This is a genomic window from Ensifer oleiphilus (assembly GCF_013371465.1).
Classification (GTDB): domain Bacteria; phylum Pseudomonadota; class Alphaproteobacteria; order Rhizobiales; family Rhizobiaceae; genus Ensifer; species Ensifer oleiphilus.
Window position 1 is genome coordinate 1 of sequence record NZ_JABWDU010000008.1, and the last position, 56,291, is coordinate 56,291.

At 62.9% G+C, this 56,291-nt stretch carries 53 protein-coding genes (1 of these 53 running past the window's edge); 19 read left to right on the plus strand and 34 right to left on the minus strand.

Translation table 11 applies throughout. From position 1 onward, the window contains the following. On the plus strand, window positions 1-414 hold a 414-nt coding region (locus HT585_RS24755; protein ID WP_176355463.1), incomplete at its 5' end, for a TOBE-like domain-containing protein. A 92-nt stretch (window positions 415-506) separates the two neighbouring features. Further along, complete coding sequence (locus HT585_RS24760; RefSeq protein ID WP_176355464.1) at window positions 507-1,871, plus strand: FAD-binding oxidoreductase; 1,365 nt, start codon at window positions 507-509, stop codon at window positions 1,869-1,871. 16 nt (window positions 1,872-1,887) lie between these two features. Here HT585_RS24760 and HT585_RS24765 read toward each other — a convergent pair whose 3' ends face one another. The 13 genes from HT585_RS24765 to bcsN all read right to left on the minus strand — a co-directional run bounded on the left by HT585_RS24765 (window position 1,888) and on the right by bcsN (window position 18,771). Continuing rightward, window positions 1,888-2,394, minus strand: a complete 507-nt coding sequence (locus HT585_RS24765; RefSeq protein WP_176355465.1) for an RES family NAD+ phosphorylase — start codon at window positions 2,392-2,394, stop codon at window positions 1,888-1,890. Then, window positions 2,394-2,765: an antitoxin Xre/MbcA/ParS toxin-binding domain-containing protein gene (locus HT585_RS24770; protein WP_176355466.1), complete on the minus strand. Its 372-nt coding sequence runs from the start codon at window positions 2,763-2,765 to the stop codon at window positions 2,394-2,396. Before HT585_RS24770 ends, HT585_RS24765 begins: the two co-directional genes overlap by 1 nt. Before the next feature lie 61 nt (window positions 2,766-2,826). After that, window positions 2,827-3,624, minus strand: coding sequence for a crotonase/enoyl-CoA hydratase family protein (locus HT585_RS24775; protein WP_176355686.1), 798 nt, complete (start codon window positions 3,622-3,624; stop codon window positions 2,827-2,829). Then, window positions 3,621-4,490: a hydroxymethylglutaryl-CoA lyase gene (locus tag HT585_RS24780; protein ID WP_176355467.1), complete on the minus strand. Its 870-nt coding sequence runs from the start codon at window positions 4,488-4,490 to the stop codon at window positions 3,621-3,623. Before HT585_RS24780 ends, HT585_RS24775 begins: the two co-directional genes overlap by 4 nt. Continuing rightward, window positions 4,487-6,475 (minus strand): acetyl/propionyl/methylcrotonyl-CoA carboxylase subunit alpha, encoded by a 1,989-nt coding sequence (locus tag HT585_RS24785; RefSeq protein WP_176355687.1) that lies wholly within the window; start codon window positions 6,473-6,475, stop codon window positions 4,487-4,489. The genes HT585_RS24780 and HT585_RS24785 overlap by 4 nt, the downstream gene beginning before the upstream one ends. 16 nt (window positions 6,476-6,491) lie before the next feature. Beyond that, window positions 6,492-6,875, minus strand: a complete 384-nt coding sequence (locus HT585_RS24790) for a RidA family protein (protein WP_176355468.1) — start codon at window positions 6,873-6,875, stop codon at window positions 6,492-6,494. A 9-nt stretch (window positions 6,876-6,884) separates the two neighbouring features. After that, entirely contained in the window at window positions 6,885-8,492 is a 1,608-nt protein-coding gene (locus tag HT585_RS24795; RefSeq protein WP_176355469.1) for a carboxyl transferase domain-containing protein, read from the minus strand. 53 nt (window positions 8,493-8,545) lie between these two features. Beyond that, window positions 8,546-9,709, minus strand: a complete 1,164-nt coding sequence (locus HT585_RS24800) for an isovaleryl-CoA dehydrogenase (RefSeq protein WP_176355470.1) — start codon at window positions 9,707-9,709, stop codon at window positions 8,546-8,548. Window positions 9,710-9,992: 283 nt separating this feature from the next. Next, window positions 9,993-12,206, minus strand: coding sequence for a tetratricopeptide repeat protein (locus HT585_RS24805; protein ID WP_176355471.1), 2,214 nt, complete (start codon window positions 12,204-12,206; stop codon window positions 9,993-9,995). Further along, window positions 12,203-13,252 carry a family 8 glycosyl hydrolase gene (locus HT585_RS24810; protein WP_425513788.1) on the minus strand — a complete coding sequence of 350 codons (1,050 nt, stop codon included), beginning with the start codon at window positions 13,250-13,252 and terminating at the stop codon, window positions 12,203-12,205. Before HT585_RS24810 ends, HT585_RS24805 begins: the two co-directional genes overlap by 4 nt. A 2-nt stretch (window positions 13,253-13,254) precedes the next feature. Beyond that, window positions 13,255-15,600, minus strand: coding sequence for a cellulose biosynthesis cyclic di-GMP-binding regulatory protein BcsB (locus HT585_RS24815; protein WP_176355473.1), 2,346 nt, complete (start codon window positions 15,598-15,600; stop codon window positions 13,255-13,257). After that, window positions 15,597-17,774 (minus strand): UDP-forming cellulose synthase catalytic subunit, encoded by a 2,178-nt coding sequence (gene bcsA, locus HT585_RS24820; protein ID WP_077502468.1) that lies wholly within the window; start codon window positions 17,772-17,774, stop codon window positions 15,597-15,599. The genes HT585_RS24815 and bcsA overlap by 4 nt, the downstream gene beginning before the upstream one ends. A gap of 112 nt (window positions 17,775-17,886) precedes the next feature. Continuing rightward, entirely contained in the window at window positions 17,887-18,771 is an 885-nt protein-coding gene (bcsN, locus tag HT585_RS24825) for a cellulose biosynthesis protein BcsN (RefSeq protein WP_343214077.1), read from the minus strand. Window positions 18,772-19,167: 396 nt separating this feature from the next. On the opposite strand from bcsN, the gene HT585_RS24830 reads away from it, so the two are divergent. The 3 genes from HT585_RS24830 (at window position 19,168) to HT585_RS32140 (ending at window position 21,225) form a co-directional block, all read left to right on the plus strand. Continuing rightward, the gene (locus HT585_RS24830; RefSeq protein WP_176355475.1) at window positions 19,168-20,337 is read left to right on the plus strand and encodes a methyltransferase; all 1,170 of its coding nucleotides are present in this window, start codon (window positions 19,168-19,170) and stop codon (window positions 20,335-20,337) included. Window positions 20,338-20,522: 185 nt separating this feature from the next. Beyond that, a complete protein-coding gene (locus HT585_RS24835) occupies window positions 20,523-20,822 on the plus strand; it encodes a hypothetical protein (RefSeq protein ID WP_176355476.1) in 300 nt (99 codons plus the stop codon). 280 nt (window positions 20,823-21,102) lie between these two features. Then, window positions 21,103-21,225, plus strand: a complete 123-nt coding sequence (locus tag HT585_RS32140; protein WP_281410705.1) for a hypothetical protein — start codon at window positions 21,103-21,105, stop codon at window positions 21,223-21,225. 91 nt (window positions 21,226-21,316) lie between these two features. Here HT585_RS32140 and HT585_RS24840 read toward each other — a convergent pair whose 3' ends face one another. Then, window positions 21,317-22,180: a LysR family transcriptional regulator gene (locus HT585_RS24840; protein WP_176355477.1), complete on the minus strand. Its 864-nt coding sequence runs from the start codon at window positions 22,178-22,180 to the stop codon at window positions 21,317-21,319. Between the two features lie 76 nt (window positions 22,181-22,256). Here HT585_RS24840 and HT585_RS24845 point away from each other — a divergent pair, with 76 nt between their 5' ends. Genes HT585_RS24845 through HT585_RS24855 form a run of 3 tightly spaced genes read left to right on the plus strand, consistent with a single transcriptional unit; the run spans window position 22,257 to window position 25,117 of the window. After that, entirely contained in the window at window positions 22,257-23,411 is a 1,155-nt protein-coding gene (locus HT585_RS24845) for a four-carbon acid sugar kinase family protein (protein ID WP_176355478.1), read from the plus strand. Window positions 23,412-23,427: 16 nt separating this feature from the next. Next, window positions 23,428-24,432 carry a 4-hydroxythreonine-4-phosphate dehydrogenase PdxA gene (pdxA, locus tag HT585_RS24850; RefSeq protein ID WP_176355479.1) on the plus strand — a complete coding sequence of 335 codons (1,005 nt, stop codon included), beginning with the start codon at window positions 23,428-23,430 and terminating at the stop codon, window positions 24,430-24,432. Between the two features lies 1 nt (window position 24,433). Further along, window positions 24,434-25,117, plus strand: a complete 684-nt coding sequence (locus tag HT585_RS24855; RefSeq protein ID WP_176355480.1) for a 4-hydroxythreonine-4-phosphate dehydrogenase — start codon at window positions 24,434-24,436, stop codon at window positions 25,115-25,117. On the opposite strand, the gene HT585_RS24860 is transcribed toward HT585_RS24855, so the two are convergent. The 8 genes from HT585_RS24860 to HT585_RS24895 all read right to left on the minus strand — a co-directional run bounded on the left by HT585_RS24860 (window position 25,114) and on the right by HT585_RS24895 (window position 33,609). Further along, window positions 25,114-25,701, minus strand: a complete 588-nt coding sequence (locus tag HT585_RS24860) for a gluconokinase (RefSeq protein ID WP_176355481.1) — start codon at window positions 25,699-25,701, stop codon at window positions 25,114-25,116. The two genes, HT585_RS24855 and HT585_RS24860, sit on opposite strands and share 4 nt — an antisense overlap. 166 nt (window positions 25,702-25,867) lie before the next feature. Further along, a complete protein-coding gene (locus HT585_RS24865) occupies window positions 25,868-26,563 on the minus strand; it encodes a class II aldolase/adducin family protein (RefSeq protein ID WP_176355482.1) in 696 nt (231 codons plus the stop codon). 19 nt (window positions 26,564-26,582) lie between these two features. Further along, window positions 26,583-28,028 carry an FGGY-family carbohydrate kinase gene (locus HT585_RS24870; protein ID WP_176355483.1) on the minus strand — a complete coding sequence of 482 codons (1,446 nt, stop codon included), beginning with the start codon at window positions 28,026-28,028 and terminating at the stop codon, window positions 26,583-26,585. A 50-nt stretch (window positions 28,029-28,078) separates the two neighbouring features. Further along, window positions 28,079-28,927 (minus strand): sugar phosphate isomerase/epimerase family protein, encoded by an 849-nt coding sequence (locus HT585_RS24875; RefSeq protein WP_176355484.1) that lies wholly within the window; start codon window positions 28,925-28,927, stop codon window positions 28,079-28,081. Window positions 28,928-28,929: 2 nt separating this feature from the next. After that, on the minus strand, window positions 28,930-29,928 hold the full coding sequence (locus HT585_RS24880; RefSeq protein ID WP_176355485.1) for an ABC transporter permease: 999 nt from the start codon (window positions 29,926-29,928) through the stop codon (window positions 28,930-28,932). After that, entirely contained in the window at window positions 29,925-30,926 is a 1,002-nt protein-coding gene (locus tag HT585_RS24885) for an ABC transporter permease (RefSeq protein ID WP_176355486.1), read from the minus strand. The genes HT585_RS24880 and HT585_RS24885 overlap by 4 nt, the downstream gene beginning before the upstream one ends. Beyond that, window positions 30,919-32,433, minus strand: a complete 1,515-nt coding sequence (locus HT585_RS24890; RefSeq protein ID WP_176355487.1) for a sugar ABC transporter ATP-binding protein — start codon at window positions 32,431-32,433, stop codon at window positions 30,919-30,921. Before HT585_RS24890 ends, HT585_RS24885 begins: the two co-directional genes overlap by 8 nt. Before the next feature lie 183 nt (window positions 32,434-32,616). After that, window positions 32,617-33,609 (minus strand): autoinducer 2 ABC transporter substrate-binding protein, encoded by a 993-nt coding sequence (locus HT585_RS24895; RefSeq protein ID WP_176355488.1) that lies wholly within the window; start codon window positions 33,607-33,609, stop codon window positions 32,617-32,619. 243 nt (window positions 33,610-33,852) lie between these two features. On the opposite strand from HT585_RS24895, the gene HT585_RS24900 reads away from it, so the two are divergent. The 3 genes from HT585_RS24900 to HT585_RS24910 all read left to right on the plus strand — a co-directional run bounded on the left by HT585_RS24900 (window position 33,853) and on the right by HT585_RS24910 (window position 36,077). Further along, entirely contained in the window at window positions 33,853-34,911 is a 1,059-nt protein-coding gene (locus HT585_RS24900; protein WP_176355489.1) for a LacI family DNA-binding transcriptional regulator, read from the plus strand. Window positions 34,912-35,000: 89 nt separating this feature from the next. After that, on the plus strand, window positions 35,001-35,450 hold the full coding sequence (locus tag HT585_RS24905) for an Lrp/AsnC family transcriptional regulator (RefSeq protein ID WP_176355490.1): 450 nt from the start codon (window positions 35,001-35,003) through the stop codon (window positions 35,448-35,450). Between the two features lie 3 nt (window positions 35,451-35,453). Continuing rightward, a complete protein-coding gene (locus tag HT585_RS24910) occupies window positions 35,454-36,077 on the plus strand; it encodes a LysE family translocator (RefSeq protein ID WP_176355491.1) in 624 nt (207 codons plus the stop codon). A 303-nt stretch (window positions 36,078-36,380) separates the two neighbouring features. Here the strand turns inward: HT585_RS24910 and HT585_RS24915 are convergent, their stop codons facing one another. The 4 genes from HT585_RS24915 to HT585_RS24930 form a co-directional block, all read right to left on the minus strand. After that, a complete protein-coding gene (locus tag HT585_RS24915) occupies window positions 36,381-36,797 on the minus strand; it encodes a GFA family protein (RefSeq protein WP_176355492.1) in 417 nt (138 codons plus the stop codon). Between the two features lie 244 nt (window positions 36,798-37,041). Beyond that, a complete protein-coding gene (locus HT585_RS24920; protein ID WP_176355493.1) occupies window positions 37,042-38,046 on the minus strand; it encodes a DUF535 family protein in 1,005 nt (334 codons plus the stop codon). A gap of 219 nt (window positions 38,047-38,265) precedes the next feature. Then, the gene (locus HT585_RS24925; RefSeq protein ID WP_176355494.1) at window positions 38,266-39,438 is read right to left on the minus strand and encodes an ATP-binding protein; all 1,173 of its coding nucleotides are present in this window, start codon (window positions 39,436-39,438) and stop codon (window positions 38,266-38,268) included. Further along, window positions 39,435-40,130 carry a response regulator gene (locus HT585_RS24930; RefSeq protein ID WP_173423182.1) on the minus strand — a complete coding sequence of 232 codons (696 nt, stop codon included), beginning with the start codon at window positions 40,128-40,130 and terminating at the stop codon, window positions 39,435-39,437. The genes HT585_RS24925 and HT585_RS24930 overlap by 4 nt, the downstream gene beginning before the upstream one ends. A gap of 359 nt (window positions 40,131-40,489) precedes the next feature. Here HT585_RS24930 and fabZ point away from each other — a divergent pair, with 359 nt between their 5' ends. Next, window positions 40,490-40,978: a 3-hydroxyacyl-ACP dehydratase FabZ gene (fabZ, locus tag HT585_RS24935; protein WP_176355495.1), complete on the plus strand. Its 489-nt coding sequence runs from the start codon at window positions 40,490-40,492 to the stop codon at window positions 40,976-40,978. Between the two features lie 255 nt (window positions 40,979-41,233). Next, window positions 41,234-42,031, plus strand: a complete 798-nt coding sequence (locus HT585_RS24940) for a phosphatase PAP2 family protein (RefSeq protein WP_176355496.1) — start codon at window positions 41,234-41,236, stop codon at window positions 42,029-42,031. 39 nt (window positions 42,032-42,070) lie between these two features. Here the strand turns inward: HT585_RS24940 and HT585_RS24945 are convergent, their stop codons facing one another. Beyond that, on the minus strand, window positions 42,071-43,072 hold the full coding sequence (locus HT585_RS24945) for a LacI family DNA-binding transcriptional regulator (protein ID WP_176355497.1): 1,002 nt from the start codon (window positions 43,070-43,072) through the stop codon (window positions 42,071-42,073). A 192-nt stretch (window positions 43,073-43,264) separates the two neighbouring features. Between HT585_RS24945 and HT585_RS24950 the strand changes: the two genes are divergently transcribed. From HT585_RS24950 to HT585_RS24965, 4 genes are all read left to right on the plus strand, one after another. Then, window positions 43,265-44,293, plus strand: a complete 1,029-nt coding sequence (locus tag HT585_RS24950; protein ID WP_176355498.1) for an ABC transporter substrate-binding protein — start codon at window positions 43,265-43,267, stop codon at window positions 44,291-44,293. A gap of 137 nt (window positions 44,294-44,430) precedes the next feature. Beyond that, window positions 44,431-46,668 carry an ABC transporter permease gene (locus tag HT585_RS24955; protein WP_176355499.1) on the plus strand — a complete coding sequence of 746 codons (2,238 nt, stop codon included), beginning with the start codon at window positions 44,431-44,433 and terminating at the stop codon, window positions 46,666-46,668. Continuing rightward, on the plus strand, window positions 46,665-47,726 hold the full coding sequence (locus HT585_RS24960; RefSeq protein ID WP_176355500.1) for an ABC transporter ATP-binding protein: 1,062 nt from the start codon (window positions 46,665-46,667) through the stop codon (window positions 47,724-47,726). Before HT585_RS24955 ends, HT585_RS24960 begins: the two co-directional genes overlap by 4 nt. 31 nt (window positions 47,727-47,757) lie before the next feature. Further along, complete coding sequence (locus HT585_RS24965) at window positions 47,758-48,570, plus strand: inositol monophosphatase family protein (protein WP_176355501.1); 813 nt, start codon at window positions 47,758-47,760, stop codon at window positions 48,568-48,570. A 21-nt stretch (window positions 48,571-48,591) separates the two neighbouring features. Here the strand turns inward: HT585_RS24965 and HT585_RS24970 are convergent, their stop codons facing one another. Beyond that, on the minus strand, window positions 48,592-49,365 hold the full coding sequence (locus HT585_RS24970) for a slipin family protein (RefSeq protein ID WP_176355502.1): 774 nt from the start codon (window positions 49,363-49,365) through the stop codon (window positions 48,592-48,594). A gap of 26 nt (window positions 49,366-49,391) precedes the next feature. Next, window positions 49,392-50,750: an NfeD family protein gene (locus HT585_RS24975; protein ID WP_176355503.1), complete on the minus strand. Its 1,359-nt coding sequence runs from the start codon at window positions 50,748-50,750 to the stop codon at window positions 49,392-49,394. A gap of 244 nt (window positions 50,751-50,994) precedes the next feature. On the opposite strand from HT585_RS24975, the gene HT585_RS24980 reads away from it, so the two are divergent. Further along, complete coding sequence (locus tag HT585_RS24980) at window positions 50,995-51,696, plus strand: DUF2161 domain-containing phosphodiesterase (RefSeq protein ID WP_176355504.1); 702 nt, start codon at window positions 50,995-50,997, stop codon at window positions 51,694-51,696. A gap of 19 nt (window positions 51,697-51,715) precedes the next feature. Then, window positions 51,716-52,084: a YbaN family protein gene (locus tag HT585_RS24985; RefSeq protein ID WP_176355505.1), complete on the plus strand. Its 369-nt coding sequence runs from the start codon at window positions 51,716-51,718 to the stop codon at window positions 52,082-52,084. Window positions 52,085-52,225: 141 nt separating this feature from the next. Here the strand turns inward: HT585_RS24985 and HT585_RS24990 are convergent, their stop codons facing one another. The 5 genes in view from HT585_RS24990 to HT585_RS25010 are tightly spaced (at most 4 nt apart) and all read right to left on the minus strand, a layout consistent with a single transcriptional unit that may run on beyond the window. Continuing rightward, on the minus strand, window positions 52,226-52,921 hold the full coding sequence (locus tag HT585_RS24990) for a NapC/NirT family cytochrome c (RefSeq protein ID WP_176355506.1): 696 nt from the start codon (window positions 52,919-52,921) through the stop codon (window positions 52,226-52,228). A gap of 4 nt (window positions 52,922-52,925) precedes the next feature. Continuing rightward, complete coding sequence (locus HT585_RS24995) at window positions 52,926-53,426, minus strand: nitrate reductase cytochrome c-type subunit (RefSeq protein WP_077502502.1); 501 nt, start codon at window positions 53,424-53,426, stop codon at window positions 52,926-52,928. Next, entirely contained in the window at window positions 53,396-55,900 is a 2,505-nt protein-coding gene (gene napA / locus HT585_RS25000) for a periplasmic nitrate reductase subunit alpha (protein WP_176355507.1), read from the minus strand. The genes HT585_RS24995 and napA overlap by 31 nt, the downstream gene beginning before the upstream one ends. Beyond that, window positions 55,875-56,162 carry a chaperone NapD gene (locus tag HT585_RS25005; protein WP_176355508.1) on the minus strand — a complete coding sequence of 96 codons (288 nt, stop codon included), beginning with the start codon at window positions 56,160-56,162 and terminating at the stop codon, window positions 55,875-55,877. The genes napA and HT585_RS25005 overlap by 26 nt, the downstream gene beginning before the upstream one ends. Continuing rightward, window positions 56,155-56,291, minus strand: partial view of a ferredoxin-type protein NapF gene (locus HT585_RS25010; protein WP_176355509.1) — the 3' portion only. Its footprint extends 358 nt past the window's final position; 137 of the gene's 495 nt are visible here — the last part of the coding sequence; its start codon lies beyond the right edge, outside the window; its stop codon occupies window positions 56,155-56,157. Before HT585_RS25010 ends, HT585_RS25005 begins: the two co-directional genes overlap by 8 nt.

Here is a 56,291-nt window from a genome sequence, read left to right on the forward strand (position 1 = left end):
GGCCAGTCGAATGCCTTGTCGGTCACGCTGCAAAACGGCGAGATCTGGTTCGAGGATCGGCCGATCGGCCTGCGCGCGCCGACCGAGCCCGATGGCCCGGCCACCCTCTACTTCCGCCCGCACGACATCGAGCTGATCGACGGCTGCGGCGGCTGTCTCGCCGGTCTCGTCACCGCCAGCCGCCGTGTCGCCGGCACCCGCCATCTCGAACTCGACCTCGGCCGCAACCACCCGCATGCCGAAATCGAGCTGCCGCCAGAACGCACCACGACACAGGACCGCGCAAGGGTCGCGTTCCGACCGACAAAGTGGAAACTGTTCAGGGACGGCAAGGCCCACGCCGAGGTCGCCGCCAAGGATTTAGAAGCGGAATCGCAGGCTCAAGCCTTCGAACTGGCACGCACCGGAACCTGACGACCTTTCGACCGCCCAGTCCACCCAATTCCCGTTTCTGCCGAGATGCGCTACAGCGTCATATGCGGTGAGAAAAGCGGGAGACCAGGCGCATGTCCGTCATTGACGATCTGAAACAGGCACTCGGCGATGCCGTGCTGACGGGCACAGAGATCGGCGAGCGTTATCGCAGCGACGCCAGCCTCACCGGCCGCGCCCTGCCCAAGGCCGTCATTCGCCCCGCGAATACGGACGAGGTCTCAACCGTGCTTCGCATCTGCGACGCCCATGGACAGGCGGTCGTGGTCCAAGGCGGCCTGACCGGCCTTGCCGGCGGCGCCAACCCGAATGATGACGCCATTTCCCTCTCGCTCGAGCGTCTCGTGGGTATCGAGGAAATCGATCCACTTTCCGCCACCATGACCGTCCTTGCCGGCACGCCGCTCGAAGTCGCGCAGCACGCGGCGGACGACGCCGGGTTCCTGCTGCCGATCGATCTCGGTGCGCGCGGCTCCTGCCAGATCGGCGGCAATCTCGCCACCAATGCCGGCGGCATCCGCGTGATCGCGCACGGCGTCACCCGCGACAACGTGCTCGGGGTCGAGGCCGTGCTTGCCGACGGTACGATCCTCTCGTCACTCAGCAAGATGATCAAGAACAACACCGGCTACGACCTGCGCCAGTATTTCATCGGCTCGGAAGGCACGCTCGGCGTCATCACCCGCGCCGTCCTGCGATTGAAGCCGCGACCGGCAGGCCGCCTGACCGCGCTTTGTGCGCTCGACAGTTATGATCAGGTCGTCGCTTTCCTGGCGCGGGCGCAAAGGGGACTGCCCGGCCTCTCCGCCTTCGAGGCCATGTGGGAAAGCTACTTTCGCTTCAATTGCGAGGCGGAGGGACAGCAATTTTTCGAGAAGCCTCCCGCCTTTGCTGTCATCGTCGAACAGGATGTCCAGGGTCACGACGAAGAAGGCGAGGATTTCGAGAATTTTCTCGGCGCCGCCCTTGAGGACGATGTCATCGACAATGCGCTCATCGCCCAGTCGGAGAAGGAGAGCCGGCTGTTCTGGCAGGTGCGCGAGGGACATGCGATGGACCGCCTGCTGCCGGGACTGATCAATCTCGATGTCAGCCTGCCCATCGGCGAAATCGGCCGTTTCGCGGCGGAATGCGGCACGGCGCTCGCCGCTCGCTTTCCGCAGGCGCACATCTCCTTCTTCGGTCATGTCGCCGACAGCAACCTGCACATCGCCTTTTCAACGACCGGCAGCGACGAACACACGCAGCATGCGGTCGATGGCATCGTCTACGACATCGTCCGTCGTTATCGCGGCTCGATCTCCGCCGAACATGGTATCGGCACGCTGAAGCGGGAGTTCCTTGGCCACTCGCGCAGTGCTGCTGAACTCGAGGTAATGCGCCGGATCAAGAACGCGCTCGACCCGAAAGGCATCCTCAACCCCGGCAAGGTGATTTGAAACGGGCTTGCCTGCATCACAGCCACGAAGCAGGGGTCTTCGGCAAGCGATTTTCCGGATCGACTACCGTCAGCTCCGCCCCGCCGGCATTCCACCGCCAGAGTGCGACGCAGCTACCACCCGGAGACATGAAGGAGGGGTAGATCAGGCCATCGAAGCCGCGTGCGGCCAGATCCGCCTGTAGGCGATGCGTCGCAGGCACGACGCCGCGATCGAGCGCGTCGCGCCATTCCTCACGATGAATAGCCTCGGTCACGCCGAGATCGGCGAGCACATCCGCCGCCATCGTGTCCGCAAGCCGCGCATGCCGGAGTTCCAGCTGAGCGATGAGCGCCGGATGCTGGACAAAGCCCTGGTTATATTCCGCCCAGGCGGTCGACAGTTCGCGCGCTGCATAGATCGTCGGCAGCCCGACCGGGTTCCAGCGGCCACCGAAGAGCGCCGCACCATCGCCCGAAAGCGGCGCATGCGCCCAGCGCGGCACATAGGCACGCCAGAGGCGCACCGGCTCCTCCGTCGACATCAGGCGTAGACACCCGACCGAACGGCTTCGAGATAGACGAGAACCTTGTCGGCCTTGCCTTCTCCCACAAGATCATAGGCGGTCTTGCCCGCCCATCCCGGGATTGGCTGGTGCTTGAACCAGATGACCGCCCGGCTCTCGTCACCGGACATTTCCGCAGCCATCGCCAGGATTCGCACGACATTGCTGAGCGCTGAATCGACCTTGCGGGCGCTCGACTTCGCCGTCAGCGTGTTTCGCGCGACGCCGATCAGCTTCGCCAATTCGGCAAGTGTTACGCCAAGACGGTCCGCGACCAGCCGCGCTGACAGAAAGGACGACTGGCTTTCGCCGAAATGCGAGGCAGAGATGTTGAAACCGACCGCTGACATGGCACAATCCAAACTCATTCTGATCACTACAGGATCAAAATAGGCTCAAAACCCGCCCAAATCAAGGAAGAGACGGTTGTCGCCAGGAGGGGTCGCGCCGCTCGAAGAAGGCGGCAACGCCTTCGCGCGCCTCTGCGCTTTCCCAGCACTCGGCAAGCTGCTCGATCGTGGCGGCAATGGTCGCCTCGGTGATCGGCTGCCCAAGCGATCGGGCAAGCCGCTTCGCCCGTCCCGTCGCGGCGGGCGCCGTCTGAAGGTAGGGCTCGATTTCCGCTTCGATGGTTGCATCCAGCGCAACGGGCGCGGCGATCGACGTCACCAGCCCCGCCTCCCTTGCCTCTTCGGCGCCGAACAGGCGCGCGGACATGAACAAAGGCCGCGCCCTGCCCTCGCCGATGCGGGCAACAACATAGGGGCTGATGGTCGCTGGAATGAGGCCCAGCCGGGTTTCCGTCAGGCCGAAGCGCGCATCGGCAGACGCGATGACGGCATCGCAGACGCTCATGAGGCCGACGCCGCCGCCGAAGGCATTGCCATGCACACGCGCGATGACCGGCTTGGCGATCTCGTTCAATGCCTTGAACATCAGCGCCAGCCGCGTTGCCTCGGCGATACGGGTCGGCCGATCCGCCTCGAACTGCTCGCGCATCCAGCCGAGATCGCCGCCCGCGCAGAAACTGCGTCCCTCGGCATCGAGAACGACGACGCGCACGGCTTTATCGACAGACAGGCGCTCTGCCGCCGCAGTCAATTCGCCGATCATGATTGCGGAAAGCGCATTGTGCTTCTGCGGCTGTGCCAGCGTCAGTCGGGCGACGCCTTTCGCATCGACGGCGTACCGGATCGTCTCGAACATCAGCCAGTACTCCTCAGCGATTTCGCGAATGCAGCAGCCTCTTCTAGCCGCGTCGCATCCAGCCCCGTCGAAAACCCACGGTCGGTGACAAAGGCGTTGACCGCAAGCGTATCCACATTGCCTGCCGCACCCGGCGCGTAGGGGCAGCCACCGAGGCCGCCGGCGGAGGCGTCGAAGACGCGCAAGCCACGCTCGAGCGCGATGCCGATATTGTCGAGTGCCCGTCCGGATGTGTCGTGAAAATGGCCCGCCAGTTGCCCGGCCGACACGTCCGCCAGAACCCTTACAAGCATCGCGTCGACCGCATCCGGTGTGCCGCGTCCGATCGTATCGCCGAGACTGATCTCGTAACACCCCATCGCCATCAAGGCGTCGGCGACTTGAGCAACACTCTCCGGGGCAATCGCGCCTTCGTAGGGGCACTCGACAACACAGCTGACATAGCCTCGCAGCGGCACCGCATTGGCGCGGCAGGCTTCGGCGACCGGACGAAACCGTTCGATGCTTTCAGCAATCGAGCAATTGATGTTCTTTTGCGAAAACGTCTCCGATGCCGAGGCGAAGATCGCCATCTCGTCGGCCTTCGCCGCAAGGGCCGCCTCGAAGCCCTGCATGTTCGGTGTCAGTACGGTGTAGCGCGTGCCCGTCCGGCGCCGGATTCCGGCCATGACAGCAGCGGCGTCCGCCATCTGCGGCACCCATTTTGGGCTGACGAAGCTCGTCACCTCGATGCGCTGATAGCCGCAGTCCGACAGGAGATCGACAAGGCGGATCTTGTCGGTCGTATCGACAAGCCGCTTTTCGTTCTGGAGCCCGTCGCGCGGCGCCATTTCGACAAGCGTCACATGCTCGGGCGCCGATGCGCTCATTCGCCGCTCTCCGGCTTCAGCGCGACGAGGATCGCCCCGGCGCTGACTTGCTCGCCGGACGAGATCAGCACACTCTCGATGATGCCGTCGCGCGACGCCGCCAACGTCAACTCCATCTTCATCGCCTCCATCACCACCAGCGGCTGGCCTTTCGCCACCGTGTCGCCGACGCGGACATGGATGAGTTTGACGATGCCAGGCATCGGAGCCGCAACCTCATCCGCGGCCGCTTCACCCGCATGCGCTGCGGCGAGTGGATCGGGAAGCCGAATGGCGAAGGTTTTTCCGCCGACGAAGAGCGTGATGGTCTCCCCTTCGCGCAGAAAGCGGAAAACGCGTTGCTCGCCTGCGATCTCCACCCGGGCGCCATCATCGAACCGATCAAGCACCAGCACGGGAAATGTGTTTTCGCCGGCCCGTACCGCAAACTGATCGCGCCCGCGAGCAGCAAGCGTAACGATCGATCGCCCGCCGGCATGTTCCACGGCAACGCTTCTATGCGCATCCCCCCAGTTCTGCCAATGGCCGAGCGACGACCAGGGATCGTCGGATTTCATCGGTTGCAGCACGCCGGTGGCGACGACGGCGGCCAGCACCAGTATCTCGTCGCCCGGCACGGGGGGGATGGTCAGTTGGTCGATCGCCCGGTCGATAAGTCCGGTATCCGGCCGTCCGGCGCGAAACTCGGGCTCGGCCGCGAGCCGGGCGAGGAAATCGAGATTGGTGATGGTGCCGCCGATGCGGCAGGCCTTGAGCGCACTCTCCAGTCGTGCAAGTGCCGACGAGCGGCTCGGCCCATGCACGATCAGCTTGGCGATCAACGGATCGTAATAGGGAGCGATGACGTCGCCCTGCCGGACGCCCGCATCGATCCGCACGCCGTCGACGGGAAAATCGAGCGTGGCGAGCCGACCGGTCGCCGGCAGAAAACCGCGCGACGGGTCTTCGGCATAAATCCGCGCCTCGAACGCCCAGCCGTCGATGGCGATTTCGTTCTGTCGCTTGGGAAGGGCTTCGCCGACCGCTGCGCGCAGTTGCCATTCGACGAGGTCAATGCCGGTGATCGCCTCGGTGACCGGATGCTCCACCTGAAGCCGGGTGTTCATTTCCATGAAATAGAACTGGTCCGGCCAGAGCCCGTTGGTGACATCGGCGATGAACTCCACCGTGCCGGCACCGACATAGCCGATGGCGCGGGCCGCCTTGACAGCGGCATCACCCATGGCGCGGCGAACCTCCGCCGTCATGCCGGGAGCCGGCGCCTCCTCGATCACCTTCTGATGGCGGCGCTGCAACGAGCAGTCGCGTTCGAATAGGTGCAGGATGTTGCCGTGGCGGTCACCGAACACCTGGACTTCGATATGACGCGGCCTGGTCAGATATTTCTCGATCAGCACCGCGCCGTCACCGAAGGCGGCCTCGGCTTCGCGGCGCGCAGCGTCAAGTGCGGCGGCAAACTCGTGCGGCTGCTCGACCTTGCGCATACCCTTGCCGCCGCCGCCGGCCCGCGCCTTGATCAGCACGGGGAACCCTATTTCAGCGGCCCGATCCGCCAGGAACGACGGCTCCTGTACGTCGCCGTGGTAGCCGGGAACGACGGGAACGCCGGCCTGCTCCATAAGCGCCTTGGCTGCATCCTTCAGTCCCATCGCGCGAATGGCCGCCGGCGAGGGACCGACGAATGTCATGCCGGCCGCTTCGATCGCCTCGGCAAAATTGGCGTTTTCCGACAAGAAGCCGTAGCCGGGGTGAATGGCATCGGCGCCGACGCTTCTCGCCGCGGCAATAATCCGCTCGATCGAGAGATAACTTTCGGACGCCGTCGCCGGTCCGATGCGGATCGCCTCGTCGGCCAACGTCACATGCAGGGCATCGACATCGGCATCGGAGTAAACAGCGACGGTGCGGACGCCCAGACGTCTGGCGGTGCGGATAACACGGCAGGCGATTTCACCGCGATTGGCAATCAGAAGCTTGGAAAACATCGGCATATGGCCCGCCCTATTGCGCCGCTATCACTTCGACTTCGAGCAACCAGCCGGCATCGAAGATGCCGGCGATCACCACCGTCATCGCCGGCGCAAGCGGACCGAGATATTCGGCGCGGGCCGCACGGTTGGCCATGGTGTGGTTGCGGTCGGCGAGAAAGGCCGTCACCTTGACGATATCGTCCTTGCTCATGCCGGCGGCCTTCAATTGGGCATCGATGTTCAACCAGACCTGCCGAGCCTGCGCCTCGAAAGTATCGGGCAGTTCGTCGTCCGAATTGAGCGGCACCTGGCCGCTGACGAAAACCAGCCGCTCGAAGTTCTCGAGCTTTACGGCCTGCGAGTAGCCGCCGCGCGGTTGCGGCGCATTCTTGGCGTTGACGTTTTCGCGTTTCATCGCGATCTCCTACATTCTGAACAGGCCGAAACGCGTTTCTTCGATCGGCGCATTGAGCGCCGCCGATAGCGATAATGCCAGCACGTCGCGGCTCTTGCGCGGGTCGACGACACCGTCGTCCCAGAGCCGGGCCGAGGCATAGAGCGGATGGCTCTGGCGCTCGAAGAGGTCGAGGACCGGCTGCCGGAACCTGGCTTCCTCTTCCTCGTTCCAGGGCGTTCCCGCCCGCTTCAGCGCCTCGCCGCGCACGGTCGACAGGACGCCTGCCGCCTGCTCGCCGCCCATCACCGAGATCCGGCTGTTCGGCCAGGTCCAGAGGAATCGTGGCGAAAAGGCCCGACCGCACATGCCGTAGTTGCCCGCACCGAACGATCCGCCCACCAGCATGGTGATCTTCGGCACCTGCGCCGTCGCCACGGCGGTGACCAGTTTGGCGCCGTGCTTGGCGATACCTTCGGTTTCATATTTGCGGCCGACCATGAAGCCGGTGATGTTTTGCAGGAACACCAGCGGGATCTTGCGCTGGGCGCAAAGCTCGACGAAATGGGCGCCCTTCAAAGCCGATTCCGAAAACAGCACGCCATTGTTGGCGATTATGCCGACGGGAACACCGTGGACATGGGCAAAACCGCAGACGAGCGTGTTGCCGTAACGCGCCTTGAACTCGTCGAAGCGCGAGCCGTCGACAAGGCGGGCAATGACTTCGCGGATATCGTAGGGCGTGCGCAGGTCCGCCGGCACGATGCCGGCAATCTCCTGCGGATCGTAGAGTGGCGGCTCCGGGCTCTGCAGTTCCACCGACGCCGGCTTGCGGCGATTGAGTGCCGCGACGGCGCGGCGGGCAAGCGCCAGCGCATGCGCGTCGTCGCGCGCCATATGGTCGGCGACACCGGAAAGGCGGGTGTGCACATCGGCGCCGCCAAGATCCTCCGCCGAGACCACTTCGCCGGTCGCCGCGCGCACCAGTGGCGGCCCGGCCAGGAAGATCGTCCCCTGGCCTTCGACGATGATCGTTTCGTCCGACATCGCCGGCACATAGGCGCCGCCGGCCGTACACGATCCCATCACAACCGCGATCTGAGGAATTCCGGCCGCCGACATGTTGGCCTGGTTATAGAAGATGCGGCCGAAATGCTCCCGGTCTGGAAAGACCTCGTCCTGGTTCGGCAGGTTGGCGCCGCCGGAATCCACCAGATAGATACACGGCAACTGGTTCTCGGCGGCGATCTCCTGCGCCCGCAGATGCTTCTTGACCGTCATCGGATAGTAGGTCCCGCCTTTGACGGTCGGGTCGTTGCAGACGATCATGCATTCGCGGCCGGACACCCGGCCGATGCCGGTGATCAGGCCCGCTGACGGCGCGTCGCCGTTGTACATGCCGTGAGCGGCGGTCGAGCCGATCTCGAGGAACGGCGTCGCCGGATCGATCAGCGAGGAGACCCGGTCGCGCGGCAGAAGCTTGCCGCGGCTGACGTGGCGCTCCCGCGCCGCGTCGCCGCCACCGCCCGCTGCCAGCTTGACGGCGTCTTCGACAGTACCAATCGCCTCCGCCATCGCCGCCTGATTGGCTCTGAACATGTCGGATGAGGGCGAGATGTGGGATTTCAGAACAGTCATGAAGTCCTCATTCGATCGACGATGATTGCGGTTGCGGCCACCCGTTCGGGCGTCTACCTGGTCTCGGTGAACAGTTCGCGACCGATCAGCATGCGGCGGATTTCACTGGTTCCGGCGCCGATCTCGTAGAGCTTGGCGTCACGCAGCAGCCGGCCCGCCGAATAGTCGTTGGTATAGCCATTGCCGCCGAGCGCCTGGATAGCCTCCAGCGCCAGCGCCGTTGCCTTCTCGGCTGCGTAGAGAATGCAGCCGGCCGCGTCCTTGCGGGTGGTCTCGCCGCGATCGCAGGCGGCCGCCACCGCATAGACATAGGCGCGCGCCGCATTCGCCGTCACATACATGTCGGCAAGCTTGCCCTGCATCAGTTGGAACTCGCCGATCGCCTGGCCGAACTGCTTACGCTCGTGGAGATAGGGGACGACGACGTCAAGGCAAGCGGACATGATGCCGAGCGGTCCGGCGGACAGTACGACACGTTCATAGTCTAGGCCGGACATCAGCACGCGGACGCCGCCACCCTCGCTGCCCAGGATGTTTTCAGCCGGCACCTCGCAATCGCGAAAAATCAGCTCGCAGGTGTTGGAGCCGCGCATGCCGAGCTTGTCGAGCTTCTGGCCGGTGGAAAAGCCGGCGAAACCCTTTTCGACGAGAAAGGCGGTAATGCCGCGCGGACCGGCACTGGGGTCTGTCTTGGCGTAGACCACCAGCACGTCCGCATCCGGCCCGTTGGTGATCCACATCTTGCCGCCGTTGAGGACATAACGGTCGCCGCGTTTTTCGGCCCGGAGCGTCATGGAAACGACGTCGGAGCCAGCACCCGGTTCGGACATGGCAAGCGCGCCCACATGTTCGCCCGAGATCAGCTTCGGCAGATAGCGCGCTTTCTGCGCCTCGCTGCCGTTGCGGCTGATCTGGTTGACGCAGAGATTGGAATGGGCGCCGTAGCTCAAGCCCACGGAAGCGGAGGCGCGGCTGATTTCCTCCATGGCGACGCAATGGGCGACATAGCCCATGCCCGCACCGCCATAGGCCTCGTCTGCGGTAATCCCGAGCAGACCGAGATCACCCATTTCCCGCCAGAGCGGTGTCGGGAACGCGTTGCTGCGGTCGGTTTCCGCCGCCAACGGCGCGATGCGCTCGGTTGCAAAGCGCCGTACGCTATCGCGCAACGCATCAATGTCCTCGCCTAGCGCGAAGCTCAATCCGCCCTGAAACATCTCTCATCTCCTCCCCTCGACCCCATCGATGATCTCCTCACCACCGACTGGGTCGTCTGCGCTCCATCCTCTACGCGCAAGGCGGCGATTGCAATGATACCAACGCCGCGATGTCGAGCGACGATAGCACCGCGCCTGGCTAATTTCCTTCCAAAGAGGAAATCCGGGAAGCACGATCTGGAAAGTTTAGGAGCATTTGGCGATGCATCCGATGCGCGAAACGGCTTGCGCCAATCTGGCCCGCTGCAACGTTCGCGTTGCGATGGAATCGCTTGCGAAGCGTTTACTTGTTTGGCCAGATTTCCTGCGCCCTGCCGACGTCGGCGAGGCCGCGCTGCGCGTCACGGTTGCCGGTAGCGGCAACCGCCTCGAAGATGCGCCGGGCTTCGGCGTAGCGCTTGAGGTTGAGATAGGCGTAGCCGCGCAGCACCATCAGGTCCGACCGCTGCGTCGAGATCTGGCCAAGCTGATCGAGGAAGATCAGCGCCTCGCGATACCGTTTGGCATCGAAGGCGGCAATCGCCCTGTCGGAGAGAATGGCGCTCTGCAATTCTTCGGCGCGGCGGCGGCTCTGGGTCGATTGCGTTGCGGCCACCGCAGCCCTGTTGGTCAGCCCTGCCCTGAGATAGGCGAGGCTTTGGCCGTAGGCGGCATCTTCGCGCATCTGCGAAGCCGGTGCCTGCAGGGCCACCGCGAACGCTTCAGCGGCTTCCAGCGGACGATTGAGGTCCATCAGGCACCAGCCGCGCGTCAGCGCCGCCTGCGGTGAAAGCCGCGCAGGATTGACGGTCGTCCGGCATCCCGTTGCGTTCCTGCCAGTCGTTTGTGTTTGCCGCGCAACCGCAACAGGCTGCTCGACCTCATAACGCGTCACCGTTCGCGGCGCGGCCTCCGTCACGGCCGCAGGTGTCTTTTGTCGCCCACCGGAAATGGGTGCCTGTTCTCGCGCCAGCGGCTGTTGTTGCCGGGCAATGGCGTCGCGCCGCTCCTCCTCGGTCTCACCCAGGCGCGCGATGCGCTCGGAGCGCCCGGCCCAAAGCCTCTGGATCTCCGCGACGCCCGCGGCATCACCGAGCTGGTTGCGACTCAGCGCCAGGCCATAGGCCGAAGGTTCGTCATCCGGCTTCCAGCGAAGGGCAGTTGCAAACCATTGTGCAGCCGTCCCCGGCTGTTCCATGGCACGGGCATACCAGCCGAACTGCTGGGCGGTGGCCGGATCACGCCCCTTTGTCGTCTCCTGCGCGATGCGGCTCAGCACTTCCTCGCGGAGCGTCACCGGCGGCTCGATCGCCAGCAGGTTTGCCGTCGCGGCAAAATAGGTGGCCTTTGCGTCTTCCGACGCATCGCGCCAGGGATACAGCACCTTCTCCGCGTCTTCATGCGCCTTGCGCGCAATCAACGTCAGCGCCAGTCCTTGCGCGGCGGAGGCGGAATCCTCCTTGTCGTGGGCACGACGGAACCACTGCTCGGCCGCGCTCATGTTGTCGCGACGCAACTGGTACCAGCCCAGAAGAAGCGCGTCGCTCGCCAAGCCCTCGGTTTCAACCAGGCGTTCGAGGCGCAGGATATATTTCGGATCGACGGCCAGCTTGCCATCCGCATCGCCCTCAGCGACGAAGCGTCGGGCCAGATCGTCGCCAATGCTCTCGAACTCGCCACCGCCGCCGGGCGCCGTGCGCTCAAAGGCCAGCAGTTCCTGGGCAATGTCGTAGGGCAGTCCGGATACCGCCTTCTGCACGGTCGCCAGCCGCTCCGGGGCATTCTCGCAATTCTTCAGGACGTAGAGATAGGCGTCGCGAGCGCGATCCGGTCGCTTGGTCTGCGCGAACGCGTCAGCCACCCGCCAGAGCACGTCCACTTCAGAACATGTCAGCAGGCTCGGCGTACTCGCCGCCACTTCGATGACCGTCTCGTACTGCTTGAGATCGGAGGCGTTCACCAACCGCGCCCGGGATTCGGCAACATTCAGCCGCTCGAGCAGATCCGCCGGCGGTTTCCAGGCGGCCTCGCCTGCCTGGCGCTCGGCGATCGCCTTTCTTACCTCCGCATAGCGCCCCTCCGAATAGAGTTGCCACATCGTTTCGAGCTGGACGTCCTTGTTGCGCGGAACGGCAAGTGGATCCTCGGGAGGCGTCCAATCGGGATAAAGCGCCCTCAGCCGCGATATCTCGGCCTGCAGCCGAGCCGTATCGCCCTTGCTTGCGAAATAGCGCAGCGCCGATTCGTCGACCACCGGTGCCGTTGCCTGCGGCCGCGTAGCCTCGGCGGCAGGCTGCGTGTTCTGCGCCACCTGGCGAAATTCGGGCGCGGCACGTCTCGATGCCTTGTCGACCACGCCGAACGACGCCTCGTCGGGAAGCCCGCTTGCCTGGTCCCCGCTGGTCGGCGCACCGGCAACGCCACTCCAATTTTTACGCAGAAGCCCGTCGTCGGCAAAACCGGCAATCCCGGCCGCCGTGAACATAATGCCGGCGATGACAACGGTTGACGACTTCATAGACACTCCGGACGCTTCTCCTTCGCATAAGACAACCCGAGAAGGTGCAGTGTCGAAGGATAGTATTGCGTCGGGCTGAACACCTTGACGCTGTCGGGCAACGGTACCCGCTCCAAGACACAGGCCAGAATATGGTTAACAAATTGATAACCGGGGTCCGTCAAGGCCGCCCGGACGGTCCCCGTCGCGACGTCGCTGATGAGCAAATCACCGTTGCTGCCAAGCATGCCCAGCCGCAATCTTGAAAGCAGTTCGGCATCGTCGCTGCCTGCGCGAACGAGATAGAGAGGGATGCGCAGCGCATTGTATCCGAACTCCGCCGGAAAGCCCTGGGCCGCCTTGAGACGCGTCCTGGCGCTGACCCAATCGGCCGGCATCTTGCGCGGCCCGAGCTGCAATGCGTCGAGCATGCTCTCACCATCGTCTCGCAGGGATTCCCATTTCGGCGAAGGTGCCACACGGTTGAGGACGGGGAAAGCCTCGAAGATCCAATAGGAGGGGTTTATGACAGGGCCATCGTCTCGATCGGCGGCAGAAAACCCGGCAACGCCCGGCAGCAACAACGTCCGACCGCCATAGTCGATCACGGCCCTGTCGAGGATTGCCGGGGCGATCTTGGCCGCCGCCGCAAGATAGTCCTGCCGTCTCCAGTGTTCGCCGGCCAGTGTCAGCGCATAGGCGATTAGGATATCGCCATCGGTCGCGTTGTTGACATCAATCACATGGGGTTTTTCAGCCGGGCTCCATTTCCAGGCGGCAAGTCCGTCGTCGCGCAGGAGCAGTTCACGGCGCGTGAAGGACCAGATCAACTCGAAATCGGCAGCGTTGTCCGCGAGCACCGCCAGCAACAGGCCGTAGCCTTGCCCCTCGCTGTGGCTGATGCCGCCGTTGCCGTCGTCGATGATGCGCCCGCCGGCGTCGACGAACTTGGCCTTGTATGTCTGCCAATCCTCGGCACTCACGGTTCCGCCCCGGCCCTGGGCTATCGCGGGCGCCTGCGGTAGAGCAGCGACAAGTGCCAGGGCGAGGATGAGAACCGTGCGCAAGCTCATGGCCGGCGCCCGAGCCGACTGAGCATGGATGACGTGGCAAGCCCGAGCAGCACCGACAAGACCACCAGCGCCACGGCGTAAAAGAGGATGTTGCTGGAAAGCCAGTTGGCAATGATCAGTCGATAGTTGCCGATCGACGCCGGCCTTGTCTGCACGAACTCGAAATTGGTCACCGGCACCACGTTGATGGCGCCACTGGCCGGCTCGTAGGTCGAGATGTGTCCGGCGATCCTTTGCCATTGACGGATGTCGGATACGGCTGAAACGCCGTCGCTCAACAGCTTGGCGGTCGGCGCAGCGACCAATGTCCACGTGGCGTCATCCGTCGGATTTGCCCCTTGGGCGATGAGCAACGTTGCCGTTTCCGGCGGCGCGAAATCGGCCTGTTCCTGTGGCAGGATACGCAGGGAACTGAGTGAGATGTCGAACTCCTGCTTCACCCAGTTCTGAAGCGCCGTGATCTGGGTGCGCCAGGCGCCACCGCTCAAGCGCGTCTGCCATTCATCGATTGCCTTCTGCGTATCCTCGCCGCGGCCGGTGGCCTGCGCGCTGCCCCAGGACATCTGCCGGCTGGGATCGATGCCGACCTGGGTGAGTACCGTCTTCGGCAATTCAGGCAAGGTGCCAACGAAGAGTGCGTTGCGCGTACCCGCGGCCAACGGCGAAACGATCGTCTCAACGGCGATCGGTCGACCGCCGGCAACCGCAAGCCGTGCAAGGAACGTCGCTGCGGCCGACAACGTGTCGGCATCCGCCCGGTCGATGAAGAGCGGGATCGTTCCGGCACTGTTGCGATAGGGGGCTGCCGCGCCGGACAACGCCGCAAGATTGGGCCGAAGACCGATCCGCGCGAAGTTGGGCATATGGAGTTCCGACGTATCGAACAGTGCAAAACGCGAATCCGTCGACGCCGGGGCGCCCGGTGCGCAAACCTTGTCCTGTTCCGTCAGGAGCACGGCCTCGAGTTCAATCAGGTTCGGTCCGGGCCGGAAATGGCGCATCGTCACGTTGATCGGCAGATGACGCAGAATGCCGCCCGTCGCCGAATCGAACGGTACGGTCGAAGCGATGTTGCCGTTGACGTAAATGTCGATCCGGCTGCCTGGGAGAACCGTCTCGGTATAGGCGGCGTCCAGCAGGATCGTCGCCTCGCCATAGGCGTCCGCATAGAAGTCCGACGGCACAGCCACCGAAAACTTCGACCGGAAACGGCGCCCGGTAAATTCGCTTGTCGCGACACCCAGTTCCGAGAAACGCAGCCGCGTACTGCCCGCGACCACCGGCGTTTCGGGCAAGAGCCAGCGCTCCGTATTGATGATGTCGCGGGGAACCTCGCTCGGTCGGTCCATCGGTTCGGCGACGGCCTCGATAGCGGCCCGCACGGCTGGCCAGTCGGGACCGCTCAGGACCAGAACTGGTGCATTTGTCTTATCGTCGTGGACAAAAGCGGTGACCGATCCGCCGGCGGCGCCATCGGGCAGCGCCGCGAGCAGCGGTGACACCTCGTCGACGGTGCCCGCAACCACGGTCAATTCGCCGGGCTTTCCCAACTCCGGCAGGCCCTGGCTGAGGATCACCCTCTGCGCCGGCATGTGACCGCGCAGCGCCAAACCCTGGGCGAGCCGCATCATATCGGCAGTGCGGCTCGGCTGCGCCATTCCCGGAACGACGAGATTGAACCGCGTGCGGCCATTGCCGTCGACGCCAACGGCACGGATGTCGTCGACGCTCGCAAAGACAGCGCTCTCGGCATCGGCAAAGCTGATGAAAGCCGTGTCCGGAGCAATTTCGGTCCACAATTCATAGGTGGATTCGATGGTGCAGTCGGTGCGGTGGCGTTGTTGCACACGGAACCGGATGTCATTGGAACCGGGGCGCAGCAAACCGGCACGCAGCTCGTAGCTACGTTCCTCGGGGGTATCCGACGCTTTGATCGGCCCTTCGCCGACCAGCTCGCCATTGACGAAAACCGAAAGGGACGAGACCTCCGGTGCAATCACGATCGCATTCTGATAACCGAAATTCAGCGTTGCGGGCGATTGCGCCTGGGCCGGCGTCAAGTACATCGACCAGGTGCGTTCATCGACCTCGCCGCTGAGCGACAGCGCGTCAAAGGGCACGATATACCGCCTGAAATCGTGGCGCGCGCCGCCGCTGAGCGTGTCTGCCCCGGCGTCTGGCTGGATTGCCGGCTGGCCCCCACCCCCCTCTTGCTTTGGCATTTCGACCGGCGGCTCGGCCGCCGGACGTTCACCCGACATGTCGAACGGGTTCGATTGAGCGAAGGTTTGCGTGGTCGCGGCAAGAAGCACGACAAGTAGGGCGGCAAGCGTCCGGTTCATCGCGTCGCCTCCGCTTGGTCGGACGAGCGCAAGCTGCGGGCGAAATAGATCAGGCCGCGGCTCATCTGGTAGAGAGCCAGCCACAGGAACCAAACCGTGCCGCCGACCAGACCCGGATTTCCGCGCCGCGCCTTCTGGAATTCGCTCCATTGCTGGGAGTTCGCAAAGATCAGATCCGCCACCAGGCTGTGGTGGCGCGCCACCTCCGGCAGGTAACGGCAACCGAGCGTGGTGATGTCGCCGGCGATTTCCTTGTTCTTGACCGCAACCGGCAATGTCTCGGAGGTGCCGTCGCCGCTATAGGGCTCGAAGCGGATGAGACCGTCCGTGTCGACGGGAAGCGTCGCCGCATCGACGCCATAGACCTGAACACGGGCGCCGTTGGCCGATACGTCTTCAATGGTCGCCGGGTACCATTGGTCCGCGACGCCGAATTCGCAGCGCCGGCTGACCTTGACGCGCCGCGAGGCCGCTTTTTCCCCACGCTCAGAAACGACGCCGAGCGCGCAGCCTGCCATGATCAGGTTGAGCAGGTTCCACCCGCCCACGACCAGGGTGACGTCGGCCTTGTAGGGTTCGGTATAGACCCGGTAGACCGTCATCAGAAGCGCGACGAAAAGCACGGCAAAGATGACGAAGAACGGTCGGCTGATTTCCGACAACCGGCTTTCCTGGATCGACTCGTCCTTGGCAGTCACCTTGAAGGTGGGCCTGCTCGGGCGCATCAGCACCGAGATGACCGCCGGCAGCAGATGCACGGTCTGGGCATATTCGTACAGCTCCGATATCCACGGCCAGCGGAAGGCGCCGTAGAGATAGTTCTGCATCATCAGGTTCACCATCATATAGGCGAGCGTATAGGCGAGGAACTCGCCGCCGGATGCGGTGAAGATCTCCAGATCGAAGAACAGGTAGAAAAGCGGTGCGAACAGAAAGATCGTGCGCGACACCGGAAAGAGCCAGAACAGCGTCGATGACATGTAGCAAAGCCGCTGCGGGATCGACAGTCCGCGCTTGAACAGCGGAAACCGGAACAGAAGGATCTGCATCATGCCCTGGGCCCAGCGGCTGCGCTGGCCGATGAAGCTGGCAAAGGTTGCCGGCTGCAGTCCGGCAATCAATGGCCGGTCGACATAGATGCTGTTCCAACCGCGGCCGTGCAGCGCGAGTGCCGTTTCACAGTCCTCGGTGATGCTCATGCCGCTGAAGCCTTCGGTATCCTCAAGTGCCTTGCGTCGTAGCACCGCCGCCGAACCACAGAAGAAGGCCGCGTTCCACTTGTCGAGGCCGCGCTGGATGATGCCGTAGAACATCTCGTTCTCGCTCGGCATCTTCTCGAAGGTCCGCAGGTTGCGCTCAAGCGGATCGGGGTTGAGGAAGAAGTGCGGTGTCTGCACCAGGAAAAGCTTCGGGTCGCTCTCGAAATAGCCGACCGTTTCCAGCAGGAAATCGCGTGCCGGCGCGTGGTCGGCGTCGAAGACCGCGATCAGTTCGCCGTCCGAATGCAGCATGCCGTTGTTGAGGTTGCCGGCCTTGGCGTGTTCATTGCGCTCTCGGGTCAGATAGCGCACGCCAAGATCGTCGCAGAGCGCCTGCAGTTCCACATGCCGGGCAGAGGCACGCTGCGCCTCCACCAGGTTCATCGAGTAGCGCTTCTGCTGCGTGCCGCCATCATCGAGCAGCCAGACCGTCAACTTGTCGGCCGGGTAGTCCATGCCCTTGGCCGCGGCCAGCGTATTGGCAAGCAGCCCCGCATCCTCGTTATAGGACGGGACGAAGACGTCGACCTTCGGAAACGCGCCAGGCGAAACGGCCTTTGCCTTGCGCGGCGGCAGTGGCATCGCAACGACGAACAAGCTCAGCGACAGCATCATGACGCTGTACATTTCGGCGAGATAGAGCAGGAAGCCGGGGATGAAGTTCTCAAGCTGGTTCAGCGGCGGCAGCGTGCTGGTGGTGCGCCAATAGACATAGCGAAGCACGATGGCCGTACCGAAGGCGAGCGCGATCAGGCGCCAGCGACCTTCGGCCTTGATGAGCTTCAGGATCGCCATGAATGTGACGACCAACACGCTCACGATCAGCTGGGTCTGAAGATTGACCGGCAACGTGATGACTGCAATGACGCAAAGGGAGAAAAACGCCCATGCCGCAACGGGACCGATCTTGCTCATTCATTCTGCCTTCCAGCATTCGGCATCATGCCACTGGTATCGCTTGACCTGATTTCACCTGGGCTTTTGCAAGCCCGATATCAGCCCATACCAAATGATGGTTAGGAGCTGATTAAGGGCAATTGCCTCCCGCCGGCGCATCGCAGGCAGGCGGGGGAACAATGACAGTCGCTCCAGTCTTTGCCACTCCACCTGGCTCAGGCAGCGGGACAGAATTCGCCGTCGCCGGCACCGCGGCGGGTTGCTGACGCACCGGTTGCTCGACGCGGACCGTACGCCTGACCGGCGCAGGTGCCGTCATCACGGTTGCGGGTCGAATGTCGGCGGGCGCCGGTTCCTTGCGGTAGATCGGGTTTCCAACCCTGCCGATGCCCGCCTCCAGCGGCGGCGGCGCGCCGTAAGGATTCCAGGCGGGATCCCCGAACGTCCCGGTAATCGTGTATCCGTAGACGGGCGCCAAGAGCTCGTTCTCGCTCGCACCGACAGCGCAATAGCGGAAACGGATCTGAATGGTGCCGTAGCCGTTAAGCCGCGAGCGATGGTTCTCTGCGCCACGGATCTGCTGCCAGGCGAAAATGCAGGCGTCATCGCCGCGGCCACGGCCATAGGCATAGCCGAACGGCCCATAGTTGTTCTGTAGAAAATCCGACGACTGCGCCAGCGCCACGCCGGGGAGCGCACGCCGTGCCTGCCGCATCATCTCGGAGCTTCTGACTGCGACGTAGCCGCTCGTCTTCTGCTGGTCGAACCGAGCCTCCATCGGACCGAAGAACTGCACGCGCAGGACATTCTGTCCAGGCGTCGAAGCCGAGGTGAAAAGGTAAATATCCTGCTCGATCGCGTTGGTCTTTCGACGCTCGACCACGTTGAGAACCGCCGGCCCACCCGGCGGCGGCAGGATCAGCGCATTTTCTGCCGGAACAATGACCGCATTCGTCGGCGTGCCGACATCGTTGTGCGTCGAGCAGCCAGAAACCAGAGCGCCCGCGGCGAACACAGCCGCAAACGCGACCGCGCCTCGCAGCCAGACAGCGGCTGCGGAACGTTCGCTCCGTGCGCCGAATCGCTTGCTGAAAAATCGTCCTGCCATACCGGAGCATTAGTTGATTCAGGCAAATTCGCAAACCCGTGAAGGATAGGGGATAACATTTCGACATTCACCGCGAGGGACAGATCTGATGCTGGACGCTATCGCAAGTGGCGGAACCGGATCGCCATTGCGCATCCGATCAATGGTCGTCGAACCGCCAGCGGCGCTGGACCGAAAAACAGGCCGCCAGAGGTATCGCTACTCCCTTTGCTCCCTGACGTACGCCATTTTTGCAGATCGACGGACGATGAAGCTGCCACTTAAACTTCCCCTTCTACACCAGTCGAGTGGAAGAGGGACGAAATGGCGCTGCCTGCTGTCACATCGAAACCGGAGGATCGCGTCGCGATTGCGCACTTGGGTCAGGCCTTGAAGACCGCGCTCGCAGACGAGAAGAGCCCTTTGAAATCGTTTCTGAATGGAGATCCGCAGCCTCGCCGGGCAATCGAGCGGGACCTGGAACCGACTGCTGTCGATGACCTCCTGCGCTTCGGCGTTGCGGAACAGGCAGGTGATCTTCTACGTCCACGATTTCAGGCGCAACTTATCGGCCCGCATCTCGTCTTTTCGGACCTGCGCCAGTCCATGCGCGTGGTGCGCAAGACGGAGGAGCGGAACGCCTACGTCGATCCGATGTGGGAGGGGCCAACGCTCTCCAATCTGCTTGTGAGGGAACCTGCGGAGAGTGGCCTGGATATGGGATGTGGCTGCGGCGTCATCGCCCTGGCGATGTCCACCTATTGTAGGAGGGTCGTGGCTCTGGACATGAACCCCAGGGCGCTCATGCTCGCGCGCTTCAACATGGCGCTGAACGGTGTCGACAATGTCGAAGTCCTGGAATCCGACCTCTTCTCGGCCGTGCAGGGAGCGACCTTCGACCGGATCGTTTTCAATGCACCGGTTGGCATGGAACTCCTGCCGCGCAACGCTCTGGAGTCCGGGGAGCAGATCTTGATCCGGTTCTTCAGCGCGCTGAGCAAGCACCTCAAGAGCGGCGGCATGCTTCACATGAATGTATGCGTGAAGGAATGGAGCAGGGCGAGCTTCGCCACGAACCTGCGCGCATGGCTCGGAGAAAACCACAGAGATTTTCAAAGCCTTTTCATCGAGTTGTGGCGTGTCGAACGGGGCTTCAAGTTCAAGGTTCGTCGATGGCTTGCCCCCTTCGTGCTGCCGCGCCAATACGGGCGCTTGCTTCACATTCGCCGCGGCCTGCTTATTGCCGAAAGGAACGGCGTGGCACGACACGCAGAGACAGCCTCTTCCTACGATACGTGGGCGACATCTCTCGGGCCCCGGTTTGGGGCATCATTGGTGAAGTCCCTGTTGGGTGCCGATCCCGGCAAGGCGCCCGCCGGCCCCGCAACCGCAGTGCTCAATACCTTGGATGACGACCACCGCCCTTTGGGCGGCTCCGTGACAACGGCAATTTTCAGCAAGCTGCAAAACGTGCCGGCGGCGGCCCTGCTTTGACCGATTGCGTTCATCGTCCGACAAGCCTTGGCCGGCCCGCCAGTCTGGCGCGGATACACCGCCACGTCTGAACATCAACGTTCTCATGGCACATCGAGAACGCAATACCAGCCTGCGCTGATAGTGACGGACTGCGTAGGACGATGTGCGGTCATCCGGCAAGGAACATACCGCAGAGCTATGCCTTGGCATCGGTCGAGGATTGCGACGCGACCGGTGGCCGACACACGGCCCACCCGAAGGGCCGGGCGCTTTTGACCCGGGACTGCATCGACAATCCGCACATGTCATCGGTCGGTAGAATTGTTGCCGGACTTGGCGCCGTGTGGCGCTTTCGTCGTTGGATACGAGGCAATTCTGTTGCGGCCACCAACGGAAAACACGGACCTGTCAAAACAGCGAACAAGTTCTTGCAGGCAAAATATTTCCAAAATATTCTGCGCCTTTTATTAATAATTCATGCCAATTTCGCGATTAACCGTTAAATTCTTTCACCAGGAGATATTTATCTTCTCTGCGCATTTACTTCTAAAAATCCGACGCGCAGAATAGAAAAACTTTCCGGCCAAATGATTTTCGACGGCCTTTTCACCTAAGAACGAGCCGCATTAAGCTTAGGCTGGAGATAGATTCGATCTGCCTGATCGAATTCTTGAACGAGCCAAAGCCTCTGCCAGCAGGTTCCTTTGAGACCGTCTCGTCATCGCAGCGTGCTGCCAACCATGGTTGGCTGCCGTCGCAAGCAGAGTGAAATTGGAGTTCGTTATGAGAAGCCTACTTCCTGCCCGTTTCCAGGATTACGATTTCACCCCCATTTTCGTGGGTGCCGGATTCACACTTGCCATCGCCATCATCGCCTATGGCTCCTTGTTCGGCCGCATTCTTTAGATCGTGGCCTGTTCAGTAGCACGCACCAAGGACGCTCAAGCGTAGGCCGCGATATCCGTGAGCTTTCCGCCCTCGCAGGCAGGAGCTTTGCTTATGCGACCTGCGTCTGCAGCCAGCTCTTGAACAGCAAGGCATGCGGCGTCTCGGGTTTCAACGCCGCTTGGATGAGGCCGTATTCGGAGCCGTCGGGCGTGAACCCCATCGGGGCGATCAGCCGTTGGTTGCGAATATCGTCCAAGGCGATGATCCTTGGGCAGATCGCCACACCGAGGCCACCGGCTGCGGCTTCCGCCATGAGGAAATGATGATCCATGTAGCGCGTGGCGCGTGGTTTCGGCGCGCCCGGGTTTGCCCGCTCCCAACTATCCCAGGCATCGGGCCTCGTCTTTGACGCCAAGGCGACATAATCACCGGCCCAAAACCGCTCGACCATGCCGGCCTGCATCACAGGCCCCATCTCCTCCCTCGTCAGGATCGTGACCGCGCAACGTGAGTCGATGGCAAAATCCAGACGCCGGATGGCAAGGGTCACGCGGTCACGGGAGAAGTCGAACGCTCCGCCACCGACAGCGAGGTGCAGATCAACCTGCGGATACCGGTCTTGAAAATCGGCCAGCCGCGGGATCAACCAGCGCATCGCCAGCGATCGTTCGCACGAGACCAGAACCGGTTGCGCCGAGGTTGCACTGCGCAGTTCATCGAGGGTCGTGGAAACGACGGCCAACGCCTTGGTCGTTGCCTGGGCCAACTTCTCGCCGTCTGCGGTCAGGCGTACTCCACGGCCATGCGTTTCAAGAAGTTCAAGACCGAGATCACCCGCGAGCTTGGACACACGGCGACTGACGGCGCCGTGAGTGAGGTTCAACTCCGTGGCGGCGGCGCGCACCGAGCCCAGCCTCGCCACGACTTCGAAGGCGCGCAGGTCGTCAAGAGAGGGAATATCCGAGCGTTTCATTGGTGACTAAGTATCACCAATACAGGTCAGATCATATCGCTTTTTTACCACTTATCAGGGCGGTATTGTCACCGTCATGGAAAACTTTGGTGATATATTCAGTCGCATCTGCATCGTCGCCGACGACCTCACAAGTGCGGCGGATGGGGCCAGTCCCTTCCTGGCACGTGGCCACAGACCCCGCATCCATCGCCGGACACTGGCGGATGTTGAAACGGCCATCTTGTCGGTCGATACCGGCAGTCGCAGCATGTCGGCGACGGACGCGGCGGAGGCAACGAGAGCAGCCGTCTCGGCATTCGCCGGAGATCGTACCCTCTACAAGACCATGGACTCGACCTTGCGCGGCCATATCAGGGCGGAGATTCTGGCTGCCTTCCACGCCAGCGGACGGCAGCGCCTGGTAATCGCGCCTGCCTTTCCCGCTGCAGGGCGCACGACGATCGACGCTATCCAGTGGCTTGATGGAAGGCCTGTTGCCGACACTTTCTACGCGCAGGATCCGGCTCATCCCACACGCACCTCCAACATCCGCGACCTCGTCGACCCGAGCCTAGGCACCCCTGGCCTCGTCACGATCGAGATGGGCGACGCTGAGGTTCGCACGGTTGCCTCAAGCAACCGCGTCGTCATTGTCGATGCGGACAGTCAGGAAAAGCTGAACGACAGAGTGGCACGTCTTGCGCAGATGGGGCCGGCGCTGTGGGTCGGCTCACCCGGCATGGCCCAGGCGCTCGCCAAGCTGACGGCCCCCGCCACTGCCGGCGCTCCCGCAACACCGGCGCTGTCGGTCCGACGCGTTCTTGCCGTCGTGGGCAGCGCCAACAGGGTCAGCCGCGAACAGACGCCTGCGCTTCGCGCGGCTGGCGCCGCCATCTCCACGCGAGCCTCCGACATTTCCAGTGAAACCCAGATCGCCTGCCTCAGCGCGCCGGCGTCACGCCAGTCCGATGCCAGGAATGTGCTTTCGACGCTTGTCGACGAGGCCTGTGCCGCGCTCCAACAACAACGCTTCGACGCCGTCATTGCAACTGGCGGCGAGACCATGGACGCCCTTCTGCAGCGGCTGACTGTGAAGAGTTTCGCTCTGATCGGGGAACTCGAACCCGGATTTCCCATGGGATACGCCACGCGCGAAACGGGCCAGTCGCTTGCCATCGCCTTGAAGGCCGGGGGCTTTGGCACACCGACGACGCTCCTGAACGCGGCACGGCACCTTGTTTCGACATAAAACGGATAAAGCACCCATGATTGACCCAGAGCGCCCTATCGCCATCACCATGGGCGACCCATCAGGCATCGGTCCCGAAATCGTTGCCAAGGCAATGCTCGACGGGCAGATCCGTCGACGGTGCATCGTCGTCGGCGACCCACGCGTGATGGAGCACGCCTTCTCGCAAATAAACACCACGGTCCGGATCAATACGATCCGGGATATCAATGCAGCCCGGTTGGCGGACGGATCCGTCAATCTGATCGCATCGTCGTCACTCGACGTCCTGCCACCGGTCGGGGCCGTCGATCCGGCCAGCGGAAAGGCCGGCTTTGACGCGATCACGGCGGCAATTGATTTTGCCCTTGCGGGCACTGTGGCTGCCATCGTCACGGCGCCGATCCACAAGGAGGCCCTTGCTGCCGCCGGCGTTTGCCATCCCGGGCATACGGAAATCCTCGCCGAGCGGGCCGGAGCGTCGCGCGTCGCGATGTTGCTTGCCAACGCAGATATTCGAACGGTTCTCGTCACCATCCATTGCTCTCTGCTGGAAGCGATACGGCGTGTGGAATTCGATGCCGAGCTATCGGCCATCCGGCTCGCACATCGGGGCGCGCGGGCCCTCGGCATCGAGGCGCCGCGGATCGCTGTCGCGGGCCTCAACCCGCATGCCGGCGAAGGTGGCCTGTTTGGGGATGAGGAGATCGCCATCATCGCACCGGCGATCGAAGCGGCGCGACGAGAAGGCATCGATGCCAGCGGCCCATGGCCGGGCGATACCGTTTTCATGCAGGCGCGACACGGCCGTTTCGACGTCGTGGTGGCGCAATACCACGATCAGGGGCTCATCCCCGTGAAGTATCTTGGACTGGAGAAAGGCGTGAACATTACACTGGGTCTGCCGTTCGTCCGCACCAGCCCCGACCATGGAACCGCGTTCGACATTGCCGGGCGCGGGATCGCAGACCCGGCAAGCCTCAAGACCGCAATCGACTATGCCCTCCGCCTTGCGGACGCGGCACCCGAACAGGAAAGATAACATGTCCGAACCCGACTTCATCTTCATGCTGACGCGCGATGACCGCACCGTGGCGGATGCTGCCGTTCACTTGCAGACGGCGCTTGCCGCAGGCGTGAGACACATCGGCTTCAAGGATATCGGGCTGCCCTTTGCCGAGCTTGCCGCCCTCAACCGGACGATCCGGGACAATGGCGCGCGCAGTTACCTCGAAGTGGTGTCGCTTGATGTCGACAGCGAAATCGTCTCCGTCAGGGCAGCGGTCAAGTTGGGCGTCGATTATCTGTTGGGCGGCACCCATGTTGCCGAGGTGCTTCCGCTGATTGAAGGAACCGACATCAGATATTATCCCTTCGCCGGCGGGATCACCGGGCATCCAAGCGTCTTGGAGGGCTCGATCGCAGACATCGCGGCCAGCGCCATCGATCTGGCAAGCCACGATGGCGTCCACGGGCTGGACCTGCTCGCCTATCGCTCTCAAACAGATGTTCCGGCGCTGATCAAAACCGTTTGCGCCTCCGTGAACAAACCGGTGATCGTTGCCGGATCGATCGATAGAGCCGCTCGGATCCAGGCCGTTATCGACAGCGACGCTGCGGGCTTTACGGTCGGCACCGCCGCACTCGACGGCGTGTTTCCGGCATCGCGGCAGGGTCTGGCGCAGCAATTGCTGGAGATCAGGGCCGCAATGGCAAAAGCGTCCTAACGCGAGCCCAAACCGGCATCCCGCGGTGCCGTCTTGCCCGGCAAACCCAGGCCTCGGAGTGCTGCAAGCGTTGCCTTTATCACATCGACCGCGGATTGATCGACATCGACGACGACGGTCCGGGGCTCGGCGATCGGCTCCTCCAGCGTCGCCAACTGCGTGTCGAGGAGCGATGCCGGCATGAAATGACCTTCGCGGTGCTGCATTCGGCCGGAGAGGACATCGCGGCTGCCGTGGAGATAGACGAAAGCCAGATCGCCACCGGCACTCTCGCGCAGCAGGACGCGGTAGCTCCGCTTCAGCGCGGAACAGGAAACGACGATTGGCTCGGCACTTGCGGAAAGCTTCCGGCCGATCTCGCCAAGCCAGGGCCAGCGGTCCTCGTCGGTGAGCGGGATGCCGGCCGACATCTTGGCGATATTGGTTGGCGGATGCAGGGCATCACCCTCGATGAAGGCATAGCCAAAAGCCCGCGCCACCGCCTCGCCGACAGAGGTCTTGCCGCTGCCGGAAACGCCCATGACGACGATCGAGCCGGGGAACTTGGCCGCGTGGCCAAGGGGGGATGTGTCGGGGCTCGCCATGGATCGTTCGTCTCTCCGGCTCGTGATTGCGACGCCGTTTGCTGATAGCGCCGCACCGGTACCGAAACAAGCCGACTTGCAGCGAAACCGCTTTGGCCTCAGACAAGAGCGCTTCGGCTTTCGCGTTTCCTCGGAGAAACCGGTGCGCAGCTTTCGCTGGAATATCCTAGCTGGCGACCCGTGGGCGGGCGATGTCGTTGACGCCCTCGTCGTCCGGCGCCTGGCCGTAGCTCATCCGGCGCATCTGGGCGATCACCCGCTCCATCTCGTCGTCCGGCAGAACCGGCGGCTCGCCGAGCGTCAGTGCCTGGACGTACATGCGCGAGAGCGTCTCGATCTCGATCGCCATCCACAGCGCCGATTCCAGCGTCTTGCCGAGCGATATCTGGCCGTGTTGGCCGAGCAGGCAGGCGGTACGGTCCTTGAGCGCCACGAGCGCATTGTTGGAAAGCGCCTGCGTGCCGAAAGTCGCATATTCGGCGCAGCGGATCGTCGTGCCACCGGCGATACCCGTCATGTAGTGAAAGCTCGGAATGGTCCTGTGGTGGCAGGCAAGCGTGGTCGCATAGATCGAGTGGCAGTGAAGCACCACGTTGATATCGGTGCGCTCGCGCAGGATGTCGCGGTGGAAGCGCCATTCGGATGATGGCCGGGGGCCGGTATAATTGCCCTGAAAATCCATCTCGACCAGATCGTCCGGCTGCATCGTGTCATAGGCAAGCGAGGACGGCGTGACGAGGAAGCCGTCGGGCGTGCGCACCGAAAGGTTGCCGGCTGTCCCCTGGTTGATGCCGCTCGAATTCATCCGGCGGCAGATGTCCACCATCTCGCGGCGGAGGGAGAGAATATCGGGCTGGCTCATGGGGTTTCCTTTCGATGTGTCATTGAAAAACAGGTTCGGCTTGCCGGCGCGCAGTTGCGCGCCACTCTGCGGCGTAGTCGGCAATGGCGGTCGCGAGGGGTGGGACATCCGCAGGTTCGGCCAGCGAAAGCGGTGCCGGACGTCTCCGGATGCCTTGACCGGCAAGGAGTGCAGCACCGGACGCGACGCCGTAGGCGTCGAGATTGAAGCGAACGTGACGGCCGGGCAGCAAAGCGGCGACCAGACGTGCATAGAGCGGATCGCGCAGGAAGCTGCCGTCGAGGACGACAAGGGATCCCGCTCCCAGCGCTTCGACGCATTCGGCGGTCAACAGCGCGCAGTAGATGAGCGCCAGCGCCTTGCGTTCCACTGCGGTCTCCGGCTTCGGCCCGATGATGCTGCCCTGTCCCGCACTGCCGGGAAAAAGGCCGCTGTCGTCGCCGAAGGAAGGAAGCGCCATGGTTCTCCCTGCGATAAGCCGCAGGACGACCTGTTCGGGCACGGGTCCGTCCGGCGGGTCCCGGCCCGCGACATGCGAGAATTCGCGGCCGCCCATCGTCAGCACACCGCCAAGCGGCTTACCGAAGAGGTCGCTGTTGAGCGTCATGCCGCGATGTTCATCGAGCCGGTCAAGCGGCGTCTGCCCGGAAAACCCGACGATCCAGGTTCCCGTGGAAATGACGGTAAACTCGCGCAAGCCGGCGGCCTGGTAGCGGTAGTGGTTCAAGCTGCTGTCGTGTGCGCCGGTCAGGATCCGAAGATCCTGCGGCAAGCCATGACGGCGTGCCAATTCCGCGCGCACCGGCCCGAGATCCTGCCAGGCGTCGGCAAAGGGAGGCATCAGCCGGCCCCAACCGCGCTGATCGACGATCGGCGCAAAATGCCGTTCCGCCACGTTCCAGAGATGCGATTGCGCGCCGAGCAGGCTTGCCTCCGATGTCGCCACGCCGGAAAAACGCCAGGCCCAGTATTGCGGCAGGCCGAGATACCATCGCGCCCGTGAAAATGCCTGCGGTTCACGCTCCTGCATCCAGTAGAGCTGCCGGGCCTGGTGGGTCGCGGCATGCATCGTTGCACTGCCGCGATCGAAGAACGAACCGGAGAGCGGCGCATAGCCGGTCCGGATAACCTCGGGCGGCCCCTGTTCATAATCGATCATCGGCAAGGCCGCGCCGTCACCGCGATCCGGATCGTCTCCGACCAACACGCCGCCGGAACCATGTCCGGAGGCGACGAAGGTCGAGAGCGGGTGGCGCCGGGCAAGCTGTGCGAGGCCGCAGAAGATCCACTCGCCGATAGCGCCGAGATCATGATGAGACCAGGGCGGGCCGGGCAGCACCGGGTTGGCGATACTGAGTGTCTCGAGCACGGCACCATCCACCGTTACGGCATTGAGCTTGACGTTGGTCTTGCCGACGTCGAGCACCGCGATCGTGCCATGCTCGCTCAGTGATGGTGTTGGCATGATGCAGCACCTCCCTCACCTTCCGAACCGCCAAAGACTGGCCTGCCCCGCTAGATCAGGCCGTACTGTTTGGCCTTGTTGCGCAGGAACGGCAGCCCGTTGCCCATCACTTCCTCCTCGTCCTTGGCGACGGGCCGCCAGACGGCGAGGCCATAGGCGACTTCCGGCGGCATGTTGATGAAGCTCTCCATCGCAAGCCCGCCCTTGAAGCCGATCGCCGCAAGCGTCGCGAAGATTTCGTCCCAGGCGCAGTTGCCGTAGCCCGGTGTGCCTCGGTCGCTCTCCGACAGGTGGATGTATTTGATATGCTCGCGCGCATCGAGGATGCCGGTGCCGATGCCCTTTTCCTCGATGTTCATGTGGTAGGTGTCGAGATGCACGAAGACATTGTCTGCGCCGACGCGCCTGATCATATCGACGGCCTGCCAGCCGGTGTTGATCAGATGGTTTTCGTAGCGGTTTACCGCCTCGACGCCCAGCTCGATGCCGCGCGACTTCGCGTGTTTTGCCGCAGCCTGCAGCACGCGGGCGATGTTGTCGTATTCGGCTTCGGTCGGCGGTACGCCGGTGCGCTCGCCGATGCCGCCGTAAATGACCCCGGAAAGCGCCTCGCCGCCGAGATCGGCAGTCTTGTCGATGGCGATCTTCAGGTGCTCGATCGCGGCATCAGGCCGGACCGACGCCCAGGCGCTCTCGGGAAGGCCGAGCGAGCAGACGGCGCGCAGCTTGTTCTTTTCCAGGAGTGCCTTGGTGTGGGCCGTGTCGACCGCCGGCGGATTGAGCATCGGGATCTCGATGAAATCGACTTTGTACTTGACCGCCGCCGCGACCGCCCGCTCGGCGCCGGGCCGATCCCAATTCATGGTCCACATGCTCGTATGGACGCCAAAACCCTGCATGATCACGTTCCTTTTCTGACAAATGAAATCTTGAACTTGGATGCGGCGAACCGCAGCACCATGACGCCGACGAGCAGCAAGCCCCAGACGGCGGTGGCCAAATGCTGGTTGGCGCCGATCAGGTTGAGCCCCGATGACAACAGCTGCAGCACGACGAGCGCCACGAACACCGGAATGACCCGGCCGAAGCCGCCGAACGGATTGACGCCGCCGAGGAAGCAGGCAAGCACCGTGATCAGCAGGTAGGACTCGCCGTGACCGATGCGCACAGAGTTGAACCGCGCCAGCATGATGATACCGGCAATGGCACACATGGCGCCCGAGAGCGTGTAGACGAGCACGATCACCTTGCGGGTGTTGATGCCGGAGTAGCGCGTCGCCTCGATATTGGAGCCGATCATATAGGTGTTGAAGCCGAGCTTGGTGCGGGTCAGAAGCAAATGCCAGGCGAGCACGCAGGCAATGAAGACGATCAGCGGCACCGGGACACCCGCGATCGAGCCATGGCCGAGCGGACCGATGAAGGCCGGGAAACCCGAAACGTCGCCGCCGCGCGTCAAGAACTCGCCGAGGCCGCGCAGGAAGATCATCATCGACAGGGAGACGAGGATCGGGTGGGCGCGGGTGAAGGCAATGACCAGGCCCATGACCACACCGCTTGCGGCACCGACCATGACGGCAAGGATGCAACCGAGCGCGAAGGCGCCTGCACCGGCATCGGCACCGCCATTTGCCTGCAGCACCCAGGCGAGCGTGAGGCCCGCGATATTGGCGGTGAAGGTCACGGCAAGGTTCAGGCCGCCGGTCAGGATCGGCAGCAGCATCGCAAGCGTCAGCAGCCCGAGTTCCGGAAGTTGGAACGCGACCGAGCCGAAGGTCGCAGCGCTCAGAAACTGCGGCGAGACGAGACCGAACACCAGGATCACGGCGACCAGCGCCAGGCCGGGACCTGCCATCTCCGGGCCGAGCCATGCCTTCAGGCGATCCGAAAAGGATGTCATCGGCGTGCACCTTTCTGAGTGACGAAGGGCAGAAGCCGTTCGATGCTGGTGTTGGAAAGGGTGATGGCGATCAGGATGATGGCGCCGACGATCATCTTGAAAGCGAAGGGTGAAACGCCCATCAGGTTCAAGCCGTTCTGGGTGATGGCGATCAGCAGCACGCCGAGCACGCAACCGAGAACCGAGCCCTTGCCGCCGCCGAGCCTGGCGCCACCGAGAACGACGGCGGCCAGCACATCGAGTTCGCGGCCATAGAGTGCGTTCGGCACCACTTCCTGGGCGTAATGCGCCTGCACCAGTCCGCCGATGCCGGCCATCAGGCCGAGCCAGCCGAAAGCGATGAACTGCATGGCGCCGATGTTGATGCCGAAGCGGCGCGCGCCTTCCGGATTATCGCCGAAAGCGTAGAGCTGCCGGCCGGTGGTCGTGCGGGTGATCAGCACCCAGGTCGCAATGACGCACAACACCATCACCAGCACCGGAAGGGTGATCTCGATCCAGCTGCCATCGGCCATTTCATGTTCGAACAGAACGACGCGATCGGTCAGCCACTCCGGCAGGTCGTAGATCGACACGCCCTTGGTGAAGAACATCAGGAGGCCGAAGTAGATGTTGAAGGTCGAGATCGTCGCAACGATCGAGATGATGCGGAAGCGATGGATCAGGAGCGCATTGACCGCGCCGAGGCAGATGCCGATCGATCCGGCGATGACAAGGCCCGAGACCCAGCCGCCGCCACCGATCCAGCCGAGCGCGATCGCCGTGCCATACTGGACGACCGAGGCGGCGACTGCGAAGGAGATATCGATACCGCCGGCGATCAGAACGACCAGCAGGCCGACGGCGAAGATGATGTTGACCGAACTGGTGTTCAGGAGATCGAAGGCGTTGCCGATCGAGAAGAAGTTCGTCGTGGCAAACGACAGCACCGTGCAGATGACGGCAATCACGGCGATGAGCGCGACCTCGGTCGCATGGGTGCGGGCGAAACTATGCATAGACCGCCCCCTCGATTTCGGCGAGCGGAACGCTGCGCGGATCGTAGCTGCCGACGATGCGGCCCTGCGCCATATGCAGGACGCGGTCGGCGTTGAAATAGACTTCCGGCACTTCGTCGGAGATCAGGATGATGGCGAGCCCTGTCTCAGCGAGCTTGGCGACGATGTCGAAGATGCCGGCACGCGCGCCGACGTCGACACCAACCGTGGGCGCATCGAGGATCAAGAGTTTCGGGTCGGTCGCCAGCCACTTGGCGATGGCGATGCGCTGCTGGTTGCCACCCGACAGTGTCGAGATCGCGTCGCTCTGCAGCCCGATCTTGACGCCGAGATCGGCGATCCAGCCGGCAACGAGCTTGCGCTTGCGCTCGTCCGACAGGAAACCGCCGGAGACGATCTTGCCGAGCGAGCTAATGACGAGATTGTCGGCGATCGACTGCGGCTGGATAAGCCCGAGCGACAGGCGATCCTCCGAGAGGTAGGCAACACCAGCCTTGATCGCATCGCGGTTGGAGGAGAAATGCACCGGCTTGCCCTCAAGCGTGATCGTGCCGGCTGCGGGCTGCAGCATGCCGAAGAGCGTTTGCGCAAGCTCGGTTCGGCCGGCTCCGAGCAGACCGGTAATCCCAAGCGTCTCGCCGCGTCGAACGGTCAACGATATGTCGTCGAACTGGCCGGGGCGGCTCAGGCCCTTCACGTCGAGCACGACGGGCTGATCCTGCCTGGCGGTGGCGCGCACTTCCTGGTCGAAGGTCTTGCCGGTCATGAGCTCGGTGATGCGCGATTGCGTCATGCCCTCGGCGGGATAGACGCCAACCAGCGCGCCATCGCGCAGAACGGTGATGCGGCTTGAAATTTCCAGCACTTCCGCCAGGCGATGGCTGACGAAGACGACGGCGACGCCTGCGGCCGATAGGCCGCGGACGATGTCAAGAAGATGGTCTGTTTCCGATTGCGTCAATGATGCAGTCGGCTCATCCATGAAGACGAGCTTGGCTTCGCCGACGAGCGCGCGGGCAATCGCCACGATTTGGCGCTGGGCAATGGCATACTCCTTGAGCGGCAGGTCGACGTCGAGCGTGATGCCGAGGCGCTGCAGAGCGTCCGTCGCGATCTTGCGCATACGGCCGTAATCGACCAGCTTCGGCCAGCGGCCGAGAACGGTCTGGAACGCGATGTTTTCGGCCACGCTCATCTCGGGGAAAAGCGCCAGATCCTGCCAGATGACCTGAATGCCGCGATCCTGGGCGGTCACCGGCGACATGTGCGAATAGACCTCGCCGTCATATTCGATCGAGGCGCCGTCAGCCGGGCGGTAGACACCGGTGATGATCTTGATCAGGGTGCTCTTGCCGCAGCCGTTCTCGCCAGCCAAGCAATGCACCTCGCCCGGGCGGACGTCGAAGCTCACATTCTTGAGCGCCTTGACGCCACCGAAGGTCATGTTGATGTCGTTGAGGGACAGAAGCGGCTTTTCGCTGCCTCCCGTGGGTGCAAGCTGTTGCATGAACGTGTGCCCTAAGGACCGTTTTTGAAGGACGTGCCAGGCCGACCGAAGCCGGCCCAGCAGCCGGGAGAACCCGGTGCATGCTTCCCTGAAGCTTGGTCGCCTCGGGGATTAAGGCATGCAACAATTCAAAGTGCGGCAGCGGCCGTTGTGCACCTGATGGGCGCGCGCCGCTGCGGCTAATCAGAGCCCCATCGCCGCGAGATCGGCGACCGTGTCCTTGTTGATCGGCACGAGTTGGTCGACGATGATGTTGCGGTTCTCGAAGTCCGGCTTGACCTTGCCGAGACCTTCGATCTCGTCGCCGTCCTTGACCTCTTCGCCCTTCATCAGCTTGTCGGCGAGCGTCACGAACACTTCGCCTGCCTGCTTCGGATTCCACATGAAGCCGCCGGAGATCGCATCGGACTTGACGAGTTTCTGTCCCTGGCCTGGCGAGAACGGGCCGAAAACGAAGATCTCGCCGACCTTGCGGCGCTCTTCGACGGCACGCCCTGCCCCGATCGGTCCCTGGCTGCCGAAGGCAAGGAAGCCCTTCAGGTTCGGATGGGCCGAGATCAGATCAAGCGCTGTCGAGCGGCTCTTGTCGACGTCTTCGGCAACCCCGTAGCGTTCGCCGACCAGCGTCATGTCAGGATGGTTCTTCTTGATATAGGCGATGGCAGCATCAGCCCAGGCGTTGTGCAGCGGCACGGTCAGCGAGCCGACGAACACGGCATATTCGCCCTTGCCGCCCATTTTTTCGGCAAGCAGCTTGCCGTGCGCTTCGCCGAAGCCGGTCGATGACGCTAGCTCGAAGTCCCAATCGGCGCCCTTCTGGCTCGGCGATTCATGGGTGATGACGATGATGCCTTTTTCCTTGGCCTTGGTCAGAACCGGCTCCAGAACCTTGGCATCGTTGGGCACCACGCCGATGACCTTCACGCCCTGGGCGATCAGATCCTCGATGGCGCGCACCTGCAGCGCCGGATCGGCGCTCGTCGGGCCGACCATGAAGGCGTCGATGCCCAGCTTTTGGCCCCGTTCCTTGATGCCGGCCTCCATGGCGTTGAACCACGGAATGCCGCCGATCTTCACAACGACGCCGACCTTTCCGGATTCTTGAGCGAATGCGGCAGCCGCACCGGCAAGCGAAAGCGATGTCGCCAGAGCGGCGACCAGAATTTTCTTGATCATGTCTCTCCTCCACTCGTTCCCCATGGGGAACACGCCCGGCTGCACGAAGCGCCGGCCTCCAGTTTCAAATCGCAACTGGCTGGGAACGAATTCCCGCCTCCCTGATCGCCGCCTCCTCAGACGACCCATCATTTTGCACAATCGATATTTCTTGTTTGCACAATCGATGGTGCAAAGACTATTGTGCAGACTTAATCTTTCGTCAAGGGGAAATCGGCACTAAGACGATGAGGGAGGCCAACGATGACGAAGACGAGCAAGAAGAAGGCGACCATCTACGACTTGTCGGTGCTGTCAGGCAGCTCGCCTTCAACCGTGAGTGCGGTTTTGAACGGCACCTGGCAGAAGCGGCGGATCAAGGAGAGCACGGCCGCACTAATCCGGGATCTGGCGGAGACCCACCAATACACCGCCAACCGTCAGGCCCGCGGATTGCGCAGCTCCCGCTCCGGCCTCATCGGCCTGCTGCTGCCTGTCCATGACAACCGCTACTTCTCCTCGATGGCGCAAACCTTCGAGGCGCATGTCAGAAGCAAGGGTCAATGCCCGATCGTCGTCAGCGCCAGCCGCGACCCGGAAGAGGAACGCAAGACGGCCGAAACGCTGATCTCCTACTCGATCGATGAGCTGTTCATCTGCGGCGCGACCGACCCGGATGGCGTGCACGAGGTCTGCGAGACCGTCGGCCTGAAGCACATCAACATCGACCTGCCCGGCACCAAGGTCCCCTCCGTCATCAGTGACAATTACGAAGGCGGGCGCATGCTGACGGAGGCGATCATCCGCCGCTTCCCGGCGGATCAGCCGCTTCGCCCGGACGAACTCTATCTCTTCGGCGGTCGCGACGACCATGCCAGCCGCGAGCGTATCCGGGGTTTCCGCGCGGTGAAGCGCGAACTTCTGGGTGAAGACCCGGACGGCTGCATCCAGCCGACCGGCTACGCCCCCAACAACGCCAGGCTCGCCTTCGAAGCCTTCTACGAAAAACACGGCAAGCTGCCGCGCGGCGTGTTCATCAACTCCTCGATCAACTTCGAGGGCCTGTTGCGTTTCATGGCGGGACACCCGCACGAAAATTTCGCCGACCTAACCGTCGGCTGTTACGACTACGACCCCTTCGCCTCGTTCCTGCCCTTCCCCGTCATCATGATCCGGCAGGATGTCGAGGGCATGATCACCAAGGCATTCGAGGTGATCGAGGAAGGGCGGCCACAGCCGCGTATTCACCTGATCAGTCCAGAGCTCGTCCAGCCGCGCACCGCGCTGACCGGACCGCTCGACGCGCTCAAGGATTTCGGCTGACATAAGTGCGTCGCTGAATTTTCGGCCGTAACGCACAACTACAAGCGATTCATCTGTACATACGCAATATTTCCACGTATTCATTGGAAATGGATGAGATCGACAGAAAAATCATTGGAATTCTCGCGCAGGACTCCCGCAGGTCGCTGACCGATATAGGTGCGGCCGTGGAACTGTCGCCGTCCTCGGTCAACGAGCGCATCCGCCGGCTCGTTGCGAGCGGGGTGATCCGCCGCTTCACCATTGACGCCGACCATCGCGCGCTCGGGCTCGACGTGCTCGCCTTCGTCTGGGTCGGGCTTTCCCCGGATGCGGATGAAGAAGCCTTTCGCACCTTCATGGCCGGTCACCCTTCCGTCGCGGAATGTCACCACGTCACCGGCGCCTGGTCCTATTGCGTCAAGGTGCGCATGCCGTCGCTTGGCGATATCGAGCCTTTTCTGGCCGAGCTCAAGCGTCGCCGCTTTCTCGCCCGCAGCGAGACAGTGATTGCCTTGTCGACCGTCAGGGAAACCCAGTTCACCAGCCCGGAGCGCTGAGCGATGTCTGCATTGTTGTTCGCAAAAGGTCTGCTGCTCGGCCTCGCCATTGCCGCTCCCCTCGGCCCGATCGGCGTCTTGTGCATCAACCGCACGCTCGAACGCGGCTTCTGGGCCGGCGTCGCCGGCGGATTGGGGACGGCGCTTGCCGACGCCAGCTACGCACTCTTGGCGGCCGCCGGCTTTGCCGCTTTTGCGACCCTGCTCGCGACGGTGTCCACACCCCTCAGCCTCGCGGGTGGCGCCTTCATGATCTGGCTCGGATGGCGCGGGCTGCAGCCAAGTCCGGTCGCAGCCGCGGCCAAGGTCGGTGGGCGCGATCTCGTCCAGACGACCGCTGCCACCTTCCTGCTGACCATCGCCAACCCGCTGACGATCCTGTCCTTTGCGGCGTTCTTTGCGGTCCTTGGCCTGGCGAAGACAGGCGGGCTTGCCGACGCCGCCATCGTCGTTGCCGGTGTTTTCCTCGGTTCGCTTGCCTGGTGGATGCTTCTCAGCGGCGGGATTTCCCTTGCCCGGGCACGCCTGCCCGACAGTTTCGTCACGTGGGTCTCACGTCTTTCGGGCCTCGTGTTGATCGCCTTCGGCGCAGTGGCAATCGGCTCGGTCGTCGTGAACCTCATCTAGAGCGCTTCACCTTTAAACGGAAGCATTCTGCCGGAAGGAACTTCGGCCAGGACCAAGGCGGTTGGTGAGGAGCGCAGCAGAAGCTGCGGTCGAGACGGCCGCCGCCGGTAATGGCCGAAATTCATCCGGCCCTTCGGGTTGGCTCAAAACGGCCGCCCACTGTGTCGGATGGCTTGCCCGATGGACTGGCAGCGCTCTGCGCCATCCTTCGTGTGGAGCGGCCGTTTTGAGCCAACAGAATCGCTTCCGTTTAAAGGTGAAGCGCTCTAGCGCTTCACCGGAAGAAGGCCGCGCTGGCGCAGCCTATTCGGCCGCCGGCCTGACGCATTCGACATGCCACCATTTCGGGCGTCCGCCACGGTAGCTGTGCGAGACCGGGATGAGTTCGGCAGCGCTGGTCTTGTCGAAGCACCCGAGCATCAATGCCACGACGGGCGCATCGTCTATTGCGCCGATCGTGCTGCCGCAGGTGCCGCAGAAGGCCCGGCTGGAATAGTCTGACGAGCGATAGGTCGAGGGCACTCCGCCAGGCCCCGTCCAGGCAACGGCATCGCTTGGGAATTCGACCCAGGCGACGGTTAGCGCGCCCGAGTGCCTTTGGCACAGTTTGCAGGAGCAGGTGTGCGGTTTTCCGGCCGGCCCTTTCGCCTCGAACCGGATTGCTCCGCATAGGCATCCGCCTGTGTGCGGCTTGTTCTTTTTGGTCGCGGCTCTCGTCACGCGTTACCTCCAGCTGCAGTCTCGAATCATAATCAGCATAACTTGCAACGGGCAGATTAGTGTAGCGCCGCGATGACACACCCCATGAGGGCATCCGCGCGTTTGATCTTGGTGGCAGCGGCCTCAGTAACGACTTCACCAAGATCCGAAAAGCGCAACTTCATCGCGACGCCGTCCGGACAAACGCGGCGCCGTAGCAGCATGCCCGAAAACGTGACTTGTCTTGGGGAGCGTCAGCCGACAATCAATAAAACCATGCGCCGATGTCGCGAAACGCACGCTTGCTCTGGTCACGCCTGTTGCCGTCCCGCGCAGACGTGCCCTCGCCGATCGGCAGGCTGAAGCCGAAGGGATCGGACGGTTCACCGCCTCTGTCTGCCCAGTAGGCATCGAGATCGGCAACCATCATCCGCCGACGTTTACGCCGGCGGCGATTGATCACGTGCCTGTCGTTGGAAACGGCATAGATGTGCTTTGCGTTGCCCTCGGAGGCGAGCCCCTGCAGCGTCAGCAGAACGGCGTCTTTCGGCCGTAAGCCACCGAGGTCGCGGGTGGCGGTGATCAGCGCCCGCTTGCCATCGCCTCCGCGCGGCCCCTGCATGCCGCCGATCACCAGGCTATAGGCGTCATCATCGCAGCGCACGAAGGCGAAACTCACCGTGCAAAGCGCATAACGATCGCTTTGGCGGCTAAGCCTGATCGCAAAGGCGCCCTCGTGGCGCCCACCGCAATGGTCGGCCAACAGCAACTGGACACGGTAATTTTCACCGCGCCCGCCGACCGTTCCCATCTCCATCGATGTACCGCGCCAAAGCGCCATCAGCGAACGGCGCGACAGGACTTCGCTCGCAACATCGAAATGGTTCGTCAGCAGTTCAAGCCGCTGACTTGATCGAGCACCGTGCAGCAGAAATGTCGGTACCGACTTGCGAATGAGATCGTCGTGCGGAAGACCCAATTTGTAGCGGTCGCCGAACGCGCCGAGAAAAGTGAGCCATCGGGTCGTTAGCACCGGGTGGCGGGCGAGACGCATCGAGAACACCACCGCGCGCTTCAACGTCAGCCGCCCGCCAAGCTTGAGAACCTGCCACAGGATCTGACGGCCCGACCGGCCACGCTCCGGCATGTTGGCGGCGGCGACGAAGCCGACAGATGCCGGCTGGGTTTCAACTCTCTCACCACCGCCGTTGGGCAGCGATGGCAAGTCCGATCGAGCGCTGTATTGCGGCAAACGACCTTCCAGGGACATGGCGTAATTCCTTGAAAGCAAATGCTTGTCCAAGCACCGCCGGGATATCCGGCATCGCTGGGTTTGCCTCCTGTTTGTCAAGGAAATGCGGAGATGTGATCGGGAAACGAGCACCCCTTGGCGGAGCGGACTGCGAGCATCTGCAATGCCGACGCGCGGCTGTTGCCGCGCGCTGCCGAGGGCCTGGTAAGGCCCCTTCGAAACGGATGTTGGTTATGCTCAGGCGGCGCTTTCGCGCGGCAGCATAATCGTGATCATCGCTCCGCCGCCGGGGCGCGCTGCGAATTCCAGCCGGCCGCCATGGGCCTTGGCAATCGCCTGCACGACGGAGAGGCCAAGACCGGTCCCGCCGGTTGCCCGCGAACGGGACGCGTCCCCGCGCCAGAACAGGTCGATCGAGTGCGTCGATACATCGTCCGGAAGCCCGGGCCCGCGATCAAGCACCCGGATGAAGGCCTCGTCCGCGCCGCGCGCGCCGGTCTCGCACCGAAGAACGCCGCCCGATGACGCATAGCGACAGGCATTTTCGACGAGCGCAAGCAATGCCTGCCGCAGGCGCTGGGAATCGCCGGACACCAACGCCGGTGCAAGTGCCACCTCAAGCGAGAGCCCGGCAGATGCAAGGATCGTGCGGGACGCGCCGAGAACCTGCGTCGCCTCGGCCGCGAGATCGACGGCGCCGCGCTGCGTGACGAGCTTCTGGCCTGCGGCAAGCGAGAGTGTGCGCAAATCCTCGACCAGGGCGGACAGGCCTTCGACTTGCACGAGCAGCTGTCGCACGCGCTCCTGCTCCAGCGGAAAGACGCCATCGGCCATCCCTTGCAGGTTGCCTTGCAGGATCGTCAACGGCGTACGCAGCTCATGGGCCACCGCCATCGTGTTGAAGCGCAGTCGGCTTTCCATGCTTTCGAGCTCTGCCGCCAGTTCATCGAACGTTTTCATCAACGTCGCCACTTCTTTCGCCCCCTTCCTGACGGAGCCGACGCGAACTGCGAAATCGCCGGCACGTAGGTCTTCGGTCGCCTGCGCCAGCAGTTCCAAGGGACGGCTGATCTTGCGGGCAAGCCAGTAGCCGATCAGGCTGCAGGTTGCCGCAGCGATGGCTCCAAAGGTTATGATCGAGATATCGACCTCCCGCTCTCCCCATTCCTGTATTCGTGGAATGTTGTTGACCAGGGCACGAAGATGTCCGTCCTGGGGCATGCGGCCTGCATTGATATCGTTGTAAGCCTGCGCGGCACCGGGCGGCAGTTCATCGAGCAGACGCTGCTCAAGATCCGATTCCATCCAGCTGACGCCGAAATAGACGATACAGACACTCACCACGAGAAGGATCGCCGTTGTCATGGCGGTGAGAAGACTGAGCGGCATTCGCGACATTCTGATCTTCATCTCGGCTCCACGAACCGGTAGCCGACGCCGCGAACCGCGGAGAAGAAACCGCAGGCGCCGAGATCCTCGAGTTTGCGCCGAAGGTTGGCGACATGGGTGTCGACCGTTCGCGCCAGCGCGTCACTGTCGGGAAGGCAGGCATCGAGAATGTCGGCTCGCTCGAAGGCATGCGTCGGGCGTCGGATCATATGGGCCAGGATACGAAACTCGCTGAGTGTCAGCGGCAGGGACTGGCGCTTGCCTGTGGTTTCGACAAAGGCCGCATGCGCATCGAGATCGACCTCGACATTTTCGAAGCGCAGCACCGTGGCGCCGGCGCCGTTTCGCGTCCGCCGCAGAACTGCATTGACGCGGGCCACGACCTCCTGCGGGTTGAACGGCTTGACGACATAGTCGTCCGCACCGAGCCTCAGCCCCGCCAGCCGATCGAGATCCTCGGCCAATGCCGTCACCATGATCGTCGGCGTGTTGCTCTCGCGGCGGATGCGCGCCAGCACCTCGAAACCGTCGAGCCGCGGGATGCGCACGTCGAGGAGAACGAGATCAGGCGAAAGCACGGAATGATGGGTGAGCGCGGTTTCGCCGTCCGCCGCCCGTACCGTCCTGAAGCCGTCACGCACGAGGTAAGCATCGAGGATCTGCGCGATCTCCGGCTCGTCCTCGACCAAAAGGATGAGACCCTTGTCGACCATCTGCAAACTCCTCGCGCATGTGTTGTGGCAACGAGCTTATGGGATGAAAAAATTCGGGTTGCAATTCATCCGGGCAGCGCTGGACACCATCGCCGACCGTTCCGCATCAAGCGTTCTTCGTTTCTCCGCCATTTCTTGACAAATCGCGTCGAGTGTCCGCCTGCCACCGTCGGATCGAGTGTCGAACGCACGGTGTATGTGCCCTCGAATGCCGATTTTGCGGCTTCATCCCAGATTCCACTGACCGACATAACCAACGCTCCGGAAAGCCTTCGCGATCCCGGCCAAGCAAGCGGCGCTGACGCTTTTCGTACGATGGCTCGCGCAGGGCCGCAAGCAAACCCAAGAGGGGAATTCTCATGCCTGTTGAAACGAGCGAACTGACGTCAGCCGATATCGGCAAGATCTTGCAATGTATCCCGCATCGTTACCCCTTTCTGCTGATCGACAGGCTAGTTTCGATCCGCGGCGAAGAAAGCGGCATTGGGATTAAGAACGTTTCAATGAACGAACCGCAGTTCCAGGGGCACTTCCCTGGCAATCCGGTCTTTCCCGGGGCGCTGATCATCGAGGGCATGGCGCAAACTGCCGGTGTCATGTGTGCGGCCGCCAAGCTTGCCGTGGGTTTGACGCCAAAGATCATCTACATGCTGACGGTGGACAAGGCCCGATTTCGCAAGCCCGTTCGCCCGGGTGACGTCATCGAGTATCACCTGACGAAGCTCGCCTATCGTCGCAATGTCTGGCGCTATCGCGGCGAGGCACGCGTCGATGGCGCATGCGTTGCCGAGGCCGAGATTGCGGCTTACCTGGAGACAGAGGAACAGCGACCCGACGCCGCGGCTTGAACCCGTTCTCCGCGGCGGGCGGCGATCCGAACGGTCACCCGCCCTCTCCTATGCGAAGGTGCCGCGTAGCACCTCCTCCGCATCCGGGTCCGCAACGATGGGCGGGCGGAAAACGCTGCCCGACAGCTTGGCGCCGTACGCGGAAGACCGATGCGTCTTCCGCTCCGAGCCTTCTCCAGTTACCCGCCCATCCTTGACAGTCACCAGCAATTCTCGCGCTCGCCTCCTCCTGTTTTCCCATCGCGAGCGTTCGGAATGTCCAGCATCCTGCAATCCATCACGACACCAGCTGCCGGCCATTGGTGGCGGGTTGCCAATCCCCTGACATGGCCAGCCCGATTGCAGGCCCACATCTGCCGACACCCGGTTCAGACGGCCGCTTCGGCAACGATATTTGCGGGCTTCGTGTTCATGGCTTTTCCCGGCATCGATCTGGCCGTGTCACGCTGGGCGGCGGCAGGCAACGCAGACTTTCCGTTGTCGCGGGAGCACGCACTGCGTCTGCTGCGTGACTTCAACCGCCTGATCCCGATTTTGCTCCTGCCCGCCCTCGCGGTCATGCTTGCTGGGCAGATGCGTCGGCCGCGCGCATGGCTGCCACGTCCGCATAAAATATTGTTTTTCCTGACGTTCTATGCACTCGGCCCAGGGCTGATCATCCAGCTTCTGAAAAGGTTGGTCGGCCGTGCCCGTCCTTCCGAGATCATCGAGTTCGGCGGAACGCTGCCATTTACACCCGCCTGGCAGGTTTCCGGCGCGTGCTCGCGCAGTTGTTCGTTTGCGTCTGGCGAATCGGCGACAGCGATTGCCTTGATCGCCTTGGCATTCTTCCTGCCCCCCGCTTGGCGTTGGAAGGCGGTCGCAGCTCTGGTGCCTGTCGTGCTCGTCTTTTCGCTCAACCGTATCGCCTTCGGCGCGCATTTTCTCTCGGATGTCGTGCTCGCCTGGTTGCTGATGCTCTGGATCATGCTGTGGCTATGGTCCGTGTTTGCAGCCCAAGGCGCGCGCATCGATGCCGCGCTGACGCGTGACCGACGCCCCATCGAAGCCTGAGATCGGCGGCAACCTTGCCGCCGGCCGCTTGGCGTTTGATCAGGCGCTGCGCACCGACCGGCGCCAGACGAAGGGGGCGTTGAGCCGCAATGATTGCGATTGCCCGACGTCCTCGCTCATCAGCCACGCAACCGCTGCCGCCGCGATCTCCTCGATCGGCTGGGCGAACGTGGTCAGGTCGTAGGAGCTCCAGGCGGCCTGTGGAATATCGTCGAAGCCGACGACACAGAGATCCTCCGGGATCGACAGCGAAAACTGATGCCGGGCCGCATCCATGAAGCCGAGCGCGACAAGATCGGTAACGCAAAAGACCGCATCCGGACGCTCGCGACGGGTCATCAACCGCTGCGCCAGGACCTTGCCGCTTTCATAACCGGTCGGGCCGAAGCGCTCGACGGTCACATCGAGCCCCTGTTCCCGCGCCGCTGCGACAAAGCCCACTTCGCGTGTCATGAGGCTCGGTGTCCCGGCTTCCGAATTGGCGAAGGCGAGCCGGCGACAGCCGGCCCGCAGGAACGCCGTCACGACGCTTTGCGCCGTATCATCGTCGTCGAGGTTAATTCTGAGCGGGCCTTGATGCTCGTCGTCGCGATTGATCAGAACCAGCCGCTGGCCGTTTCTGACGCAGAGATCGACGAGCGACTTGTCCGGCATGCCCGACAGCACGATCGAGGCATCGGCGCGATACCGGATCGCCTGGCGCAAGGCCATGTCGACGCGTTCGTCGGAGCGATCGGTATTGACGATCATCGCGATCTTGCCGGCATTCTGCAGTTGCTGTGTCAGCGCCTTGATCAGCGCCGAACGATAGGGCGTGCCCATGTCGGAAACGACGAGGCAAACGATGCCGCTTTCGTTGCGCATCAATCCCCTTGCAAGGTGATTGACGTGATAACCGAGCGCTTCGGCCGCCTCCATGACCTTGCGGCGCGTCTCCGGCGCGATGCTGGCACCCGCTGTGAACGCGCGCGAAACGGCGGAGCGCGATACGCCGGCCTTCCTTGCCACTTCCTCTGCACTGACGAATATCTTGTCGCTCATCGTGACCCACTATTGCACGGCCTTGCAAACTTCTTGCAACAAATATCAGGCCTGTGCAAGCTTGCGCAAAGCCAATCGATTAAACTTTCCACTTTCGGTCGAAGTCGGATTGACAACATTCCGATCCCTGTGACACCTTGCACGCGCTTGCATTACTGCGATGTGGAGGCATCGCACCATTGGGAGGAAGTTATGAAAGCTGTATCCATTTCGGTCGCGCTTGCCGCAACCGGCCTAGCATTCGCAGCGTCTCAGGCGCAGGCGGCAGGCAGTCTCAATCTGATTTGCTCTGCGGACGTCGTCATATGCGAGCAGATGACCGCCGATTTCGAGAAGGAAAGCGGGATCAAGGTCAACATGGTTCGCCTGTCTTCCGGCGAGACCTATGCCAAAGTGCGCGCAGAAGCGCGCAACCCCAAGACGGATATCTGGTGGGCCGGCACCGGCGACCCGCATCTGCAGGCCGCATCCGACGGGCTGACGCTCGAATACAAGTCGCCGATGCTCGATCAACTGCAGGATTGGGCCAAGAAGCAGGCCGAAGGCTCGGGGTTCCGCACGGTCGGCGTCTATGCCGGCGCGCTCGGCTGGGGATACAACACCGAAATCTTCCAGAAGAAGGGCTTCAAGGAGCCCAAGTGCTGGGCCGACCTGCTGGACGCGTCGCTCAAGGGCGAGATCCAGATGGCCAACCCGAACTCGTCGGGCACGGCCTATACGGCACTCGCATCGCTGGTGCAGATCATGGGTGAAGACCAGGCGTTCGACTACCTGAAGAAACTCAACGCCAACGTCGCGCAATACACCAAGTCGGGTTCGGCACCGGTCAAATCGGCCGCGCGCGGCGAAGCCGGCCTCGGCATCGTCTTCATGCACGACGCCGTCGCGCAGACAGCCGAAGGCTTCCCGATCAAGGCGATCGCACCTTGCGAAGGCACCGGCTACGAAATCGGCTCGATGTCGATCATCCGCGGCGCCAAGAATCTGGACAATGCCAAAATCTGGTACGACTGGGCACTGAAACCTGAAGTTCAGTCGCGCATGAAGGACGCCAAGTCCTTCCAGCTGCCATCCAACAAGAGCGCGGAAGTGCCGAAGGAAGCGCCGAAGTTCGAGGACATCAAGCTGATCGACTACGACTTCGCCACCTATGGCGATTCCGAAAAGCGCAAGGCTCTGCTCGAGCGCTGGGACCGCGAGGTTGGTGCCAACGCCAACTGACGCCATTCGGTTTGCCGTCGACCGGATCGAACGATCCGGTCGACGGCACCTCGAAAGACCGCAGGTGTCTCCGGCTCTCGCCAGCAGGCCCTGCACCATGATCGACATTCCAATAGTGAAGAGACGCGAGGACCGTGATGGAACATCGCAACCGTAGGCTCGACCTCACGCTCGGGCTAGGACTGGCCGCATTTCTGCTCGTGCCCTGGTACCGTATCGAAGGAGGCTTCTTCGGCCTTGGCTGGCTTTCCAGCTTTCCTTCCGACGCTGCCGTGGCACCCGGCCTTGCTCAGATCCTTGCCCACGGTCGTCCATGGCTTGCGGTCGCGCTCCTGCTTCTCGGCGTCTGCGCGGCCGCGCGGTTCATCCGGGACCCGGATCGCCGCGGTCTGCTGCTGGCGCTGGCCGGTGCAACTGGCCTCCTGTTCATTGCTCTCCAGGGTCTGGCGATCGGCTTTACCGGTTGGACCTGGACAATCAGCGAAACCCTCTTCGGCCCGCTCGCCGATGGACAGCCCTCCATGGGTGCCGGGGCCGTTGTCGCGTCCCTCGCCTTCATCCTCATTTTCGCTTTCGGGCTCGCCGAGCGCGGCGTCATGAAGGGCGATGCCTTCATCGTCGCTTCGATTTCGCTGCTGGTCTGCCTCGTCGTCGTCTTCGTCTTCTATCCCGTCGGCAGCATGTTTGCGGCCTCCGTCCAGGATTTCGACGGTTCGTTCAAGCCGGATGGCTTCCTGCGCAACATTCAGGACGGCTCGATCTGGAGCCTTGGCTGCGTCTCGGGCGGCGAGCGCTGCGGCGTTGCCTGGCGCACGCTGTGGCTGGCGCTGATGACCGCATCCGGTTCGACCCTGCTCGGCCTTGCCTTCGCGCTGGTCGCAACCCGGACCCGCTTTCCCTTCAAGAAGGGCATGCGCCTGTTGACGGTCCTGCCGATCATCACGCCGCCCTTCGTCATCGGTCTGGCGCTGACCCTGCTCTTCGGCCGCGCCGGCGTCATCACCGAGTTCCTGTCGGATGCCTTCGGCATCGAGCCGGGACGCTGGCTCTACGGCCTCACAGGCATCTGGATCGCTCAGGTCCTGTCCTTCACCCCGATTTCGTTCCTCGTGCTGATCGGCGTCGTCGAGGGCGTCAGCCCGTCGATGGAAGAGGCGTCACAGACCTTGCGCGCCGACCGCTGGCGGACATTCTGGCACGTCTCGCTGCCGCTGATGAAGCCGGGCCTTGCCAATGCCTTTCTGATCGGTTTCATCGAGAGCATGGCCGATTTCGGCAATCCGCTGGTGCTCGGCGGCAGCCACGGCGTGCTTTCGACGGAAATCTTCTTTGCCGTCGTCGGCGCTCAGAACGACCCGTCCCGCGCAGCCGTGCTTGCCATCATCCTCTTGTGCTTCACCCTGTCGGCCTTCCTGGCCCAGCGCTACTGGCTGGCGGGCAAGAACTATTCGACCGTGACCGGCAAGGGGGATTCCGGCTCGCATATCGCGCTGCCCCGGTCGCTGTCGATCGGTGTGCACGCGGTGGTGATCCCGTGGATGATCTTCACGATCGTCGTCTACGGCATGATCCTGTTCGGCGGCTTCGTGAAGACCTGGGGTCTCGATAACTCGCTGACGCTCGAGCACTATATCAAGGCCTTCTCGATCTCGGTCACCGACGGCGCCATTGCCTGGACCGGCGTTGCTTGGAACTCGTTCTGGACGACGATGGAGATCGCGCTGATCTCTGCGCCCTTGACGGCGATCGTCGGTCTGTTGACCGCCTACCTGATCGTTCGGCAGCGTTTTGCCGGGCGGGATGTGTTCGAATTCGCGCTGATGCTGAGTTTCGCCATTCCCGGCACTGTCATCGGCATCAGCTACATCATCGCCTTCAACCTGCCGCCGCTTGAAATGACCGGCACGGCGCTGATCCTCGTTGCCTGCTTCGTCTTCCGCAACATGCCGGTCGGGGTTCGCGGCGGCATCGCGGCAATGAGCCAGCTCGACAAGAGCCTGGACGAGGCCTCTCTGACGCTCCGGGCAACCAGCTTCCGCACGCTGCGCAAGGTGATCCTGCCGCTGTTGCGGCCGGCGATCGTCGCTGCCCTCGTCTATTCGTTCGTGCGGGCGATCACATCGATCAGCGCCGTCGTCTTCCTCGTCAGCGCCGAATACAACATGGCGACGTCCTACATCGTCGGGCTTGTCGAAAACGGCGAGTTCGGCGTGGCGATCGCCTATTCCTCGGCCCTCATCGTGGTGATGATCACCGTCATCACCGGACTGCAATTGCTTGTCGGCGAGCGCAAGCTCCGGCGCGAAAACCGCGTCTTCGGCGCGGCTCAGGCCCGCGCCGCCGCCAAGACCCTTTCTCAGGAGAACCCCGCATGAGCACTCCCCGCACCGGCTCGGTCGTCTTCCAGAACGTGCGCAAGCAGTTCGGCGCCTTCACCGCCATCCACGACCTTTCGCTGACCATCGAACCCGGCACGCTCGTCACCCTGCTCGGCCCATCCGGCTGCGGCAAGACCACGACGCTGCGCATGCTCGCCGGCCTGGAACATCCGTCTGCCGGTCGGATCCTGATCGGCGGCAAGGACGTCACCATGCTGCCGGCCAATGAGCGCGACGTGTCGATGGTGTTCCAGTCCTATGCGCTGTTTCCGCATATGACGTCGCTCGACAACGTTGCCTACGGCCTTGAATCGTCGGGCATGAAGAAGAAGGAAGCGCGGGACCGGGCAGAGGAAGGCTTGAAGCTCGTCGGCCTCGGCGGCCTCGGCCAGCGGCTTCCGGCCGAATTGTCGGGCGGCCAGCAGCAGCGCGTCGCCGTGGCGCGCGCGCTGGTGCTCGAACCGCAGGTGCTGCTGCTGGACGAACCGCTTTCCAACCTCGACGCGCGGCTGCGCCGGCGTGTGCGCACGGAAATCCGCGAGCTGCAGCAACGGCTTGGCTTTACAGCCGTCTATGTTACCCACGACCAGGACGAGGCGCTCGCGGTCTCCGACCGGATCATCGTGATGAAGGATGGCGAGATCGCCCAGGAGGGCGCGCCGCGCGAGCTTTACGAAGCGCCGGCGTCCGCCTTCATTGCCGACTTCATGGGCGAAGCCAATGTGCTGTCTTGCGAAATCACCGCGTCGGACGCCGGCCTTGCCACCATCCGCATCGGCGGGCTCGAACATCGGCTGCCGTCGCGCAATGCCCGGCCCGGCCCGTCAAAGCTTGCCGTGCGCCCCAATGCCGTGACGTTGACGCCGGCGACGGGCGCAGCGCTTCCCGGAACCATCAGCACGGCCGCCTATCTTGGCGGTCACATCGAGTATGAAGTTGAAACTCAAAATGGATTGCTCTTCGTCGTCGACGAAGCGATCGAGCGGATGTTACCGCCCGCGACAGAAGTTGCTATCGGCTTCCGCAGCCGTGGCCTTGCTTTAATTGACGTATGATTTCGAGACCGACACAGGAAGGACCTTTCGCATGACATCGCCAATCGCGGGCCTGGAATCCCGCTTCGCGCTCGCCAAGATCATTGCCGGCGAAGCCGGACGGCTCGCGCACGACTACTTCCTGCGGCGCGAAACGCTGGTGATCGAAACCAAGGCCGACGCTCATGACGTCGTCTCGATCGCCGACCGGAACGTCGAAACGCTGATCCGTGACCGCATCAGCGCTGCGTTCCCTGACGACGGCGCGCTTGGCGAGGAACACGGCCTTGTCAGCGGCACCTCGGGCTTTACCTGGGTAATCGACCCGATCGACGGCACGACGCCCTTCGTCAACGGCATGCCCAACTGGTGCATCTCGATCGCCGTGCTTCATGCCGACAAGCCGGTGATCGGCGTGATCCAGTCGCCGTGCCACGACGAACTTTATGCGGCGGCGGCCGGCCACGGTGCGACGCTCAACGGCAAGATCCTGCGCCTCGACGCGACGCGGACGATCCGAGATGCGGTGACCGGTCTTGGCGCCAACAATCATGTCACGCCAGCCGAAGTCGCGGGGATCGTCGAGCGGCTCCTCGAAGCCGGCGGCAACTTCATGCGCAACGGCTCGGGTGCACTGATGATCGCCTATGTGGCGGCCGGCCGGCTGGTCGGCTACTACGAGCCCTACATGCATGCCTGGGATTGCCTGGCCGGCTATTGCCTGGTCAACGAGGCGGGCGGCTGGTCGCTGCCGTTCCCGACGCAGGGTGAAGCGCTGACACGGGGAAGCGCCGTTCTGGTCGCAGCACCCGGCGCTATCGACGACCTGCTCAAGGTCGCGCAGCTGGAACGCAAGGCAGCCTGAGCACAACGACCCGACACGCGATCAGTTCGCCTGCTTGTCGGCCTTGGCCGTCAGCAGGTTGACGAGCTCCATCGGGAACGGGAAGACAATCGTCGAATTCTTTTCCCCGGCGATGACGTTCAAGGTGCTCAGATAGCGCAACTGCATGGCTTGCGGCTGCCGGGCAAGGATCTCGGCGGCCTCGAGCAGCTTGGCGGCCGCCTGCTGTTCACCCTCGGCATTGATGACCTTGGCGCGACGTTCACGCTCGGCCTCCGCCTGGCGGGCGATGGCGCGCACCATGCTTTCGTTGATGTCGACATGCTTGATCTCGACGGTCGCGACCTTGATACCCCAGGCATCGGTCTGGCTGTCGAGGATCTTCTGGATGTCGTCGTTCAGCCGGTCGCGCTCGGCCAGCATTTCGTCGAGATCGTGCTTGCCGAGCACCGAGCGCAATGTCGTCTGGGCGAGCTGGCTCGTCGCCATCATGAAGTCCTCGACCTGGATCGTCGATTTTTCGGCATCGATCACCCGGAAGTAGATGACGGCGCTGACACGAACCGACACGTTGTCGTGCGAGATCACGTCCTGGCTCGGAACGTCGAGCACGCGGGTTCTGAGATCCACCCGCACCATCTGCTGGACATAGGGGAGAAGCAGGATCAGCCCCGGCCCCTTGACCCCGGTGAAGCGGCCGAGCGTAAAGATGACACCGCGCTCGTATTCACGCAGGATCCGGATCGCATAAGCGATCACGATCAGGAAAAACAAAAGGATCGCCAGATAGGGAGCAAGGCTCCCGAGCATGTCCATGATTTCCACTCCTCTTGCCGCAGGCGTCAGGCCTTTGCCTCGTCGCGCGCGACCTCAAGCGTCAGCCCGTTGCGGCCGACCACCTTCACATTCTCTCCGGTTGTAAATGTCTCGCTGCCGACGGCCTGCCAGCGCTCGCCGTGGGCAATGACATAGCCCTTGGCACCAGCCCAACTATCGATCTTGCCTGTGATCCCGATCATCTGCTCAGCTCCGGTGACGACGGCGCGGCGGCGGGAACCGAAGGCGAGGCGCCCGACGAGCAGGCTGAAGCCGAGGCTGGCGATGCCAACACCGGCAAGCAACGGCCAGGACACCGCCAGCCCCGGCGTGTCCGTATCGAAAAAGATCGCGGCGCCGAGAACGAGCGCCAGGGCACCGCCTGTCCCGAGCACGCCGAACGAAGGCGAATGTGCCTCTGCAACCAGCAGGCCGATGCCGAGCAGGATCAGGCCGACGCCGGCATAGCTGACCGGCAGGACGGCCAGCGCATAGAGCCCGAGCAGCAGGCATATGCCGCCGACAGTGCCCGGCACGACGGATCCGGGCGTGAGGAACTCGAAGATCAGTCCATAGATGCCGACCATCATCAGAATGATCGCGATGTTCGGGTCGGTGATCACCGAAAGCAGGCGCGTGCGCCAGTCGGGTGTAAAAGCCTTCACGCCAAGCCGCGACGTTTCAAGCGTGACATCCGTCTGTCCGACACGGACAGTCCGCCCCTGCGCCTGCTTCAGCAGGTCGTCGATGGAAACGGCAGTGAAATCGACGACTTTCTGTTGTACTGCCGCCACGGCCGACAGGCTGGCCGCCTCACGCACCGCCCGCTCGGCCCAATCGGCGTTACGGCCACGCAACTCGGCCAGTCCGCGGATATAGGCGACGGCATCATTGACGAGCTTTGCATCGCTCGCGGTTTGCGGTGGTTTGGCGGCGGTGTCTTTGTCGTTCCCGCCGGGGCTCTCATCCTCCTGTCCACCAAACATGTCTCCACCAATGGCAATCGGCGTTGCCGCCCCGAGATTGGTTCCCGGCGCCATGGCGGCGATATGGCTCGCATAGAGGATATAGGTGCCGGCACTGGCAGCCCGCGCGCCGCTGGGCGCGACGAAGCTGGCGACTGGAATCTCTGATGCCAGGATTGCCTGGATGATCTCGCGCATCGACGTATCGAGACCGCCCGGCGTATCCATTTGCAGAATGACAAGCCGCAGGTGCCGGTCATTGGCGCGCAGCAAACCGCGTTTGACGTATTCAGCCGTTGCCGGACCGATCGCCCCCTTCAAATTGAGCACCAAGGCGACCCGCTCGGTTTCTGGCGCGGACGCCGCTGGAAACCAGCACGTCGATATCAGGGCAAGCAACAGGCTGAGGATTCGCAACACCGTCGTCAAAGCCTCGGATTGCAGGCGCCTTCGGCGAAGACGTCCCGCCGAGGCAATATTAGCACACCATAAAGTTAAGGCGAAGCACAACACACCACCGCAGTCCGGACGGTGAGTAGGATGACAAAGTCCCTCATCAGGACTATCTGCATGTCAGGACAACCGCACTGCTTCGCGGAAATGAACAACGTGGCCGTGCTTGCTGGGGCAAGCCGCCTTCGACTTCTAGAGGAAACCCGCCCGCTTGGAGACAACACTCTATCTGCCGATCAAGCGCTTCCTCGAAGAGGCCGGTTACTCCGTCAAGGGCGAGGTCGGGGGCTGCGATATCCTTGCGCTCAGCGACGACGAACCACCGCTCGTCGTCATCTGCGAATTGAAGCTGACGTTCAATCTGGAGCTGGTCCTGCAAGCGGTGGATCGGGCCAATGCCGGTGACGAAGTCTGGATCGCCGCACGCGTCTCGGCCAAGGGCAAGGGCCGCGAGAGCGACCGGCGCTTTCGCGATCTGTGCCGCCGGATCGGGTTCGGCATGCTTGCCGTTGCCGACAACGGCACGGTCGATGTCATCGTCGCAGCCTCCGCCGCCATGCCGCGCAAGAACCTGAAAAAGCGGGCACGCCTCATCAAGGAGCATCACCGCCGCAAGGGCGACCCGACGCTCGGCGGCAGCACGCGCGCGCCGATCATGACGGCCTACCGCCAGCAGGCGCTTGCCTGCGCCGCCGCCTTGCAGAGCGGACAGATGCGCCCGCGCGACCTGCGCCAAGCCGCCCCTGACGCCGCCAAGATCCTGCAGGGCAATGTCTATGGCTGGTTCGAACGGGTCGATCGCGGCGTCTATGCACTGACCGACGTGGGGGCGGAAGCGCTTCGGCGCTGGCCGCAAGGCGCTGCTTCGGGCGTGTCAGAGATCGAGACGATGGCAACAGTGTCGGAAGACTGAGCTGGCGCGGAGAGCACAGATGAACCTTCCCCTTCGGCTGCTCTGTCTTGGCCTCGGTTGGCTGATGGTCGGCTTCGCCGTCGCCGGCATCTTTCTGCCGATCCTGCCAACCACGCCGTTCCTGTTGCTGGCGGCGGGCCTGTTTGCCCGCGCCTCGCCAAGGCTTGAACGCTGGCTGCTGGAGCATCCGAGCTTCGGCCCCTCCTTGCGGCTCTGGCGGGAAAAAGGCGCGATACCGGCCCGGGCAAAGACCATCGCCCTCGTGCTGATGCTCGTGAGCTTCGCCTTCTTTTGCATTGTCGGCAAGCCGAGCCCGCTGCTCGCGGCAGTCGTCGGCGGGGCAATGCTGCTCCCGGCCCTTTTCATCTTCACTCGGCCGAACGACTAGAGCATTTCCAGGAAAAGTGCGAAGCGGTTTTCCGTCAGGAAATGTGTAAAACAAGGTGCTAGAGCGTTTCTGCGAGTCCGTCCAAACCGGAAACGCTCAAAAACATCAATCCCTGCACCGTGGCGTTGCCGGAAGCGGCGATCAAAGATTGCTGGCGTGAAGCTCCATCATCGCGCGCCGAAGATCGTCGATCGGCGTCATGCCGGACGTGGTTGTGCCTTCCAACTCCCTAGGCATCTTCCAGCCGGGATCGATGCCCTGCATGTTGGGCAGTTCATGCGCGATGCCCTTGTGGCAATCGATGCAGGTCGCCTTGCCCGACAGCAGATAACGCGTGTGAATGTTGGCGGCACGCTCCGTCTGCTTCTGCAGGTCCATGGCAACGGAGGAATGGCAATTGCGGCATTCCAGGCTGTCATTGGCCTTCAGCCGGGCCCATTCGTGCTGGGCGAGTTCGAGGCGCTTCTCAAGAAACTTCGGCCGCGTGTTGATGGTCCCGAAGATCTTGCCCCAGACTTCCTTCGACGCCTGCATCTTGCGGGCGATCTTGTCGGTCCACTGGTGCGGCACGTGGCAATCCGGGCAGGACGCGCGCACCCCGGACCGGTTGGAGAAGTGGATCGTGCGCGTCAGCTCCTCATAGACGTTGTCCTTCATCTCGTGACAGGAGGTGCAAAACTTCTCGGTATTGGTGATCTCGAGCGCCGTATTGAAGGCGCCCCAGAACATCACGCCGCCGATGAAACCGCCGAGCGTCAGAAAACCAAGGCTCAGCGTGCCCGCCGGCGTGCTGACAAGCCGCCACGCCCACAGAATAAGTCTTTTAATCCGCTCCATGGGCTCACTCGCTTCCGGCCGGTTTGACGCCGAGTTCGCTCATGTCCTTGAAACCATTGTCGACCAGCGGGCGAACGTCTGCCTGCGGCACATGGCATGCGGTGCAGAAATAGCGCCGCGGCGAAACGTCAGCGATCATCTGCCCATCGCGGGTCATGTAATGGGTCACGCTGATCATCGGCGCGCCGCTGTCCTGGGTGAACTCGCGCTTGTGGCAGGAGAGGCAGCGATTGGTATTGACCGAGAGCTGATAGCCCTCGATCGAATGCGGGATGATCGGCGGCTGGTCCGGATAGGCGCGCATCTTGCGCTTGTCGTCGACCACCCATTTCGGCAGGGTCGCGGCCGCCCCTGTTTCCATCTGCGGTGTCGGGCCTTCGAGCTGCGGCACCATTTGCTGAACGACCTGGGCAATCGCCGTCGTCGCTGCAAACAGGGCGAGGCCGATGGCAACGACCATCCATTCGGGTCGCTTCAAGCGACGGAGACGATCTTGACTGCGCATTTTTTGAAATCCGTCTGTTTGGAGATGGGATCCGTTGCGTCGAGTGTCACCTTGTTGATCAGCTGGCTCGCATCGAACCAAGGCACGAAGATCACGCCGGGCGGCATGCGATTGCGGCCGCGCGTGTCGATGCGCGAGCGGATCTCGCCGCGCCGCGAAAGGATGCGCACCTCGGCACCCTGGTTGATGCCGCGTTTGCGCGCGTCGTCCGCGTTCATGAAGCAGCGGGCACCGGGGAATGCGCGGTAAAGCTCCGGCACGCGCATGGTCATCGAGCCCGAGTGCCAGTGTTCAAGCACGCGGCCGGTCACCAGCCAGAGGTCGAATTCGTCGTCGGGCGATTCCGCCGGCGGTTCGTAAGGCACCGCGAGAATGATCGCCTTGCCATCAGGACGGCCGTAGAACTTCACGCCTTCGCCGGCTTTGACATAGGGGTCGTAGCCCTCTCGGTAGCGCCAGCGCGTCTCCTTGCCGTCGACCACCGGCCAACGCAACCCGCGCTCCTCGTGATATCGATCATAGGGTGCCAGATCGTGGCCGTGGCCGCGACCGAAGGTGGCATATTCCTCGAACAGTCCCTTCTGGAGGTAGAATCCGAAGGCTTGGGCCTCGTTGTTGGCATAGTCGCCGCTGACTTCGCTCAAGGGGAAGCGGTTGACCTCGCCGTTCTGAAACAGCACGTCATGCAGGCTCTTGCCCTTGAACTCCGGATTGGCCGCAAGGATTTCGGCCGGCCAGACTTCGTCGGTGATGAAGCGCTTGGAGAACTCGACCAACTGCCAGAGGTCCGAGCGTGCCTCGCCCGGTGCCTGCACCAGCTGGTGCCAGACATGGGTGCGGCGCTCGGCATTGCCGTAGGCGCCTTCTTTTTCCACCCACATGGCAGCCGGCAGGATCAGGTCGGCGCTCATCGCCGTGATCGTCGGGTAGGCATCGGAGACGACGATGAAATTCTCCGGGTTTCGGTAGCCCTGCCAGGTTTCGTTGCTGGTGTTGGGAGCGGCCTGGATGTTGTTGTTGACCTGGACCCAGTAGAAGCTGAGCTTGCCATCCTTCAGCATCCGATCCTGCTCGACGGCGTGATAACCAGGCTTTTCCGGAATGATCCCGTGCGGAATGCGCCAGATCTCCTCGGCGTGCTTGCGGTGTTCCGGATTGGTCACCGTCATGTCGGCAGGCAGCCGATGAGCAAATGTGCCGACCTCACGCGCAGTGCCGCAGGCAGAAGGTTGGCCGGTCAGCGAGAACGGGCTGTTGCCGGGTTCCGAGATTTTTCCGGTCAGGAGGTGGATGTTGTAGACCATCTGGTTGGCCCAGACGCCGCGCACATGCTGGTTGAAGCCCATGGTCCACAGCGACATCACCTTGCGCTGCGGATCGGCATAAAGTTCCGCCAGTTCCTCAAGAAAAGCCGGATCGACGCCGGTCAATTCGGCGGTCTTTTTCAGGGTGTATTCCGACACGAAAGCCTTGAACGCCTCGAAATCCATCGGCTCCATCTTGCCGGGATCGGACGAATTCGCCGCCTTCACCTCGACCGGATTGTCGGGACGCAGGCCGTAGCCGATATCTGTTACGCCACGCATGAAAGTGGTGTGCTTCTGGACGAAGTCCTCGTTCACCTTGCCCTTTTCGATGATGTAGTTGGCGATGTAGTTGAGGATCGCGAGATCGGTGCCGGGTTTGAACACCATCGGGATATCGGCAAGGTCCATGCTGCGATGGGTGAATGTCGACAGCACCGCAACCTTCACATGCGGCTGTCCAAGCCGGCGATCGGCAAGCCGGGTCCACAGGATCGGATGCATCTCCGCCATGTTCGAGCCCCAGAGCACGAAGGCGTCCGCATGCTCGAAGTCGTCGTAGCAGCCCATAGGCTCGTCCATGCCGAAGGTGCGCATGAAGGCGTAGGCGGCCGACGCCATACAGTGGCGGGCATTGGGGTCGAGATTGTTGGAGCGGAAGCCGGCGCGCATCAGCTTCGTTGCCGCATAGCCCTCGAAGATCGTCCACTGGCCGGAGCCGAACATGCCGACGGCGGTCGGCCCCTTTTCCTTCAGCACCTTCTTGCACTGTTCGGCCATGACGTCGAAGGCTTCGTCCCAGCTTACCGGTTCGAACTCGCCGTCCTTGCTATAGGCGCCGTTCAGCTTGCGTAGCATCGGCGTCTTCAGCCGGTCGGTGCCGTACATGATCTTCGAGAGGAAATAGCCCTTGATGCAGTTGAGGCCGCGGTTGACCTCGGCCTGCATGTCGCCATGGGTGGCGACGACCTGTCCTTCCTTGACGCCGACCATCACGCCGCAGCCGGTGCCGCAGAAGCGACAGGGCGCCTTCGACCACTTGATTTCAAGCGCGCTGATGCCGCCCGGCACGGGTTGAGCGGCGGCCGGCAGTGCAATGCCGGCGGTGGCGGCGGCGATGCCAGCCGCGTGTGCCTTCAGAATGTCACGCCGCGTCAGTTCGGTGGTCATCGTCCGTCACTCCTTCCGTTTCGACATGTTCGAAAACCATGTTGGCCGCCACCACGCCTTCGAGCGTGGAGATCGTCGACAGGGCTTCGCCAAGCATGCCGGTACTCGTTCCCTCGATGACGACGACGATCTTGCCGCCCTCGTGTCCGTAAACCTCGACATTCTCCATGCGCGCCAGCGCGGCAAGCACTGCATCCGCCTTCGCCGGAAGAGCGACGACGACGGCGCTCGAGACGTGATATTGCCGGGAAAGATCAGGCATGGACGCCCTCCTCGAGCCGTTCGGTGATGCCGATGGCGCCGACCGGACAGACGCCCATACAGGCGCCGCATCCACTGCAGCTGTCGACGTTCACATCCGGCAGGAACGGGCCGCCAGCCCGCGGCCGGA

What these genes read in the sequence shown, in the direction of transcription:
- HT585_RS24865 (WP_176355482.1), bottom strand. Translation starts at nt 26,563, where the DNA reads ATGAGCCAGCCCGATATTCTCTCCCTCCGCCGCGAGATGGTGGACATC.
- HT585_RS24920 (WP_176355493.1), bottom strand. Translation starts at nt 38,046, where the DNA reads ATGTCCCTGGAAGGTCGTTTGCCGCAATACAGCGCTCGATCGGACTTG.
- HT585_RS24790 (WP_176355468.1), bottom strand. Translation starts at nt 6,875, where the DNA reads ATGAAACGCGAAAACGTCAACGCCAAGAATGCGCCGCAACCGCGCGGC.
- HT585_RS24875 (WP_176355484.1), bottom strand. Translation starts at nt 28,927, where the DNA reads ATGCAGGGTTTTGGCGTCCATACGAGCATGTGGACCATGAATTGGGAT.
- bcsA (WP_077502468.1), bottom strand. Translation starts at nt 17,774, where the DNA reads ATGAGCAAGATCGGTCCCGTTGCGGCATGGGCGTTTTTCTCCCTTTGC.
- fabZ (WP_176355495.1), top strand. Translation starts at nt 40,490, where the DNA reads ATGCCTGTTGAAACGAGCGAACTGACGTCAGCCGATATCGGCAAGATC.
- HT585_RS24950 (WP_176355498.1), top strand. Translation starts at nt 43,265, where the DNA reads ATGAAAGCTGTATCCATTTCGGTCGCGCTTGCCGCAACCGGCCTAGCA.
- HT585_RS24940 (WP_176355496.1), top strand. Translation starts at nt 41,234, where the DNA reads ATGTCCAGCATCCTGCAATCCATCACGACACCAGCTGCCGGCCATTGG.
- HT585_RS24785 (WP_176355687.1), bottom strand. Translation starts at nt 6,475, where the DNA reads ATGTTTTCCAAGCTTCTGATTGCCAATCGCGGTGAAATCGCCTGCCGT.
- HT585_RS24885 (WP_176355486.1), bottom strand. Translation starts at nt 30,926, where the DNA reads ATGCATAGTTTCGCCCGCACCCATGCGACCGAGGTCGCGCTCATCGCC.
- HT585_RS24905 (WP_176355490.1), top strand. Translation starts at nt 35,001, where the DNA reads ATGGATGAGATCGACAGAAAAATCATTGGAATTCTCGCGCAGGACTCC.
- HT585_RS24760 (WP_176355464.1), top strand. Translation starts at nt 507, where the DNA reads ATGTCCGTCATTGACGATCTGAAACAGGCACTCGGCGATGCCGTGCTG.
- HT585_RS24945 (WP_176355497.1), bottom strand. Translation starts at nt 43,072, where the DNA reads ATGAGCGACAAGATATTCGTCAGTGCAGAGGAAGTGGCAAGGAAGGCC.
- HT585_RS24910 (WP_176355491.1), top strand. Translation starts at nt 35,454, where the DNA reads ATGTCTGCATTGTTGTTCGCAAAAGGTCTGCTGCTCGGCCTCGCCATT.
- HT585_RS24900 (WP_176355489.1), top strand. Translation starts at nt 33,853, where the DNA reads ATGACGAAGACGAGCAAGAAGAAGGCGACCATCTACGACTTGTCGGTG.
- HT585_RS24890 (WP_176355487.1), bottom strand. Translation starts at nt 32,433, where the DNA reads ATGCAACAGCTTGCACCCACGGGAGGCAGCGAAAAGCCGCTTCTGTCC.
- HT585_RS24840 (WP_176355477.1), bottom strand. Translation starts at nt 22,180, where the DNA reads ATGAAACGCTCGGATATTCCCTCTCTTGACGACCTGCGCGCCTTCGAA.
- HT585_RS24985 (WP_176355505.1), top strand. Translation starts at nt 51,716, where the DNA reads ATGAACCTTCCCCTTCGGCTGCTCTGTCTTGGCCTCGGTTGGCTGATG.
- HT585_RS24830 (WP_176355475.1), top strand. Translation starts at nt 19,168, where the DNA reads ATGGCGCTGCCTGCTGTCACATCGAAACCGGAGGATCGCGTCGCGATT.
- HT585_RS25005 (WP_176355508.1), bottom strand. Translation starts at nt 56,162, where the DNA reads ATGCCTGATCTTTCCCGGCAATATCACGTCTCGAGCGCCGTCGTCGTC.
- HT585_RS24965 (WP_176355501.1), top strand. Translation starts at nt 47,758, where the DNA reads ATGACATCGCCAATCGCGGGCCTGGAATCCCGCTTCGCGCTCGCCAAG.
- HT585_RS24995 (WP_077502502.1), bottom strand. Translation starts at nt 53,426, where the DNA reads ATGCGCAGTCAAGATCGTCTCCGTCGCTTGAAGCGACCCGAATGGATG.
- HT585_RS24795 (WP_176355469.1), bottom strand. Translation starts at nt 8,492, where the DNA reads ATGACTGTTCTGAAATCCCACATCTCGCCCTCATCCGACATGTTCAGA.
- HT585_RS24800 (WP_176355470.1), bottom strand. Translation starts at nt 9,709, where the DNA reads ATGTTTCAGGGCGGATTGAGCTTCGCGCTAGGCGAGGACATTGATGCG.
- HT585_RS24845 (WP_176355478.1), top strand. Translation starts at nt 22,257, where the DNA reads ATGGAAAACTTTGGTGATATATTCAGTCGCATCTGCATCGTCGCCGAC.
- napA (WP_176355507.1), bottom strand. Translation starts at nt 55,900, where the DNA reads ATGACCACCGAACTGACGCGGCGTGACATTCTGAAGGCACACGCGGCT.
- HT585_RS24805 (WP_176355471.1), bottom strand. Translation starts at nt 12,206, where the DNA reads ATGAAGTCGTCAACCGTTGTCATCGCCGGCATTATGTTCACGGCGGCC.
- HT585_RS32140 (WP_281410705.1), top strand. Translation starts at nt 21,103, where the DNA reads ATGAGAAGCCTACTTCCTGCCCGTTTCCAGGATTACGATTTCACCCCC.
- HT585_RS24855 (WP_176355480.1), top strand. Translation starts at nt 24,434, where the DNA reads ATGTCCGAACCCGACTTCATCTTCATGCTGACGCGCGATGACCGCACC.
- HT585_RS24990 (WP_176355506.1), bottom strand. Translation starts at nt 52,921, where the DNA reads ATGGAGCGGATTAAAAGACTTATTCTGTGGGCGTGGCGGCTTGTCAGC.
- HT585_RS24780 (WP_176355467.1), bottom strand. Translation starts at nt 4,490, where the DNA reads ATGAGCGCATCGGCGCCCGAGCATGTGACGCTTGTCGAAATGGCGCCG.
- HT585_RS24860 (WP_176355481.1), bottom strand. Translation starts at nt 25,701, where the DNA reads ATGGCGAGCCCCGACACATCCCCCCTTGGCCACGCGGCCAAGTTCCCC.
- HT585_RS24955 (WP_176355499.1), top strand. Translation starts at nt 44,431, where the DNA reads ATGGAACATCGCAACCGTAGGCTCGACCTCACGCTCGGGCTAGGACTG.
- HT585_RS24895 (WP_176355488.1), bottom strand. Translation starts at nt 33,609, where the DNA reads ATGATCAAGAAAATTCTGGTCGCCGCTCTGGCGACATCGCTTTCGCTT.
- HT585_RS24815 (WP_176355473.1), bottom strand. Translation starts at nt 15,600, where the DNA reads ATGAACCGGACGCTTGCCGCCCTACTTGTCGTGCTTCTTGCCGCGACC.
- HT585_RS24970 (WP_176355502.1), bottom strand. Translation starts at nt 49,365, where the DNA reads ATGGACATGCTCGGGAGCCTTGCTCCCTATCTGGCGATCCTTTTGTTT.
- HT585_RS24960 (WP_176355500.1), top strand. Translation starts at nt 46,665, where the DNA reads ATGAGCACTCCCCGCACCGGCTCGGTCGTCTTCCAGAACGTGCGCAAG.
- HT585_RS24925 (WP_176355494.1), bottom strand. Translation starts at nt 39,438, where the DNA reads ATGAAGATCAGAATGTCGCGAATGCCGCTCAGTCTTCTCACCGCCATG.
- HT585_RS24930 (WP_173423182.1), bottom strand. Translation starts at nt 40,130, where the DNA reads ATGGTCGACAAGGGTCTCATCCTTTTGGTCGAGGACGAGCCGGAGATC.
- HT585_RS24765 (WP_176355465.1), bottom strand. Translation starts at nt 2,394, where the DNA reads ATGTCGACGGAGGAGCCGGTGCGCCTCTGGCGTGCCTATGTGCCGCGC.
- HT585_RS24880 (WP_176355485.1), bottom strand. Translation starts at nt 29,928, where the DNA reads ATGACATCCTTTTCGGATCGCCTGAAGGCATGGCTCGGCCCGGAGATG.
- HT585_RS24870 (WP_176355483.1), bottom strand. Translation starts at nt 28,028, where the DNA reads ATGCCAACACCATCACTGAGCGAGCATGGCACGATCGCGGTGCTCGAC.
- pdxA (WP_176355479.1), top strand. Translation starts at nt 23,428, where the DNA reads ATGATTGACCCAGAGCGCCCTATCGCCATCACCATGGGCGACCCATCA.
- HT585_RS24770 (WP_176355466.1), bottom strand. Translation starts at nt 2,765, where the DNA reads ATGTCAGCGGTCGGTTTCAACATCTCTGCCTCGCATTTCGGCGAAAGC.